Origin of the sequence: Aliiroseovarius sp. (assembly GCF_030148435.1) — a bacterium.
GTDB lineage: Bacteria > Pseudomonadota > Alphaproteobacteria > Rhodobacterales > Rhodobacteraceae > JASBTN01.
The window spans coordinates 1-47,653 of sequence record NZ_JASBTN010000034.1 but is presented as its reverse complement, the minus strand read 5'-3'; the positions used below and the strand labels follow the sequence as shown (position 1 = coordinate 47,653).

Below are 47,653 nucleotides of genomic sequence, written 5' to 3'. Positions count from 1 at the left end.
TTTTCCCGCCATCTTCAATTTCACGGTTGCTGTAGTCGACAAGCATCGCTGCCAGTGGAAGACAAACTCGCGCCGCTTCTTGAATGCACAGTTCTAAAGTTTCCCTTTGCTTAAACGGTCCACTGTGAATTGTCCTTCCACTGAAGTGGTCCCAGGAAACCGGACAGTCAGCTAAGGTGTATCCCAAACCTTTGAAGGGATACGAACATGGCAAAGCGCCGGAAGTTTACAGATCAGTTTAAGGCCAAGGTGGCGTTGGAAGCGCTGCGTGGTGATAAGACCGTGCAAGAGATCGCGGCGAAGCATCAGTTGCACCCAAATCAGGTCAGCACATGGAAGCGGCAGGCCATCGACGGGATGGCCGATGTGTTCTCGGGAGGCAAGCAGAGCGGCCCGACCGAGGCGGAAGTAAAGGAACTTCACGCCAAGATCGGGAGGCTGGCGGTCGAGAACGATTTTTTGTCGGAAGGGCTCAAAAGGTGAGCCCAGCAAAGAAACGGTCGATGATCCGGCGGGATCATCCGAACTTGAGCATCAGCCAGCAGTGCAAATTGGTGCAACTCAGCCGGTCGGCGTTCTACTACACGCCGGAGGGCATCGACGCGGCCACGCTGTCGATGATGAAAGAGATCGACCGCGTGTTCACCAAATACCCGTTCTTCGGGTCACGCCAACTCGCAGCATATCTCCGCCGGGAAGGGACCGTCGTGGGGCGTCATCGCGTCCGCCGACTGATGGCGAAGATGGGTCTGGAGGCAATCTACAAACGCCCCAGAACCAGTCAGCCACACCCGCAGCATCCGGTCTTCCCGTATTTGCTGAGAAAGATGGTGATCGACCGGCCCAACCAGGTCTGGTGCGCCGACATTACCTTCATCCCAGTGAAGCGCGGCTTTCTGTATCTGGTGGCGATCATGGATTGGGCCACGCGTAAGGTGTTGAGCTGGCGACTGTCCAACACCATGCACGCCGACTTTTGTGTGGAGGCATTGAACGAGGCCATAGCCAGACACGGCCCGCCCGAGATCATGAACACAGATCAGGGGTCGCAGTTCACCGGATCGGCCTGGATCACAACGCTGACCGAGGCCGGGGTGCGCATCTCAATGGACGGGCGCGGCAGGTATCTCGACAACATCTTCATCGAGCGCCTGTGGCGATCCCTGAAGCAGGAGGTGGTCTACCTTGAGGAAATCACCGACGGCTTCCAGGCCAGGCATGTGATCAAGGACTGGATGGCATTCTACAACACCAGCCGCCCCCATTCCGCGCTTGATCGGCAGACACCGGACGACGCATATTGGGCAGGCTTGGAGCAACGACACGCAGCATGAAACCTAAAACCGATACACCTTAGAAACGCTGCGAACCTGTCCGAAAAGATGGGACCACTTCACAGGGCGTAGGCCATGTTGAACAACGGGCGCCCCGGGTTGCAGTCGCGCCGCGCGCTGGAACCTCGCAACAGCCCTCATTGCCTCAAGATGGGTGTCCGCAGGCCATACTATTTTTTCTGGTTCGGCTGTCCCTTTCAGTGGCTTGACTTTGGTCAATGATGACGCGGCGTTGCCAGCATATGTCATGGGGCCATGATCAACGCGAACAAAGCCATTCTTGTGATTATGCTCGTGGCGAATCTCTTCGCCGCATTGGTTTCAACCACGGCGCAGGCGCAGACGAATACGAGCGTGCTGGCGCAATTCCTTCCCGATGTTGATCCCGCGGCGCTCGTCGAAGGTGCCGATGCCTTCGGTCCGATCCGCAGCGACATGCCGGTCGCGCCTGTCATGTCGGGGGGCGAGGAGATCGGTCATGTCTTTGTCACCTCGGATTTCGTGGGGACCACCGGCTATTCCGGAAAACCGATTCATACGATGGTCGCGGTTGATGAAAACGCGGTCATTCAGGGTGTTGAGCTGATCAAGCACTGGGAGCCCATCGTTCTGATCGGTATCCCTGATTCCAAGATCAAGAAACTCGTAACCGACTATCGTGGGCTATCTCTGGTCGACGAGGCGGCGGCGAGTGGGTCCGGTCATGACCTTGAGATCATTTCCGGCGCGACCGTTACCATAATGGTGATCGACGACTCGATCATCCGGTCGGGCCTCAAGGTGGCCCGTGGGCTGGGGCTGGGCGGGCTGACCGCCGAAATCGACACCGGCCCGCAGTACGAGATTGCCGAGGGCGTGGAAGCGCCTGACAGCTGGATGTCGATGGAAGGCGATGGCACGGTGCGACGCGTGTCGCTGGACGTGGGCCAGATCAACGGAGCCTTCGCCGCAATGGGCGATCCGCGCACCGAGAAATACGCGCTGACCGAGGCGCCCGACACCTCCTTCATTGACATGCACATGGCGCTTGTCTCGGTGCCTGCGATCGGACGGGCGGTGCTGGGCGATGCCGATTACGGCAACCTCGAAGCCTGGCTGGAGCCGGGCGAGCACGCCATCGCCGTGGTGGGCCGGGGGATCTACTCCTTCAAGGGCTCGGGCTATGTGCGCGGCGGCATATTCGACCGGATCGTGCTAATTCAGGATGACGTGTCGGTACGCTTTCGCGACCGGGGGCATCGCCGTATGGGCGTGATCCCACTGGAAGACGTCCCGGAGTTCACCGAACGCGACTTGTTCAAGATTCCAGCTGACAGCGGCTTCGATCCGACCAAGCCCTTCCGCCTGCAACTCCTGGTGCAGCGAGAGGTGGCTGCGATCGAAAAGGTCTTTACCACCTACAACCTCGGGTACCAGCTTCCACAAGTCTACATGACGCGAGTCGCCACTGCCGCAGAAACTGCGCCGGTGGGTGTGGCGGACGAGGGTGAAAGCGCCGCGCAGGCCGCGCTGTGGCGCAAGATCTGGGAAGACAAGACGCTGGAAATCGCAGTTCTGGGCGCAATGCTGTTGGTGCTGACGCTCGCGTTCTTCTTCCAGATGCAGCTGACACGGTCGGATCGGGCGGTAAAGATCTTCCGTTACACCTTCCTGACCATCACGCTGGTTTTCCTGGGCTGGTATGCCAACGCGCAGTTGTCCGTGGTGAACCTGATGGCGCTGTTCGGGGCGCTGACCTCAGACTTCAGCTGGCAGGCATTCATGCTTGATCCGCTCACCTTCATCCTATGGTTTGCGGTGGCCGCCGCGATCCTGTTCTGGGGTCGGGGCGCTTATTGCGGGTGGCTGTGCCCCTTCGGTGCATTGCAGGAACTGACCAACTCTATCGCGCGGGCGCTGAAGGTGCCGCAGTTCAAACTCCCCTGGGGTCTGCACGAACGCCTTTGGCCAATAAAATACATAATATTCCTTGGGCTTTTCGGGGTCTCTCTGGCCTCGATCGAACAGGCCGAGCATCTGGCCGAAGTCGAACCGTTCAAAACCGCGATCATCTTGAACTTCGTTCGCGCCTGGCCCTTTGTGGCCTATGCCGCAGCCCTGTTGATCGCCGGGCTTTTTGTCGAACGGTTTTACTGTCGCTACCTCTGCCCGTTGGGCGCCGCGCTCGCGATCCCAGCACGGCTGCGGATGTTCGACTGGCTGAAACGCTACAAGGAATGCGGCTCGCCCTGCCGTGTCTGCGCCAACGAATGCATGGTGCAGGCAATCCATCCGACCGGCGAGATCAATCCCAATGAATGCCTCAACTGCATGCATTGCCAAGTGTTGTACCAGTCAAAAACCATATGCCCCGTGGTTATCAAGAAGCTCAAACGAAAGAGCCCGACCTCGGATCCGACCGCGTTCCTCAAAGAGAGGGGCGGGGTGGAAAATCACCCAAATCTACAGAAAAACTGAAAAAGGAGACAGTTATGTCTGAGAAAGAGAAAAAAGGCTTAAGCCGGCGCGGCTTCATGGGCGCCACGGCAACGGGCGCAGCCATGATGGGAGCAGGCGGCACGCGCCTCGGCCTGATGGGCGGCGCAGCGGCGTTCACCGCAGCGGCCGCCCCGCGCGCGGCGATGGCCGATACCAACTACGAAACCCCGGGACCGGGCGAGCTGGACGAGTACTACGGCTTCTGGTCCTCGGGTCAGACCGGCGAGATGCGCATTCTGGGCGTGCCTTCGATGCGTGAACTGATGCGGGTGCCGGTGTTCAATCGCTGCTCGGCCACCGGCTGGGGTCAGACCAACGAGTCGCTGAAGATCCTGACGCAGGACATGCTGCCGGCAACGAAGGATTACCTCGCCGCACAAGGCAAGAAAGTGCATGACAACGGCGACCTTCACCACGTGCACATGTCGTTCACCGAAGGCAAGTACGATGGCCGTTTCCTGTTCATGAACGACAAGGCCAACACCCGCGTCGCGCGTGTGCGCTGTGACGTGATGAAGCCTGACAAGATCATCGACATTCCGAACGCCAAGGCGATTCACGGTCTGCGTCCGCAGAAATGGCCGCGCACGAACTACGTCTTCGCGAACGGCGAAGATGAAGCGCCCATGGTCAATGATGGTTCCGTGCTGGATGAGCCGTCGAAATACGTGAACTTCTACACTGCCGTGAACGCGGACGAAATGAAGGTTGCGTGGCAGGTGATGGTTTCGGGCAACCTCGACAACACCGATTGCGACTACGACGGCAAATACGCCTTCTCGACCTCCTACAACTCGGAAATGGGGATGAACCTCGCCGAAATGATGGAAGCCGAGATGGACCACGTGGTCATCTTCAACATCGCGGAGATCGAGAAAGCGGTCGAAAGCGGTGATTACATCGAGCTGAACGGCGTGCCGGTGGTTGATGGACGCAAGGGCCAGAACAAGAACTACACCCGTTACGTGCCGATCCCGAACAGCCCGCACGGCATCAACATGGCGCCCGACAAGATCCACCTTTGCGTGGCCGGCAAACTGTCGCCCACCGTTTCGGTGCTCGACGTGCGCAAGTTCGACGCTCTCTTCGAAGACGACAGCATCGACCCGCGGTCGGTCGTCGTGGCGGAGCCGGAACTCGGCCTCGGGCCGCTTCACACCTGTTTTGACGGGAAAGGCAACGCGTTCACCACGCTGTTCCTCGACAGCCAGGTGGTGATGTGGAACATCGAAGACGCCGTGAAACTGTACAACGGCGAGGACGTGGATCCGATCCTGAACAAGCAGGACGTGCACTACCAGCCCGGCCACAACTCGACCACCATGGGCGAGACGCTGGAAGCGGACGGCAAGTGGTACGTGTCGATGAACAAGTTCTCGAAGGACCGGTTCCTCAACACCGGCCCGCTCAAGCCCGAGAACGAACAGCTCTTCGCCATCGACGGCACCGACATGACACTGGTCCATGACGGTCCGACCTTTGCCGAACCGCACGACTCGATCCTCGTGCACCGGTCCAAGGTGAACCCGAAGAGCGTTTGGGACCGCAACGACCCGATGTGGGCCGATGCGCGTGCGCAGGCCGAGGCGGACGGTATCGATCTGGACGACTGGCAGGACTCGGTGATCCGCGACGGCAACAAGGTGCGGGTGTACATGTCCTCTCAGGCGCCGCAGTTCTCGCTTGAGAAGTTCACGGTCAAGGAAGGCGACGAGGTGACGGTTTACGTGACCAACCTCGACGACATTGACGACGTGAGCCACGGCTTCTGCCTGAGCGACCACGGTGTCGCGATGGAAGTCGCCCCGCAGGCCACGGCCTCGGTCACTTTCACCGCGGCGAAACCGGGCGTTCACTGGTTTTACTGCCAGTGGTTCTGCCATGCGCTGCACATGGAAATGCGTGGCCGTATGCTCGTGGAGCCTGCATGATCCGCCTCGTCTTCCTCTTTGCCGCGCTCGTTCTGAGCGCGGCGCCGGTACTGGCCGAGCGCGTGGTGCTTGCGCCCGGGCCGGGGGTTCTGGTCGCCGCAATTGCGGCGGCAGAAGAGGGAGACGAGATCATCCTGTCACCGGGCCGTTACGATGGCCCGGTGACGATCGACAAGACATTGACGCTCAGCGGCGAGGATGGCGCGGTGATCGATGGGAACGGCACCTTGTCGGTGGTTCTGGTCGACGCGCCGGACGTGGTGCTGCGCGGGTTGCACTTGACCAATTCGGGCCGGGTGCACGAACCGATCGACGCCGGCGTGAAGCTGACAACGAAGGCGCGCGGCGCGCGGGTTCTGGACAACGTTCTGACCGACAATCTCGTTGGTATCGACATTCACGGAGCGCGCAATGCGCTGGTTAAAGGCAACCGGATCGAGGGTTTGCGTCTGCCGCGCATGAACGATCGGGGCAACGGAATCTACGTTTGGAACGCACCGGGCGCGGAAGTGATCGGCAATGACGTGCGGTATGGACGGGACGGAATCTTTACCAATGTCTCGCAGCGCAACGTGTTTCGCGACAACGTGTTTCGCGACCTTCGCTTTGCCGTCCACTACATGTATACGAACGATAGCGTGGTGGAAGGCAATATTTCGATCGGCAACCATCTTGGCTTCGCGCTGATGTATTCCGACCGGATCGTGGTCAAGGGCAACACCTCGATCAACGACCGCGACCACGGCGTCATGTTGAATTACACCAAGCAGTCGGACGTGTTTGCGAACCTCGTGACGGGCGGCACGGAGAAGTGCGCATTTGTTTATAACTCACATAAAAACCTGATCGCGGACAATACGTTCACGGGCTGTGACATCGGTGTGCATTTCACTGCCGGGTCCGAGCGTAACACGATCACCGGGAATGCTTTTGTCGGCAACCGCACGCAGGTGAAATACGTTGGCACAAGTGATGTGGAGTGGAGCCACGAAGGGCGAGGGAATTACTGGTCCGACCACCCGGCATTCGATCTGGACGGGGACGGGCGCGCCGACAGTCCCTACCGCCCCAACGATCTGATGGACCAAATACTGTGGTCACAACCCGCCGCGAAGCTGCTTTTGGGGACACCTGCCGTGCAGTTGGTGCGCTGGAGCCAGTCGCAGTTTCCGGCGGCCCGCACCGGCGGTGTCGTGGACAGCTACCCGCTGACCAACGCACCCGCGCGCGAGGTGCCCGAAACCGTTCAACAAATGGCCCAAGCCACGCCGCTCTGGGCCAAGGGAGCCACTTATGACGATTCTGACCCTCTCGAAGCTCACTAAGCGCTACGGGGGCACGACGGTCCTGGACGAGGTGTCGCTCGACATCGCGGCGGGGGAGCGCGTGGCGCTTCTGGGCCATAACGGCGCGGGGAAATCGACGCTGATGAAGCTGGTTCTGGGGCTGATCCACGCGGACGGGGGCCGGATAGAAGTGGCGGGACATGCGCCGGGATCGGCGGTGGCGCGGTCGCTCACCGCCTATCTGGCGGAAAATGCAGCCTTTCACCCTGCGATCACCGGGCGTGAACAGTTGTGCTATTACTTGCGCCTGCGCGGCCAGCCTGTGAAGCAGGCCGACGAGCTTTTGGAGAAAGTTGGACTGGCGGATGCCGCCACGCGCCGGATCGGCACCTATTCCAAAGGGATGCGCCAGCGTGTCGGGCTGGCTCAGGCGCTTATCGGAAATCCGCGCCTTATGGTTCTGGACGAGCCGACATCGGGTCTCGACCCTGTATCGCGGCGAGAGTTCTATGCGCTGCTCGACGAGTTGGCCGCGAAAGGCACCGCCGTTCTTCTGTCGTCGCACGCCCTGTCGGAACTGGAGGCGCGGACGGATCGCATGGTCATTCTGGCCAAAGGCAAACAAGTGGCACAGGGCACCTTGGCCGATCTGCGGAGCGATGCGGCGCTTCCCCTGACCGTGACGATCTTTCCGAAGGCAGAGCAGGCACCGCAGGTCGCGGAAGCGTTCCCCGAGGCGCAGATCTTCGAGGATCGCGTGACCTTCACCTGCGCGCCTGACGAAAAGCTCGCGGTTCTCGAACGGATCGTGGCGCTGCGGGGTCATATCGCGGATTACGATCTGCACGCCGCCACGCTCGACGATCTCTATTCCCATATCTCCAGGAGGGTCGCGTGATGTTCTCCCGTATCCTCGCCACTGCCGCGCTCGAATTCGCCATCGCCCGTCGCAACCGCTGGGTGGTCGTGTCGGTCGCCATGATGATCTTGTTTTCGTTGGTCCTGGCCTTCGCCGGCGCGGCCCCTGCGGGACAGCTCGCGGTGGACCCGCTGTCGGTGACGGTGGCGAGCCTGATCTCGCTCGCGGTCTACCTGGTCCCGCTGATCGCGCTTCTGATTTCCTTTGATGCCATCGCGGGCGAGAGCGAGCGGGGTACGCTGGCGCTGTCGCTAACCTATCCGCTGGCACGGACCGAGCTGCTTCTGGGCAAGCTGGTCGCGCAATTGGCTGTCGTGACCATCGCGGTTGTCGCGGGTTATGCGGTCGCTGCGGTGGCGGCCTTTGCCACTGGCGGTGTGGAGGCGGCAGATGGCTTGCCTGCGCTCTGGCGGCTGGTCTGGACCTCGGTCCTTCTTGGCGCCGCGTTCTTGTCGTTGGGGCATGCCATGTCCTGCCTGTCGCGTCGGCCATCCGGGGCCGCGGCCATGGCGATCGGTCTCTGGCTGGTGATGATCGTGCTTTACGACCTGGCGCTTCTCGCCGCCGTGGTCGCGGATGATGGCGGGGCCTTCACCACGGATGTGTTCCCATGGGCGCTGGTGGTCAATCCGGCGGACGCTTTCCGTATCTTCAACCTCGCGGCCTCGGGCGCGGTCGACGCAGCCTCCGGCCTGTCCGGGGCGGCGTCCTCCATTGCGGCCTGGAAGCCGCTGGCCGCCATCGTGATCTGGCCGGTTCTTGCAGCCACGCTCGCGCGGCTGTCGTTTCAAAGAGTGACGCCATGAGAAAGCTCGTCCTGGTTTCCGTCCTCCTTCTGGCCGCCTGCAAGGACGACGTGGTGAACCTGCCGGATCCGGTGGAGTTGACCGAGGAAGCGCTGGGCTATTATTGCCAGATGGCGCTGGTCGAACATGACGGGCCGAAGGGGCAGGCGCATCTGGACGGGATGCCCGCGCCGATCTTCTTCAGTCAGGTGCGCGATGTGATCGCCTATCTGCACATGCCCGAACAGAGCCACGCGGTTCAGGTCTCGTATGTGCAGGACATGACGGGTGCCACATGGGACGCGCCTGGAGCGTGGATGCCCACGCGCGAGGCGCTTTATGTGGTGGGGTCCGATGCCGTGGGCGGCATGGGCGCGGCGGAATTCGTGCCGTTTTCCGACAAACTCGCCGCCGAAGCCTTTGTGCGCGAGCGCGGGGGGCGGATCATGACCTTCGACGAAATCCGGCCCGAGGACGTTCTGGGCGACACCGCGCCCGTGGAGGATGACACGGACGATATCAATGCCCGTCTCAAAGCGCTGGGGCAGTAGGAGAAAGCCATGCAGATCAACAGACGCAGATTCATCAGTTTCGTCTCGGCGGCCTGTCTGACCGCTGCGGCCAATCCCGCGTCGGCCTTTCGGTGGCAGGGCGTGGCGCTCGGTGCAAAAGCGCAGATTGTGCTGGATCATCCCGAGGCCGAAGAAATCACCCGCGCGGCCGAGGCCGAGATCAGTCGTTTGGAAGGAATTTTCAGTCTCTACCGAACGGACAGCGAGATCATGCGGCTCAATCGTGACGGACGGCTCGATGCGCCGTCTTTTGAAATGCTTGAATGTCTGACGCTCGCGAGGCAGGTGCACGAGGTGACGCAAGGACGCTTCGATCCGACCGTTCAGCCGCTATGGCGGGTTCTGGCCGAAGCGGGCGTGGCGGGCATGGAACCAGAGGCAGCAGCGGTCGAGGCCGCACGGGCGGCGGTCGGGTTCGGCCGTGTCCAGATCGAAGCGGACCGGATCACGCTTGGGGCCGGTCAGGCACTGACGTTGAACGGCATCGCGCAGGGGTTCATCGCGGATAAGGTGGCCGACTTCATGCGGACACGTGGAGTGGGTGACGTGTTGATCGACACGGGCGAGATCGTGGCATTGGGCAATGGACCCGATGGTGCCGGTTGGCCGGTGAGGATCAAGGGCGAGGATCACGCGCGGCTCTGGCAGGGAAGGGCGCTGGCCAGTTCTGCGACGCTCGGCACGGTCATGGGCGCGGACGGGCGGCAGGGCCATATCCTGTCGGCAGACGGCATGGCCACATTGCCAACGCAGGTCACGGTGAGCGCGCCGCGCGCGGGGCTGGCAGATGCTCTTTCCACGGCATTTTGCCTCGTCCCGGACGCGCAAACCGCTACCAAGTTCTTGCGTGTGTTCAAGGCGGCCCGACTCGAGCGATTTGTCCAGACATCAACGTAAGTCGAAGACGGCACACATCCTGAAGACGGTTCGAACACCCTCAAAGGTGGCGGAACCGTCCCCAACCTATTCGGTATCATCTGTCGCCCAGTCGGCTCAGTCGGCCCAGTCGAGGGCTTCAGCTATGGCGATAGGCTTGAAGCGGCTGACGTGCTCCCCCGAGTGTCCTCGATTATCGGTAGGTTCTGTTCAGGTTTTGGTCCTTTCGTGACCGGTTCGCATATTCCTATGGCGTCATGCCAGCGAGGCTGAAATGCGGGCGGTAGTGGTTGTGGTCGTCACGCCAGGCGTGGATCAGGCAGTTTGTCCGGCACTTGCGCAAGGCAAGCCACTTCGGAGAACCTGACAGCTTCCGGACGCGCACGGGGATTGGCTGCGATGCACTCCGCCCCAAGGTGCCCGGCGATGCGCCGGGGCGGCCACCCTTGCCAAACTGCGGCTCTCAGAGAGGCAACCCGGGCGCCAGGGGGGCGGTGCACGGCGTTCCCGCCAATCGGCCATCCACGCTTTCAGCTTTTGCCAAAAGGTGCATCTGCCCTTCTGGGCGTGCTTTGGGCTTGGCAAGCCCCGGCAGAGCGGGTCTTCTGGGAACAGCCAAGCTCGAGGTATCCTTATGACAGGCCGATATTTTGCCCCCGAAGGCGGGTTGCCGCCACAGAGCCAGATCCTGACCGATCGCGCCATGTTCACCGAAGCCTATGCGGTGATCCCGAAGGGCACGTTCTCGGACATCGTGACCTCGGCCCTGCCATTCTGGGAAGGCGCGCGGTTCTGGGTGATTGCGCGGCCGCTGTCCGGTTTCGCCGAGACGTTTTCCCACGCGATTGCCGAGTTGACCCCGGGTGGCGGCAGTGACCGACCGGAGTTGGACACGGGGGCCGAGGCGGTTCTGTTCGTGGTCGATGGTGAGGTCGAATTGCGTATTGGGGGGGACAGGCACGAGCTGGTTCCAGGCGGCTATGCCTTCCTGCCGCCGGGCACGGGCTGGTCGGTCTGGAACCGTGGCGGCGCCCCCGCGCGGTTCCATTGGATTCGCAAGGCCTATGAGGCGGTCGAGGGGCTGGGAATGCCGGAGGCCTTCGTGACCTCGGACGACGCGGTGGAGCCCGTCGCGATGCCCGACACCAATGGCGCCTGGGCCACGACGCGGTTTGTCGACCCGGAAGACCTGCGCCACGACATGCATGTGAACATCGTCACCTTCCAGCCCGGCGGCGTCATTCCCTTTGCCGAAACCCATGTGATGGAACACGGGCTTTATGTTCTGGAAGGCAAGGCGGTCTACCGGTTGAACCAGGACTGGGTGGAGGTCGAGGCGGGCGACTACATGTGGCTCAGGGCGTTTTGTCCGCAGGCCTGCTACGCGGGTGGGCCGGGGCCGTTCAGATACCTGCTCTACAAGGATGTGAACCGCCAGATGGCGCTGCCGCGTCGCTAAGCCCAGTGCGGCTCAGGGCGCCGGAACCGTATAAGGTGCAGGGTATCTGAACTCCTCAAGGTTCGCCCCCGGCCCGATCCGGTCCACCACGGCAAACAGGCCGGGCGCGGACAGGGGCGTCAGCACCCCGTGCCAGGTGCCGCGGTGAAAGTTCACCGCCTGCCCCGGGGCGGTCAGAAAGGCGCGGGGGGTGCCCGGCCTGTCCCCTTCATCCGGGGCAACGATCACCAGAAAGGGCGCCAAGGTCATCGGCAGAAAACACTGCGACCCGTCGGGATGGCGCTCGACCAGATCGAACGTATAGGGCAGGGCGCGGGGCCGGGCGTCGAAGATCGACACGCCCGCTCGCCCGCCCGTGAAGTCAAGCCGCGCCCGGTCGTGGTGGCGGCCACAGAGCCCTTGGTTGATCATCCGGTCTGGCACGCCTGAGGCATCCAATACGTCACCGTATGGGGCAAAGTCCCGGGGCGTCAGGGGCCGGGGCGTGATCTGGCGGCTCATGGCAGAATATCCTTCAACCGGTACCAGGCGATGCGTTCGACCTGGGCGCAGGCTTCGGCGAATTCGGTGGGGGTTTCGTTGTCCAGCCGCCGCTTCATCGCCGCGCGGATGCCGGGCTTGTCGTGATCGCGCACCGCGATAATGAAGGGAAAGCCGTGTTTTGCCACATAGGCCGCGTTTGTTTCGGTAAATGCCCTGCGTTCTTCATCGGTCAGCATGTCCAGCCCGGCGCTGGCCTGTTCCGAGGTGCTTTCCTGCGTCAGCCGCCCGGCCCGGGCCAGCTTTCCCGCCAGGTCGGGATGCGCGCGCAACACGCCCAGCCGTGCCTCGTCCGAGGCGCGGCGGAAGGCGCGGCACATGGCATTGTGCAGGCCCGCTGCGCTGTCATGGGCGGGGCCGAGTTCAAGGGCGAAAGCCCCTTCGGCCACCCAGGGGGAATGTTCGAATACCCCGCCGTAGGCCTCCCGAAAGGCAGTGCGCCCCATGGTGGAGGGGCGGGGCCGTGCGACTGGATGGTGCTCGGTGTGCCAATGCCGCGCGATCTGTTCGCGCGTGGCGAACCAGACGCCGTCATGCCCCTTGGCGTAGTCCATGAAACGGCGCAGCGCCATTACCCTTCCGGGTCGCCCGACCAGGCGGCAGTGCAGGCCGATCGACATCATCTTGGCCGCGCCCGCTTTCCCCTCGGCATAGAGCGCATCGAACGTGTCTTTCAGGTAGGAAAAGAACTGGTCGCCCGAATTGAACCCCTGAGGCGTGGCGAATCGCATGTCGTTGCAATCGAGCGTATAGGGCACCACAAGCTGAGAGCCGTTCGGATGCCCATGCCAATAGGGAAGATCGTCGGCATAGCTGTCGGCCACATAGAGAAACCCGCCTTCCTCGCTGACAAGGTCCACCGTGTTGACCGAACAGCGCCCGGTGTACCAGCCCAGCGGGCGGGTGCCGGTGACTTCGGTGTGCAGCGCGATTGCTTCGTGCAGATGGGCGCGCTCCTCCGCCGGTGTGAAATCCTTGTAGTCGATCCACTTGAGCCCGTGGGAGGCGATTTCCCACCCGGACGTCTGCATGGCGCGGACCTGCTCCGGGCTGCGCGCCAATGCCGTGGCCACACCGTAGACTGTGATGGGGATCTCCATTTCACCGAACAGGCGATGCAGGCGCCAGAACCCGGCCCGCGCACCGTATTCATAGATCGATTCCATGTTCCAGTGCCGCTGGCCGTCCCAGGGCGCGGCCCCGACGATTTCGGACAGAAAGGCCTCTGACGCCGGATCGCCGTGCAATACGCAATTCTCGCCGCCTTCTTCGTAGTTTACCACGAACTGCACCGCGATCTTAGCCCCACCGGGCCATTTCGGGTCCGGGGGTGTCGCGCCGTATCCGCGCATGTCGCGGGGGTATCGGGTCATGGCTGGCTCCTTTTTTGCGGCACCCTAACGCAGGGTACACTTGCGCAGCTTACGGAAAATCCTGAAAGATTATCAAACAGGCGCCGGGCTGTGCCCAGCCCCGAAGTGCGAAAGACTTGTCAAAAAGAGGAGGGACCATGCCCGGATTTCTGACCACCCATGTGCTGGACACCGCGCGTGGCTGCCCGGCGGAGGGGATTACCATCGCGCTCTACCGCATTGATGGGGAGGCGCGTGACCGGATCACCCAGGCGGTGACAAATGCGGACGGGCGCACCGATGCGCCGATCCTGCCGGACGGGGATTTCAAACCCGGCCGTTACGAGTTGGTCTTTTTTGCGGGCGACTACCTGCGCGCCACCGGCCAGGCAGGGGCAGACCCCCTGTTTCTGGACCAGGTGCCCATTCGTTTCGGCATGTCGGAAGGCGACCACTATCACGTCCCGCTGCTGCTGTCCCCCTATGGCTATTCGACCTATCGCGGATCGTAGCGGACCGAGACCAGCGGGCGCAGCCGTTCGGCCATGAATTCGATGAACAGCCGGGTTTTCGGATCCTGGTGTTTGAGATGGGTGTAGAGACAGGCGAGCTGAACCTGTACGGGCGGTTCGGTCTCAAGCACGGGCACCAATCGCCCTTCGGCGAGGTGGTCGGCGACTTCGAACACCGGTTTCATGATAATGCCCTGCCCCTCCAGGGCCCAATCGGTCAGAACTTCGCCATCGTCGCTTTCCAGAGGTCCGGTCACAGGCACGCGACGCGGTCCGTCCGGGCCTGACAGGAGCCACTGAAACTCCGGCACGCCCGGGTAGCGCAGGTTCAGACAGTCATGGGTGCCGTCGGTCAGCTCCGCGGCCAGGCGCGGCAGGCCGCGCCGCGCCACGTAGTCCGGTGCGGCGCAAAGGATGCGGGGACAGTCGGCGATTTTTCTCATGCGCAGAGCGGAATCCTCGGGCAGGCCCAGGAAGAACTCCACGTCGATGCCTTCGGCCGAGAGGTCCAGCTTGCGGTCCGACAGGCGCAGACGAATGTTGATCAGCGGGTATTTCCGCTTGAATTCGGGGATGAGCGGGGCGAGCAACCGACGCCCCAGTCCCAGCGGAGCGGCCACAAGCAAGGTGCCGCGCGGCTGGTTCGTCACCTGGGTGATCTCGGCCTCGGCCTCGTCTATGGCCTGCACGATCCGGCAGGCGCCGCGATAGAAGATCGCCCCCTGTTCAGTTGCCGTAAGCGAGCGCGTGGTGCGCTGGAACAGGCGGACGTTCAGGTGCTCCTCCAACTGGGCAATCCGCGCCGAGGCCACCGCCGCCGATATCCGCTGATCGCGCGCGGCAGCGGACATGGAGCCCAGTTCATGGACTCTTATGAAAGTGCGGATATTGTCGAGATAGGCCATGGCAATTGTCTGGCTTTGTTTGAAAGAGTTCTGATATTTTCAGGAATACATGTGGAATGTGCAATTTGCTAGGCTGGGCTGGTTCGAAGGAGAAACGTGGATGATCGAATTTGCCTTTTTCTGGGATTGGGCGTCCTTTGCGGTGCGGTGGCTGCATGTGATCACGGCGATTGCCTGGATCGGCTCGTCCTTCTATTTCATAGCGTTGGACCTGGGGCTGCGCCCATCCACGGACCGCCGGTCCGGGATAACCGGCGAGGAATGGCAGGTTCACGGGGGCGGGTTCTATTTCATCCAGAAATACGGCATTGCGCCCAATCGCATGCCCCATGACCTGACCTGGTTCAAATGGGAAAGCTATTCGACCTGGCTGTCGGGGGCGGCCCTGCTGGCGCTGGTCTATTGGGGCGGGGCGGAGCTTTACCTGATCGACGCGGCCAAGGTCGAGTTCGCGGCCTGGCAGGCGATTGCGATCTCGGCGGGGTCGCTGACTGTCGGCTGGATCGTCTACAACACCCTGTGCAAGTCGGGCCTGGCCGAAAGACCCACCACGCTGCTGCTGCTGCTGTTCGGGTTGCTGGTGGTGATGGGGTGGGGGTATAACCAGATCTTTACCGGGCGCGCCGTCATGCTGCATCTGGGGGCGTTCACCGCCACGATCATGACGGCGAATGTCTTTTTCATCATCATGCCGAACCAGCGCATCGTGGTGAAGGATCTTCAGGAAGGGCGGACGCCGGACGGGATATATGGCAAGATCGCCAAGCTGCGCTCCACCCACAACAACTACCTGACCCTGCCGGTCGTATTCCTGATGCTGTCGAACCACGCGCCGCAGATTTTCGCGACACAGTACAACTGGCTGATAGCGGCACTGGTCTTTCTGATGGGTGTGACGATCCGCCATTTCTTCAATACGCACCACGCGCGCAAGGGAAACCTGTGGTGGACCTGGGCCGTCACGGCGGCGCTGTTCGCGGCGATCATGGTGCTCTCCTCTGCCGGGGCGCCGGAATACGAGGACCTTGAGGCCGCCGAGGCGCGGCCTTTTACACCTGCCGAACAGGTGTTTGCGGGTCTGGCTGAATTCGAGGAAGTGACCTACCTCGTGCAGGGCCGCTGTGCGATGTGCCATGCGCGCGAGCCGGGCTACGATGGCATTCACACCGCGCCCAAGGGCATCTTGTTGGAAACACCGCAGGAAATTGCCGGGGCAGCGCGCCAGATCTGGATGCAGGCGGCGCGAACATCGGCCATGCCACCCGCCAATGTCAGCTGGATGGAACCCGGCGAGCGCGCCCTGATCGACGCCTGGTACCGCGCAGGACGCGGCTAAGGCGTTTTGCCTTGGTGTTGAGATACCGCTATGAGGTGAAACGCGCGGAACTCATTGATGGTGCGGGCGTTTCGAAATCGGCTTGCCCCCCGGCGTTCTCCCGAAACACCAAAGGGCCGTTCAACAGCGGGACGATCCCCCAACCGGGCAGCCGCGCAAACTGGCCCGCTGACTGGTGTACTTCTCCACCCAGCAAAAGGGGCCCCGAAGGGCCCCGTCCCATGGCGTGCCTTATACGGGTGCCGTTTCCGCGCTGGCCTTCGCAGCCAACGCGCGCCGTTCGGACCTGGCAAAGAACAGGTGGTAGAGCACCGGCGCGGCCACCAGGGTCAGGATCGAGGCAAAGGCCAGCCCGCCCATGATCGTTACCGCCATCGACTTGAAAAAGGCGTCGCCCAGCAGCGGGGCCATGCCCAGGATGGTGGTCACGGCGGCCAGGAAGACCGGGCGCAGTCGCGAGACCGAGGCCTTCACCACCGCCTCGGTCAAGGGCAGGCCCTCTTCGCGCACAAGGTCGATTTCCTCGACCAGCACGATGCCGTTCTTGATGAGCATGCCCGACAGCGACAGCATCCCCAGCAGCGCGGTGAAGGTAAAGGGCAGGTCGGTGCCGAGAAGGCCCAGGACCACACCATTCACGCTCATCGGCACCAGCAGCCAGATGATGATCGGCTGTTTCAGCGCATTGAACAGCAGGATCGAGATCAGCACCATGATCAACAGCGACACGGGCAACTGCTTGCCCAGGCTTTCATTGGCCTCGGCCGAATTCTCGTGTTCGCCGCCCCATTCCATGCGGTAGCCGACCGGCAGCTCGATTGCCTCGACCGCAGCCTGCACCTCGGTAAAGACGGAGGCTGCGGTCATGTCTGCGGGCACGTCCGCGCCGACCGCGATGGTGGACAGGCGGTTGCGGCGGTGGATCAGCGTGTCCTGCACCTCGTAGGTGAAGCCGTCGATCAGCTGTTCCATCGGAATCTGCTCGCCGGTCAGGGTGGAATAGCCCTGCTGATCCATCAGGTTGCCGCCGTTCTGCGGGCGCCGGATGATGATCGGGATCAGGCGTTCGTTCTCACGGAATGTGCCGCCCCGAAAGCCGTCGGTGGAGAATTCCAGAATCTGGGCTACGTCGTCCCGAGTCACGCCCGCGCGCTGGGCGCGTTGAGTGGAATAGATCGGCTTGATCACCAGTTCGCGCTCACGCCAGTTGGTGCGCAGGTCAAGCACGTTGGGCGAGGCTGCGGCCATCACCTCTTGCGCCTCGGCGGCCAGTTCGCGCAGCACATCCGGGTCCGTGCCTGAGAAACGGACCTGGATCGGATCGCCGCCGCCGGGACCGAAAACCAGGCGTTTGGTGCGGAACTCGCCTTCGGGGAAAGCGCCGCGCCCGAATTCCTCCAGATCAGCCTGCAGCGCGGGGATGTCGTCGCGATGCTCGGTCCGGATGATCAGGTGGCCGTAAGAGGGGTTCGGGCGTTCGCTTTCATAGGTCAGCATGAAACGCGTCGCGCCCTGGCCCACGAAACTGGCGACCGAGACCACGTCATCCCGTTCCGCCAGCCAGGCCTCGAAAACTTTGAGGTGCTCGGAGGTCGTTTGGATCGAAGTGCCCTGCGGCAGTTTGTAATGCACGAAAAACAGCGGCGTATTGGAGTTCGGGAAGAACTGCTGCTTCATCAGCCCGAAACCTGCGTAGCTGGCTGCGGTGATGCCGATCAGCGCCAGAACGACCAGAAGGCGGGCCCGCAGCGCCAGGCGAAGGCTGCCCTTGTAGATGCGGAAAAAGAACCCGCCATAGGCGTCCTCACCCTCGCCCAGATTGCCCTGTTTGAACAGGTAGTGCCCCAACAGGGGGGTGACGGTGATGGCCAGCACCCAGGACAGCAGAAGCGAAATGCCGATCACCGCGAAGAGCGAAAACAGGAACTCGCCGGTTGCATCCGGGGAAAGACCGATGCCCGCGAAGGCCATGATGCCGATCACGGTGGCGCCCAGAAGGGGGATCTGCGTCTTGGCCGCAGCGTCGTCGGCGGCGTCCTTGGACTTGCGTCCATGGATCATGGCGATCTGCATGCCTTCCGCAACCACAATGGCGTTGTCCACAAGCATGCCCATCGCGATGATCAGCGCGCCCAGCGAAATTCGCTCCATCTCGATCGAGAAGAGCCACATGAACAGGATTGTGCCCACCACGGTGAGCAGAAGCGTCGAGCCGATCACCACGCCCGCGCGCCAGCCCATGAACAGGGCGAGAACGATCACCACGATGGCAACCGATGTTGCCAGGTTCACCAGGAAGTCGTTCGAGGCCTGCTCGACCACGAGGTGCTGCCGGTAGATCGGAAGAAGCTCCACCCCCGCCGGGATATCGGCAGAGAGTTCGGCCAGGCGGGCGTCAACCCTGTGGCCGACCTCGACAATATTCTCGGTCGACAGGCCGGCGATCCCCAGCGTAAAGGCTTCGACCCCGTTGAAACGGATCATGGAGCCCGGGTCTTTAACCCGTCCGCGTGAAACGGATGCGAGGTCGATCAGGTTCAGGACATTGCCGTTCACACCGACCGACAAACCCGCGATCGCATCCACCGTATCCGAGCCGTCCGGGGTCAGGATCTTGATCTCGCGCCCATCCCGGTCGACGCTTCCCGCCGGTGCGACACTGTCGGCATCCGCGATGGCACCGGCGACGGCCTGAATGTTCACCCCCAGGTTGGCGACCAGCGTCGGATCGGGTTCGACGAAGATCGCTTCCTCCGGGAGGCCCGAAATCTCGACATCCGCAACCCCGTCCACGGCCAGAAGCTCGCGGCGCAGGAAGGTGGCCAGATCGTGTTTCTCGGCGTCGGAAAAGCCCTCGGCCGTGACTGCATAGAACAGGCCGAACACATCGCCGAAACCGTCGTTGATCACCGGATCCTGCACACCTGACGGCAGGCCGTCAGCCGCGTCCTTCACCTTGTTGCGCAGATCGGTCCAGATTGCGGGCAATTCGTCGCCGTCAAAGGTGCTCTGCACTTCGACGGTGATCTGCGAAAAGCCCGGACGGTTGATCGAGGTGATCCGGTCCAGCTCTCCCATCTTCTGGATTGCGCTTTCCAGCGGTTCCGAGACCTCGGTCGCGACCTGGGCCGCGGTGGCGCCGGGATAGACCGTGGTCACGACGGCGGACTTGATGGTGAAGGCCGGGTCTTCGAGCCTTCCGAGATTGAAAAAGCCATAGATGCCGCCCAACAGGCAGGTCAGCATGATCAGCCACGTATAAAGCGGCTTTTCGATCGAGGCGCGGGCAATATTGACCATCTGTCCGACCCCTTACCTGGCAAAACCGGTGAAGCGACGCACCGCCTGACCGTCTTTCAGCGCGGCCACGCCGGTGGCGACGACCTGTTCGCCGCCGGACAGGCCTTCGACCACGGTGAACCCCCCCAGATGGTTCACCTCGACCTTTACCGGGTGTAGTGTCACGGAGCCTTCATCGGGCGTGGCGCCAGGTTCGAACAGCATTACCGCAAGATCGCCGTTGCCGCCCACGGGAAGCAGCGCGGTGGAGGGCAGGGTGATGTCCTGTGCGTCGGAGAACAGCGAGACCGAAATCTCGACCGAACTTCCGGGCAGGACTTCCAGATCGTCGGCGCGGTCCATGCCCAGGGTCACGCGAAAGCTCTGCCCGGCCTCGGAGGCCTGGGCGTCGAATTCACGCAGGGTCATCGGGTATTGCTTGTCGGGCTGCGCCGGGAAACGGGCGAGGATGGCAAGGGCGTCATCTTCTCCCGTTTGCTGAAACAGCACCTCGGGCACGTCGATTTCCACCCGAACCTCGGATATGTCAAGCAGGCGAACCACCGGAGCCCCGGCGCCCGTGGTGTTGAATTTCTCGGTATGACGCAGGGCGATCATGCCGTCGAATGGCGCCAACAGCATCGCATGTTCCAGGTTGTATTCGGCCTGGCGCAGGGCGATCTCGGCCAGCAGTTTGGCGGTCTCGGCATCGTCGATCGTGACCTGGCTGACGGTGTTGCCCGCCAGTTTGGTCAGGCGTTCCAGGGTGCGGTCGGCCTGTTCCAGCTGCAGGCGCGCCTGTTCGAACTGCAACTGGAACAGCTCCATGTCGAGGGAGGCGATCAGCTCACCTTCCTCGACGAATTGACCTTCGGCCACATCGAAATCGGTGATCTCACCACCGACCTGAAAGGCCAGATCGACGGTCTGGCGTGCCACCACCTTGCCGAAAAAGTGTCGGGTGGGCGGGGCAGTGCCGGATTCGACCTCCATCAGCTTGACGGGTTTGGAGGCGGCGGGCGCTGCCGGGGTGTCCTGCTGGGCCCAACCGGGCAAGGCGGGCAGGGCGATGGCAAGGCTCAGCGCCAGGGCGCGGGTCAGGGTGGTCATTTCGATGCTCCCTCTTGAAGCATGTTTTGCAGGATATGGCGGCGCATCTTGTCTCCGATGTCCGCCAGTATGTTGATGTCGTCGTTGTTCAGGCCGGTCACTTCGCGAAAGAGCCGCCCACCTTCCTTCAGCATGTCGGCCCGGAAGGCCGCGCCTTCGTCTGTCAGGCGCAAAAGCCAGGCGCGACGGTCGTCCGGGTCACGTTCGCGCATGACAAACCCGCGCTTTTCCAGCCCGTCGGCAATGGCCGTGAGCGAGCTGGGCAGTTGGTTCATCACCTGCGCCAGATCGCCCATGCGGCGGGGCCGGTCGAGCTTGACCAGCAGGTGGCGCTGATTGTCGGGCATGCCGTCTCCGTTTTCTTCCTCCAGCCTGTCGAAACAGGCCTGAAGCCGGGTAAAGGTGGCAAAGATGCCCATCAGCGCCCGAACCTCGGGGGTCAGGGCGGGATCGTTGCTGGGGTCCAGCAGGATGGTGGAATCGCAGGTGGCCATGGCGTGTCCTTTCGATCTGGCCGATATAGTTCAAAATGTGAAATATTCAACAAAAGAATGTTCCGAAAATGAAAAAGCCCCGCAACCAACTCGGTCGCGGGGCCTTCAAGCGGCATGGTTGCGAGGTCACATGTCCTGCAGGTGGTCAAATTCCGACAGGAAGCTGCCGACCCCCATGGTGGCCGAACGCAGTTCCATGATCAGGTCGCCCATCTCGGCGGCGGGCATGTGACACTGTACCTGCTGCCAGCCGGGCCAGCCGTCGCGGGTGTCGAAGCCCAAAATCTGCCCGCGGCGCCCGGATACGATCTTCTGTACGCCGGCAATGAACTGGTCGGGCACCTGGAACGTCACCGCATTGATCGGTTCCAGTTGAACGGGTTTGGCATCCGCCAGGGCTTCGCGCATCGCCTGCGCCCCGGCCTTGCGGAAGGCCATTTCCGAACTGTCCACGCTGTGCGACTTGCCGTCGGTCAGTGTGACCGAGACATCCACCACCGGGTAGCCCTTCGGCCCCTTGGCCAGCGCATCATTCACGCCGTGTTCCACCGCCGGGAAATACTGGCGCGGGACGGACCCCCCGTGGATCGTTTCGGCAAAGCTGTTGCCCTCGCCACGCCCGACCGGAGTGACCTTGAGCGCGACTTCGCCGAACTCGCCATGTCCACCGGACTGTTTCTTGTGGCGCACACGTTTTTCGGCCGGTTTGCGGATGGTTTCGCGATAGCTGACCTCGGGGGATTCGCTTTCGACCTTCAGCCCTGCACGGTTTTCCAGCCGTTCCAGGCACAGACGCAGGTGCATGTCGCCCTGGCCCTCCAGAACCTGCACTCCGTTCACCGCGTCAAAGCGCAGGGTCAGCGAACGGTCCTCGTCCATCAGCTTCTTGAGGTTGTCCGAGATCTTCACATCATCCGACCGGCTTGCCGCCTTGATCGCTTTGGCATAGGCCGGGGGGAGCGGCAGACGGTCGCCGGGGCGGCGGCCGTCATTGGTCAGAGTGTCGCCGGTCGCGGCGCTCTCCAGCTTGGTCAAGCCCACGACGGTGCCCGCCGGGGCCTCCTTCACCGCGTTCAGCTTCTGGCCAAAAACGCTGTTGATACCCGCCGGGCGCACGCCGTCCAGCGTATCACCTGCCTTGAGGCCGCCGGTCATCACCCGCGCCAGGGACAGCTTGCCCGCATGGCCCGCCTGCAGCGTCTTGAACACTTTCACGCGGGTCTCATCCCCGTCCAACCCCTGGCGTGCTACCGTGGCTTTCACGTCCGGCGCATCATGGCGCAGCGATTTCATCAGCCGGTGCACCCCGTGGTTCTGTGTGGCCGAGCCGAAGAAGACGGGAACCACCAGGTCTTCCGCCAGCTCCTTGGCCATGTCGTCATAGACTTCGCCGGTCGAGGGGGTGACATCTTCAAGCAATTTTTCCAGCAGGGCATCGTCGAAATCGGCGAGGCTTTCCAGCATCTCGGTTCGGGCCTCTTCCTCGCGGTCCTTTACCGCCTCGGGCAGCTGGATCAGGGTCGAAGGCTTGCCTTCTTCCCATCTGAAGGCGCGTTCGCTGACCAGATCGACATAGCCAGTCACCTTGCCGCCCTCGTGGATCGGCACCTCGCGCAGGACCAGCGGTTTGGACGAGATGGCCTGGAATGCCTCCATCAACTCGCGAGCCGAGGCATCGTGCCGGTCGAACTTGTTGATGAATATGAGGTGCGGAATGTCGGCTTCCTCAAGCGCCTTGAGATGCGCGGCGAAGGTCACGGCCTTTTCCGGCTCGGGCTCGACCACGACCACGGCAATGTCGGCCACATCCATTGCGTCACGCATCTCCTGCCCCAGCTCGACCGAGCCGGGCACGTCGATGAAGCTCCAGTCCTCGCCCAGGTACTGCGCCGAGGCCACGTTCATCTCGGTCGACATGCCATGGGCCAGCGCCTCGGGCGAATGGTCGGCCATGGTGAATGCGCTCTGCCCACCGGCATGAGGTTGCAGCGCGCCCGCTTCGACCAGCAGGGCCTCGAACAGCGAGGTCTTGCCGGATAGGTAGGGGCCGCAGATGAGTGCAGTGCGGGGGCTGTGTGAAGACGATGCCATGGGGTTCCCTTTCCTGTCTGGCTGATTCGCACAGGGATACCTGCCCCGGCGAACCGGTAATGAGGCAAGGCTAAGGCCTTGATAGGACGGGCGCGTTGATATGTATCAGGTGCCAAGGGGCATTTTAGCACAATTGGGCGGGCTGGTAGGGCGCGCTCTGCGGGGCGATGTCCCCTCCGGGTTGTTGCCTCCTCTTTAACCTCTCCTCCAACTCTTCCCTGCGGGGCTTTGAGGAACAGTCCGCACAGGCCCTGTGCACCGTTGCCGACAGTTCCCGTCACCAGCCCCCCTTGCCCTCGGCCCGGTTTGCGCTACCCTGCGCAGCTTGTGACATCGACGCATGCGCGGGGCGTATTCATGGCAGCCATCCTGTCCATTTCCGATCTGACCAAGACCTACGAGGGTGGTTTCGAGGCACTGAAGGGTGTCTCGCTGGACATCGAGGAGGGCGAAATCCTCGCGCTGCTCGGCCCGAACGGGGCAGGCAAGACGACGATGATCTCAATCATCTGCGGCATCACCATGCCGAGCTCCGGCCGGATCACCGTGGGTGGGTATGACATCCAGGAAGAATTCCGTGCCGCGCGCCGGATGATCGGCCTTGTCCCGCAGGAAATCGCGCTGGAGCCGTTCGAGACGGTGCTCAACACCGTGACGTTCTCGCGCGGTCTCTTTGGCAAACCGCGCGATCCGGCCGCGATCGAACATATCCTGCGTCAGCTCAGCCTCTGGGACAAACGCAGCGAACGCATCCGCGCCCTGTCCGGTGGCATGAAACGCCGGGTGCTGATCGCCAAGGCGCTGTCGCATGATCCGCGCATCCTGTTTCTGGACGAACCTACTGCCGGCGTGGACGTCGAGCTGCGCAAGGACATGTGGGAAATCGTCGAGACCCTGCGCCAGGACGGTGTTACCATCATCCTGACCACCCATTACATCGAAGAGGCCGAGGCCATCGCCGACCGGATCGGCGTGATCAGCAAGGGCGAGCTGCTGCTGGTCGAGGAAAAGGACGCACTGATGCGGCGCATGGGGCAGAAACAGCTGCGCCTGGACCTGTCCGAACCGCTGACGGGCATTCCCGAATGCCTGTCCCAGCATCCTCTGGAGCTGACTGATGAGGGGGGGCTGGTCTACCATTTCGACAGCGGTGCCGACCGCACCGGCATTACCCGGCTGTTGTCCGACGTGGCGGCGGCGGGGCTGAAGATGATTGACCTCGATACATCGCAAAGTTCGCTGGAGGAAATCTTCGTGACCCTCGTGACGGAGGACGCCAAATGAACTGGCCCGTGAATCTCAATGCCATCGCTGCAATCTACCGCTTTGAAATGTCGCGCACCTTCCGGACTATCGCGCAGAGCATCATCTCGCCGGTCCTGTCCACCTCGCTCTATTTCATCGTTTTCGGTGCGGCAATCGGTTCGCGTATCGACCAGGTCGAGGGGGTCAGCTATGGCGCCTTCATCGTGCCTGGTCTGATCATGCTGACGGTGCTGACGCAGAGCGTGACCAACGCGGCCTTCGGCATCTACATGCCGAAGTTCCTCGGCTCCATTTACGAACTTCTGTCCGCCCCGGTGAATTTCATCGAGGTGGTGATCGGCTATGTCGGCGCGGCGGCGACCAAGGCCCTGATGATCGGGCTTATCATCCTTGTGACCTCGACGATCTTCGTGGATCTTTCGATCCAGCACCCGATATGGATGTTGGGCTTCCTCGTGCTCACCTGCATCAACTTCGCGCTTCTGGGCTTCATCATCGGCATCTGGGCCAACACGTTCGAGCAGCTTCAACTGGTGCCGATGCTGATCATCACGCCCCTGGCCTTCCTCGGCGGTACATTCTATTCAATCTCGATGCTGCCCGAATTCTGGCAGAAAGTGACCCTGTTCAACCCGGTGGTCTACCTGGTGTCCGGGTTCCGCTGGGCCTTCTTTGGGCAGGCGGACGTGGCGGTGGGCTGGTCCCTGCTGGCGGTTCTGGCCTTTACCTGTGCCTGTCTTGGCGCAATCTGGTGGATTTTCCGAACCGGTTGGAAAATCAGGACTTAGGGCGCTCCGTTTGCGCGCAGGCGAAGATGCCCTTTCGCCCTGCTGCACTGCCCGAAAACCGACGCAACGGGCACACCCCTGCACTCATTGCGTGGCTGCCCTTGTCCCCGGCGGGGCGCACCTCTATGTCGGGGCCATGAAACGCTGGATCCCTTTCGTGAAATCCGCCCCGACGGTCGCGGTCATCCGTCTGCAGGGCATGATCGCCTCTGGCCCACGGGGGCAGTTGAACGACGCAGGGCTCGCCCCGGTGATCGAACGTGCCTTTCGCAGGGGCAAACCGGACGCGGTGGCCCTGGTCATCAACTCGCCCGGCGGCAGTCCGGCCCAGTCGAGCCTGATCGCCGCGCGCATCCGTCGCCTTGCCGAGGAAAAAGAAATCCCCGTTATCGGATTTGTCGAGGACGTCGCCGCTTCGGGCGGCTATTGGCTGGCCTGCGCCGCGGATGAGATCTTCGTGGATGAAAGTTCGATCCTGGGCTCGATCGGCGTGATTTCGGCGGGGTTCGGATTTCCGCAGGCGCTTGAAAAACTGGGGGTCGAACGGCGTGTACACACGGCGGGCAAGTCGAAGAGCATGATGGACCCGTTCCGCCCGGAGAAAGCCGAGGATGTGGAACGGCTGAAGGCGCTGCAGGAGCAGATTCACCAGAGCTTCATCCGCCATGTCAGGAATCGCCGCGCCCGTCACCTGCCGGAGGGGGACGACCTGTTCACCGGCGATGTCTGGATCGGTCAGGGCGCCGTGGACAAGGGGCTGGCGGATGGTGTCGGCCATCTGGTGCCGATCATGAAAACCCGTTACGGCAAGGACGTACGCTTGCGCATGTACGGCCAGCGTCGCAGCCTTGCCAGTCGCCTGGGCCTGTCAATCGCCGAAGAAGCCCTGGGCGCCATCGAGGACCGCGCCGGTTTCGCGCGGTTTGGCCTCTGACATGCTGTTCAAGATCATCTCGATATTCCTGGCCTTCATGGGTTTGTTGGCCATCCTCGGCAAGTTGCGCTACCCGGGCCAGAAACGTATCGAGGCGATGAAATGTCCCCGTTGTGGTCGCTTCCGCATCGGGAAATCCAGCTGCGACTGCCAGGGAAAGGGCTGACACGTGGATCTGATCTATGCGGGCCTGGGCCTGGTGATTCTGCTGCTGGCCGGTGACAGCCTTGTGCGCGGGGCGGTGAACATGTCGCTGCGCCTGGGCGTGCCCGCTCTGATCGTTTCGCTCACCATCGTCGCCTTCGGGACGTCGGCGCCGGAGCTGCTGATTTCGATCTCGGCGATCCATGAAGGCGTCGCGGGGCTTGCCATGGGGAACGTGGTCGGTTCGAACACGGCGAATATCCTGCTGGTCCTGGGTGTGCCCGCGCTGATCTCGGGCCTGTCGACCGGCGATTGCGATACGCGCAAGAGCTATATCCAGATGATCGGGGCCTCGTTCCTGTTTCTGGTGCTCAGTTTCAATGGTGTCATCACCTGGGTGCAGGGGCTGGTGCTGCTGGCGGCGCTTGGCCTGATGCTCAGCTCTGCCTTTCGCGTGGCCCTTTCCCACAGGCGCGCCGTGGCGGCGGGGGTCGAGGAAGAGACCGAGCAAGACACCGAGGTCGAAGGCGCCGATCCGGATATGCCCTGGTGGAAGGTGGTCCTGTTCCTGCTGCTGGGTCTGATAGGCCTGCCGCTGGGCGCCGACCTTCTTGTGGATGCCTCGACCAACATCGCGCGTCATTTCGGTGTTTCCGAGACGGTGATCGGTCTGACGCTGGTGGCGCTGGGCACCTCGTTGCCCGAACTGGCAACCACAGTCATGGCCGCCCTGCGCAACCAGGCCGAGGTGGCGATGGGCAATGTCATCGGCTCGAACATGTTCAACCTACTGGCCATCATCGGTGTGGCCAGCCTGGTTGGTCCGATCCCGGTGGATCCCGGCATCCTGCAATTCGACATCTGGGTCATGCTGGGCGCATCGCTGTTGCTTCTCCCCTTCGTGTTCCTGAAATGGCACATGGGACGCGGTTGGGGTATCGCCCTGTCGGTGCTATATGTCGTTTATGTTCTGATGGTTCTGAAAGGCTGACCCATGCGGGCCTTGGTGACAGGAGCGGGGGCACGGCTGGGCCGGGCGATGGCGCTGGAGCTGGCGCGACACGGCTATGATGTGGCGGTGCATTACGCAACATCGGCGGACGGCGCCGAGGAAACCGCCCGCCAGGTGCGTGATCTTGGGTGCGCTGCCTGCACCCTTCGGGGCGATCTGCTGAACGCGGATGACGTGAGCCGCCTTGTGCCCGAGGCCATGCGTGCTCTGGGCGGGCCGCTGACGGTGCTGGTGAACAATGCCTCGGTGTTCGAATACGACAGGCTGGACACGGCGACGCCGGACAGCTGGGACCGGCACATCAACTCGAACCTGCGCGCACCCTTCTTTCTGACCCAGGCCTTTGCCGCACAGGCGCCCGGGGCTGGGGTGGATGATCGGGATGAACCGATGGCCACGGGATTGGTGGTCAATATGCTCGACCAGCGGGTCAAGAAGCTCACGCCCGAATTCGCGACCTACACTATTGCCAAAATGGGCCTCTGGGCACTGACGCAGACGGCCGCGCAGGCGCTGGCTCCCCACATCCGGGTGAATGCCATTGCGCCGGGTCCGACCATGATCGGGTCGCGTCAATCCGAAAGCCACTTCGCCCGTCAGCGATCGAATACCGTGTTGTGCCGTGGGTCGAACCCCGAGGATATTACCGGCGCGCTGGCCTATTTCCTCTATGCGCCGGGTGTCACGGGGCAGATGCTCGCCACGGATGGAGGGCAGCACCTGGGGTGGAAAACCCCCGATATCCTTGGATTTGATTGAGCGAACCCTGCTCCGGATCGGGCTACCCTGCGGCAACTTGTACACCTGTTCAATTCTCAACATTCGCCTCTTCAAATTTTCGCAATGTTTTCATGCATTTACAAAATCTTAATAAAAGTTTCGTTCAAAAACAGGGGCTTGCGGTCGTGCTCAAAAAATAGGCAACTTGATGAACTGGGCCAAAAACAACAAGGAATCCACGCTGGGCAAATGCTATCCTCAGAGTTATCCACAGAAGTTGTGGGCATGTTTCCACTTGAAACGAACAGTGGGTCGTTGCAGCCCGGATAGAGAATCACGCGGGAGCCGCGATGAGTGACAACAACGATAGCGTGAGCGCCCCACCCGTGCCGAAAGGGCATGCGGTGATCGCCGACTATCTGAGACGGCTGGATGGCTCGCCCGGCGTCTATCGCATGCTGGATGAGCAGGGGCGGGTGCTTTACGTCGGAAAGGCGCGCAACCTTCAAAAGCGGGTGGCGAGCTATGCGAAGCCGGGTGGCCATACCGCGCGGATCGCCCGGATGATCAGCCAGACTGCTTCGATGATGTTCCTGACCACGCGGACGGAAACCGAGGCGCTTCTTCTGGAACAGAACCTGATCAAGCAGCTCAAGCCGCATTTCAACGTGCTGCTTCGCGACGACAAGAGCTTCCCGAACATTCTGGTCACGGGGCACGAGTTTCCGCAGATCAAGAAGCATCGCGGGGCGAAGAAGGAGAAGGGAGCCTATTACGGCCCCTTCGCCAGCGCGGACGCGGTAAACCGTACGCTCAACCAGCTGCAAAAGGTGTTTCTTTTGCGCAACTGCACAGACGCGATGTTCGACAGCCGAACGCGGCCCTGTCTGCTCTACCAGATCAAACGGTGTGCGGGCCCATGTGTGGATCGCATTTCGGCGGAGGATTACGGCGACCTGGTGGCCGATGCCACGAACTTTCTTACCGGACGTTCGACCAGGGTACAGGAACATCTGGCGGAAGAGATGCAGGCAGCCTCCGAAGCGATGGAGTTCGAACGCGCCGCCGTGCTGCGCGACCGGATCAAGGCGCTTACCCAGGTGCAGCAGGCCCAGGGCATCAACCCGCGCGGGGTCGCCGAGGCCGACGTGATCGCGCTGCACATGGAAGGCGGCCAGGCCTGTGTGCAGGTCTTCTTCATCCGCGCCAATCAGAATTGGGGCAACCGGGATTTCTATCCGCGCACCGGGGTAGGGGCGGGCGCCGGAAAGGAAGTAAGCCCAGGAGAGGTGCTGCAGGCTTTCGTCGGCCAGTTCTACGACCAGAAGGATCCGCCCCGGCTGATCCTGTTGTCCAATCCGCTGGATGACCATGACCTGATGACTGAAGCTCTGTCCGAGAAAGCCGGGCGCAAGGTTGAGCTGGCGGTGCCTTTGCGCGGCGAGAAATCCGAGCTGGTGGCAGGCGCGCAGCGCAATGCGCGCGAAAGCCTGGGGCGAAAGATGGCCGAAACCGCGACCCAGACCCGACTGTTGGCCGGGCTGGCGGAGGCCTTCGATCTGGATGAGCCCCCCAAGCGCATCGAAGTCTATGACAACTCGCATATTCAGGGCACCAACGCGGTCGGCGGCATGATCGTGGCCGGGCCGGAGGGGTTCGAGAAAAGCCAGTATCGCAAGTTCAACATCAAGGGGGAAGACCTGGTGCCGGGGGACGACTTCGGCATGATGAAGGAGGTGCTGACCCGCCGCTTCAAGCGGCTGCTGAAGGAAGACCCGGACCGCGAACAGGGCCATTGGCCGGACCTCCTGCTGATCGACGGCGGGGCCGGGCAGGTCAGCGCCGTGGCCGGGATCATGGAGGATCTGGGCGTCGAGGATATCCCGATGGTGGGCGTGGCCAAGGGTGTGGATCGCGATCACGGCAAGGAGGAGTTCCACCGCCGCGGGAAACGGCCCTTCGCGCTGAAGCGAAATGACCCGGTGCTCTATTTCATCCAGCGCATGCGGGACGAGGCGCACCGTTTTGCCATTGGCACACACAGGGCAAAGCGCGCGAAATCCAACATGGCCAACCCGCTGGACGAGGTGCCCGGCGTGGGTGCGGCGCGCAAACGGGCGCTTTTGCAGCATTTCGGGTCGGCCAAGGCGGTGACGCGGGCGGGGCTTGAGGATCTGAAAGCGGTGGACGGGGTTTCGGCTGCGTTGGCGCAGAAGATCCACGATCATTTCCGCGAGGGGTGAGGGGCAGCGCAGCGGGGCCGAACAGAAGTGAATATGGCTCACTGTGCACGGCGGGGGACGTCCAGTTTGCACGACACCTTCCCCTCCCCGCCGCAACAGGCTATGCATCCCTCATGAGATGGACCCTGCCCAATATCCTGACCGTCGCCCGGCTGCTTGCCGCGCCTCTGGTCCCGATCATGTTCCTTTATTTTGCCCGCCCCTGGGCCGATTGGTACGCGATGATCCTGTTCATCGTGGCCTCGATCACCGACTACCTCGACGGTTATCTGGCCCGCGCCTGGAAACTGGAGAGCCTGTTCGGCGCGGCGATGGATCCGATTGCCGACAAGGCGATGGTGCTGATCGCGCTTCTGGTGGTCAACGGCTACGCCGGTGTGACGCCCTGGATCCTGCTGCCTTCGGCCCTGATCATCTATCGCGAGGTTTTCGTGGCGGGGCTGCGGGAAACCCTGGGAGACAAGGCCCGCGCGCTGAAGGTGACGAACCTGGCGAAGTGGAAAACCACCGTTCAGATGGTGGCGATCGCCATCCTGTTCTCCACCGGCATCTTCGAACATTCCTTCTATGAGCGGATAAGCGGCATGGATGACACGATGATCCTGGATGTGCTGGAAGGTCGCGTTGCCGACGAAGCGGGCCTGATCTATTTCCAGACCGCCTGGACATGGTCCACCTGGATCGGGGTGGGTCTGCTGTGGATTGCCGGTGTGCTGACCGTGATCACCGGCTGGGACTACTTCCGCAAGGCCATGCCCTTCCTGAAAGAGGAGAGTTCAGATGCTTGACGTGATGTATTTCGCCTGGGTGCGCGAACGTATCGGCGAGCCGCGAGAACGGGTCGAGACCCGGGCGGCCACCGTGAACGATCTGGTCGAGGAGCTGCGCACCCGCGAAGAGCGCTACGCGGTCGCCTTTCAGGATCTCAGCGCCCTGCGTGTGGCTCTGGACCAGGAATTGGCCGATTTCGATGCCTCGCTGGAAGGCGTGCGCGAAGTGGCATTCTTCCCGCCGATGACCGGTGGCTGAGATGACGGTTCGGGTCCAGACCGAGGATTTCGATCTCTCTGCCGAATTGGCGGATTTCGCCAAGGGCCGCACCGATGTGGGCGCCCGGGTCAGCTTCACGGGCGTCGTTCGCGACGTCGAGGGCGGGTTGGATCGCATGGAGATCGAGCACTACCCGGGCATGACGCAAAAGGCGATTGCGGCGATGGTCGAACAGGCCACCCTGCGCTGGGAGCTGGCTGATTGTCTGGTGATTCACCGCCACGGGCCGCTCAGGCCCGGTGATCAGATCATGATGGTCGCCACCGCCGCGCCCCACCGGGTGGCCGCTTTCGAGTCCGCCGAATTCCTGATGGACTACCTGAAATCCCGCGCGCCCTTCTGGAAGAAGGAATTCGGTGCGGATGGTTCCTGCTGGGTGGATGCCAAGGACGAAGACGAAGACGCGCTCAGCCGCTGGGAGTGAAGCTGAAAAGCTCGGTCGCCACGAAATTTGTGCAGCCTTGGAAGGCGCAGGGTAGTGCGTGGTGAAGGCGCTATGACAGCCCGGTGACAGGCCCCGGATGCAGGCGGCAGGTGGGCACATTGGCCCGCAATGCGCGCGCCTTACCAAAAACAGGGCCGTCAGCCCTGGTTCGTCTGCTCGATATAGGCACGAAGTTCGTCTGCTTCGTGACGAGCGTTGCGCAGACCGTCCATGGCCGCGCGCAACTCAGCTTCGGTCTGGTGTATCTGGTTGGACAGTTCGCTTTCGCGCTGCTGCAGGTAAGTGATCGCCTGGTCGCGTGTTTCCTCGGCCTCGTGCAGGGCCTGGGCCATACGGTCGATCTCTCCCATATCGCTGCCGGACACCTTGGTGAAACGGTGGATCAGCCAGTGGGCGAACCAGCCCATGGTAAAGGCCACGAAGAGGATGATGGCGGTGACGATGATGAATTCGGTCTTGCTCATTGGTCTTCTGCGCCCTCTTGCGTGTCGGTCGGGGCATCGGTGCTGTCCCCGGCTGTGGGTTCGTCAGAGGAGGCCTCGGCGGGCGCTTCGCCCGTGGCGGTCTCGGCCGGAGCGTCCTCTTCGGTGATCGATGGGCTTTCCCCCTCGGCCGTTTCTTCCGGCACGATCAGGTGGAACTCGATGCGGCGGTTGGCTTCGCGGCCTTCCTCGGTTTCGTTGTCGGCGATCGGATCCGCTTCGCCGTAGCCGTGGGCGACCAGGTTCTCGGTCAGAACCCGACGCGCCAGAAGGGCGTTCAGAACCGCCTGGGCGCGGCTCTGCGACAGGGCCTGGTTCATGCTTTCACGCCCCTGGCTGTCGGTATATCCTGCGATTTCCATCGGGACGTCGGCGCAGCCGTCCATTACTTCGACGATGGCGTCAATCACTTCGCGTGCGGCTGTGTCGATGTCCGAGCTGCTGGGGGCGAAAGTGATCTTTGTCTCGGACAGGATCGCGTTGATGCTGTCCACACATTCCTCGGGCGACGGTCCCGCCTGTTCCGGGTCGAGTGTTTCGACATATTCGACATTGACGCGAAAGTCCTCTGCCTCACCCAGCTTCTCGGACAGCAGGCGCGAGATTTCGGCGCTGGCGTCCGGGTCCCCTGTCTTGCCGCGCAGATCGACGACCTCGGGCTGGACCACAACGGCGCCATTGTCGAGATAGCCCAGCACGTCCAGAGCGACCAGCACCCGGTTGGACCAGCCACGCGGCAGCCCGGTATCAAGCCGGGTCGCTGCATAGACGTTGTCCACCCCGAAACGCGCTCGGGCGAAGCTTTCGGCAGCGGCGCGCTGCGTTTCGTCGCTCAGGCGCCCGCGCAGTTGTACCAGGCCCTCGGGGCTGCGGGTGGCAACGAATTCAGGCGGCCCGTCCCCGCCCCCGCCGGTGCCGTCGATCCTGACCGGTTCCGGCAGAACCGCATGCAGCGAGAAGGGCGCGGGCAGGTCTGCTTCCAGCTCGGCGGCGATCTTGTCGAAACTGGCCTGGGGCGTGGTGTCGGGCGCGATCAGGGTCACGTCCGCATCCGAAAGCGTCAGCGATCCGCCGCCCAATTCCGAAACCGCCTCGATCCCGAGCGCAACGGCTTGGGGCCATTCGGGGGAGGGCACGCCCAGTCCCAGTGTGCAGGGTGCCCCGCTTTCCATCCCCGCCACGGCGGCGGCGGCCAGGATCATTTCGCGCCCCTGTTCGGTATGGGCCGAGCAGGCGTCGAACCGGGCTGTTCCGTCCTCGATCAGGAAGCGCAGGGTGAACGGGGTAATGACCGGCCGCGGGGCCGAGATGTCCAATGTCAGGTTCAGGCCGCCGGGTTTGTCGCTGGCCAGTTCGGTCTCCCACCGGCGTTTCTGCACGGCGCTGTCGGAAATCGCGGTAACGGCCACGCGTTGCGCATCGACCGAGATTTTCGAGCGCGGCAGCTTCGCCAGCGCGTCGATGGCATATTCCAGCGCTTTGTCCCAGCGTGAAGGCACGGGATAGTCGGCGGTCTCCAGCAGGTCGGTCACATGTGTGTCGCCCGCGATCCTGGCGACCTGGCGCGTCAGAGCCCTGCGGTCGCTGTCCGCCGGAATGAGGCCGATCAGGGAAATCCCCGCATCGTTGCGCAGGATTTCGACGGAAAAACGCGGCGGGGTGATGGCGGCGGCGGCGACCACGTCCATCTGGTCGATCAGCCGTTCGGCGTCCACGCGGGTACCGGCAACCGACAAGGCGCGGAAGCGTTCCCCTTCCGAGGGGGCGATGCCGGACAGGAACACCTGAAGTCCGTCTGTTTCGACCGCGACCCATTCGTGACCCTGCAGGACCAGCGCTTCCTTGACCATTTCCTGTGAGCTGCGTTCGATCACGCCGATCGAGATCCAGGCGGCAAGAACGGACAGCAGCGCGGCCAGCAGAAAAAGTCCGGGGGCAAGAATGAAGCGGGAAAGGCGCATGGGTGTCGAGTGTCTTCCTGTCGTTGTCCCGGTTCTAGAGCGTTTCGGCGCCGGACTGAATCGCTATTTGCCCCAATGAGCGGATACTTGTCACCATTTCACATGTCGCAGGCGCGATATCGGCGAAATTTGCCCGCGAGGCTGTCAAACCAGAATGGCGGCGGCCAGAAACAGAACCGGGATCAGACCCGCGTTCCGGTTCGACCGGAACAGGTGCATGCAGACTTTCCAGTCGTCGATGTCCAGCACACGCATCTGCCAGGCCAGGTGCCAGCCGAGGAACCAGGCCCCTCCCAGCGCCAGCACAAGGATCAGCAAGTCGTTGAGCGGAAGCAGCGCAAGGATGAAGGCCAGGGCCATCAGGACCACGGTCAGGATCAGAAAGGCGCGCAACCACGGCAGGGGCCGGGCTCCGAACAGGCGCGCTGTGGACTTCACCCCGATCAGCGCGTCGTCTTCGGTGTCCTGGTAGGCGTAGATCGTGTCATAGAACAGTGTCCACGCCATACCGGACAGGTAGAGCGCCACGGCCGGCGCCCCCAGGCTGCCGGTATGGGCGGTCCAGGCCAGAAGCGCGCCCCAGTTGAAGGCGATCCCCAAAAACACCTGCGGCCACCAGGTAAATCGTTTGGCGAAGGGATAGACCAGCACCGGAATGGCCGAGGCAAAGCCCAGGAGAATCGCGGCCTTGTTGAAGGTCAGAAGGATGCCAAGCGAGATGAGCGCCTGCAGCCCCATCCAGATCGCCGCCCCGCGCACGGTGACTTGGCCCGAGGGGATCGGGCGCGACCGTGTACGCTCCACCGCCGCGTCAAAGTCGCGGTCCGTGATGTCGTTCCAGGTGCAACCCGCGCCGCGCATCAGCCAGGCCCCCATCGCGCTGCCCAGCATGATCCAGGCATCGTAAAACCCGAACCTCCCGGTCGAAGCCGAGGCCAGCAGAAGCCCCCACCAGCAGGGCAGCAGCAGAAGCCAGGTCCCGATCGGCCGGTCCGCGCGGGAAAGCCTGAGGTAGGGGCGCGACCATTGTGGCGCCAGGTGGTCCACCCAATTGCCCTTCACGGCGTCGGAAACCTGGCCCTTTGGCTCTGGCGTCTGGGGCGATTGGGTCATAGGTTTCCCTCATGAAACAGGCAAAGATCAGGCTCTATGTAGAGCACCCCTTGGGTCCGGGGCAATCGGTTCCTCTGGACAAGGATCAGGCGCATTACCTGTTCGGCGTGATGCGGCTGGCCGTCGGGGATGCGGTGGCGCTGTTCAACGGGCGGGATGGGGAATTCGTGGCCGAGGTGGCCGAAGCGGGCAAGCGCAAGGGCAGCTTGATCTGTAGCCTGCAGACCCGGCCATTGCAGATGCCGCCCGACCTGTGGCTGTGTTTTGCGCCGATCAAGAAGGCGCGCACCGATTTCATCGTCGAAAAGGCGGCCGAGATGGGGGCCGCGCGCATTCAGCCGGTGCAGACCGAGTTCACCAATTCCGAACGTATTCGGCGCGACCGTCTGCAGGCCCATGCCATCGAGGCGGCCGAGCAATGCGGCGGTACTTTCGTGCCCGAAGTGGCCGATCTTGTGCGTCTGGACCGCCTTCTGGCCGACTGGCCCGGGGAACGTCAGATCATGTTCTGCGACGAGACGCTTGTCGGTGCCGAGGAGGCGCTGGGCGCGGTTGAAGGCCACAAATGGGCCATCCTGATCGGACCCGAAGGCGGCTTTTCACCGCGCGAACGCGAGCGGCTCCATGCCTTGCCCCAGGCGCACGCCGTCAGTCTTGGCCCGCGCATCCTGCGCGCGGATACGGCCGCCGTGGCGGCGATGACGGTCTGGCAGCAACAGATGGGGGATTGGAGGTGATCCGTCCCGCACGCAAAGGAGGCAAGCTCGCCGTCAATTCACACCCGCCTGACTTTGCACGCAGTGATGGTGAATGTCCCCCGCGTGATTTGAGCGGACGGGGGCTGGCGCGGGGCGTTGATGTGGCGGTTGCGCTTACCAGTGGACCGACGGCTTGCCGGGCTTGTGAGGTGGTCGGGTTTCGACACATCGGATCCTCCGAATTGGCCATTCCGAAGGCCCCAACATCGGTGGTGCGGGCATGAATTTCATCCGACCCGAGGTGCGCGCGGCCCTGGCCCGTTGGCGCGAGGCGATGGCAGGGGCGACAGTCACGGCGCTGGGCCTGTGGTGGGCGCTGACCTCTCTGGGCCTGATCCGTTGGGCTGGTGTGGCCCTGATCCTGATCGGTGCGGCCCTGGCCTGGGCCGGGGCGCAAAGGGCGCGGTTCCGTGGCGGTCACGGAGGTTTGGGCGTCGTCCATGTGGATGAACGTCAGGTGATCTATCTGGCGCCGGTGGGCGGTGGTTTCGCCTCGCTCGACTCTCTGGTGCAGGTCGAGGTCGCCCCGGACCTCGCGGGCCTTCCGGTCTGGCGTTTCACTTCACCGGGCGAGGTTCTGACAATCCCGCTGAATGCCGAAGGCACCGATGCCCTGTTCGAGGCTCTTTCGGCCCTGCCCGGTGTCGATATGCAGGCCGCGATCCGTGCCACTGCCGGGAAACCGGATAAACCTGTCGTGATCTGGCAAGCGCCGCGGATCAAGCTGCATTGACACTGCCAAGGAGTTGCCCCACGACTGTGGGTTCATTTTGAGGGACAGCAGCGGAGGCGTCCATGTCCATCCCCCAGAGCGGCGGCGGGCCGATCACCCATCACGACCAGCTGGCGCAGTATTTGGCGGACGGTTGCAAGCCGCGCGAGGCGTGGAAAATCGGCACCGAGCATGAGAAATTCGGCTATTGCAAGGACACGCTGAAACCCTTGCCCTATGACGGGCCGCGTTCGATCCTGAAGATGCTGGAAGGGTTGCGGGATCGCTACAATTGGGAACCGATCGAGGAGACCGGCAAGCTCATCGGCCTGCAACGCGACGGGGCGAACATCAGCCTCGAGCCGGGCGGGCAGTTCGAGCTGTCGGGCGCGCCATTGGACAATATCCACCAGACTTGCGACGAGGTGAACGAGCATCTGCGCGAAGTGCAGGAGGTCGCCGATCAGATCGGTGCGCGTTTCATTGGTCTGGGGGCCGCGCCCGAATGGACCCACGATCAGATGCCGGTCATGCCCAAGGGGCGTTACGCGCTGATGACCGACTACATGGACCGCGTCGGCACCCATGGCAAACAGATGATGTATCGCACCTGTACGGTACAGGTAAATCTGGACTTCGCCTCCGAAGCGGACATGGTGCAGAAATTCCGGGTAGGTCTGGCGCTGCAGCCGGTGGCTACCGCTCTGTTCGCCAACTCGCCCTTCTTCGAGGGTAAGCCCAATGGGCACAAATCCTGGCGCTCGCGTATCTGGCGTGATCTTGACGGCGCGCGCACCGGCATGTTGCCCTTCGTCTTCGAGGACGGCATGGGCTTCGAACGCTACGTGCAATATGCGCTCGATGTGCCGATGTATTTCGTCTATCGCGACGGCAAATATATCAACGCGCTGGGCATGTCCTTCCGCGATTTCCTGAAGGGCGTACTGCCCGCGCTGCCCGGCGAGACGCCGACCCTGTCCGACTGGGCCGACCACCTGACGACGATATTCCCCGAAGCTCGAATCAAGCAATATATGGAGATGCGCGGTGCCGATGGTGGCCCCTGGCGGCGTCTGTGCGCCCTGCCGGCATTCTGGGTCGGGCTCATGTATGACCAGGGCGCGCTGGATGCGGCCTGGGATCTGGTCAAGGGCCTCGATGCAGAGACCCGCGAAGAGCTGCGCGTGGCGGCTTCGGTCGATGGGCTCCAGGGCGAGGCAAATGGCGTGAAGTTGCAGAAGCTGGCCCAGGCGGCGCTGGAGATTTCCAAGGCGGGGCTGAAAGGCCGCGCGCGGCCGGGCATTGGCGGCATGGTGCCGGACGAGCGTCACTTCCTGAATGCGCTGGAGGACAGTGTCGAACTGGGCAAAGTGCCGGCCGACGAATTGCTGGAGCATTACAACGGCGACTGGGGTGGGGATCTGAGCCGCCTCTACGCCGATTTCAGCTACTAAGGCCTTTCGACTTAAACCCGAGACAGGTTTGAGTGAAAACGCTTCACGGGCAGACTGTCCAACTGCAAGGCACACGTGCCCATTCCGGCTCCTGGCCGGTCAAAGTCCCTGTCCAGAGGTGCCAGCACAGGAACCATCTTGGCGGATTGCGAAAAGCACCGCATACTCGGGTCTCAGAACAGATCCCGGCCTGCTGCTGGTCGTAACCAGGAGTATCGACATCGTGGCACCCAAATTCGGAACAAGCGGGCTGCGTGGTCTGGTGGTTGACCTGACCCCCGACCTTGTCGGGGGATATGTGGATGCCTTCCTGGCCCATGTTCAGTCCTGTGCCGACGATGACGTGAAGGCGCTGCATCTGGGGCGTGACCTGCGCGACTCGTCAGTGGAGCTGGCGCAGGTGGTGCGCGATACCGCCTTGGCGGCGGGTGTGGACGTGGTCGACTGCGGTGTATTGCCGACCCCGGCGCTGGCGCTGGCTTCGATCGCGGCTGGAACCTGCGCGATCATGGTGACAGGCAGCCACATTCCGGCCGACCGAAACGGGCTGAAGTTCTTTCTGGCCAGCGGCGAGATTTCCAAAGCGGATGAACAGGCGATCCAGACCGGGTTCGAGACCGGCGCCACCCCGCGTCCTGTCGCCAACCCGGGCCAAAGCCTGAAGGACAGCCAGGCCATTCACCGCTTTTCCGAGCGCTGCCGCACGGCCTTTGGCGCGGAGGCGCTGGCGGGGCTGAGGATCGGCGTCTATCAGCACTCCTCGGCCGCACGCGACATGATCGGGCCAGCGCTGGAAGCGCTTGGCGCGACGACGGTGCCCTTGGCCCGCTCGGACATCTTTATCCCGGTTGACACCGAGGCAGTCGACCCCGGAACCCGTGAAATGCTGGTCGGCTGGTGTCGTGATCAGCGGCTGGATGCCGTGGTCTCGACCGATGGGGATGCGGATCGGCCGATGCTGACCGATGCCGCCGGCCAGTTGGTGCCGGGCGACGTCCTGGGTGTGATCACCGCCCGGTTGCTGGGCGCCCGGGTGATCGTCACGCCGATCTCTTCTTGCTCGATGGTAGGTGAGATGCCCTGTTTTGAAACGGTTCAGCTGACCCGGATTGGATCGCCGTTCGTGATCGCGCGCATGGAAGAACAGATGGCGGCGGCCAGTGCCGACACGGTGGTGGTGGGGTTCGAAGCCAATGGCGGCTTCCTGCTGGGCAATACCGCCCGGGGTCCGGGGGGCGCTTTGGGGCCGCTGATGACCCGTGATTTCCTTCTGCCCATCGTCGCCACCCTGACAGAGGCTCGCAGGGCAGGCGGGGTCCGGGCGCTGGCCGATGAACTGCCCGCGCGGTTCACCGCCGCCGACCGGCTGCAAGAGGTGCCACGGCCCGCGATGGAGGCCGCCTTGGCCTTGCTGGAGGAACCCCACGCGCTGGGCTCCTTTCTGACACCGCGGCAGGTGGCCACGATAAACCGGATGGACGGGCTACGCATAACCCTGGACGACGGCGACGTTGTGCACCTGCGTCCCTCGGGCAACGCGCCGGAAATGCGCATCTATGCTGACGCGGGTTCTGCTGAATGCGCGCAAGAACTGGTGCGGGAGTACAAGGCACGCCTGAACCGCCTGATTTCCAAGTTTCCTGCGTGAACCGGGCTGACCTTTCGGTCCGGCCCCATTGTGAGCCCACGGCCCGGTGCGCCTTTCGGACTTCAGGCGGTGGCAGGCAGGCGTGATGCGCCTTGTCGGTCTAGCGGGTCCGGTTCGGGTGGGGTCTCGCGCCGATTGTAGAACCCCGCGAAAGACATCACGTAGAACAGCGGCAGTTCGAAGTATTTCTCGGACCAGGAAAACAGGAATAGCACCATGCACATGCCCAGAACCATCAGGACGCGTGCCCGGAAATACGCCCGGGTGCTGATGATGAACAGCGCGGCCAGGTAGGTCGACATGACCAGCCCGTAGCGCGTCAGGTAATCCGAGAACCCGTTGTTCGAGGGCGGACGGTATTTCAGTGCGTGGCTTGCCTCGATCACGATCCCCTGGCCCAGCAACGGCGCTTGGGAAAAGCTCTGCATGTCCAGCTGAAAACTGGCGGCGCGGGTGAGGCTCCATTGCATATGCGGCGAATATCCGGCCTGGAATTCCTGCACGATCTTGTCGATCATGAACTCCGCCTGGAGGAAGAACAGCCCGACCCAGGGCAGGGTCAGCATCACCGCGATCATGCCGAACATGCCGTGGTGCAGAAGCAGTACACCCAGGCTGAAAGCCAGCGCCACCATGCCGGTTGTGGAGACGGTCGACGCAATGGCCACGAGAAGGATCAGGTTGTCGCGATCAAAGCCCAGCTTTCCCTGCAACATGCGGTACCACAGCGCGAATGCACAGATCATCGCATAGGCTGCGGGCTCCCACATGAATCCGTGATTTTGGTGCCAGCGAGTCGGTGCCAGCGTGTAGAAAATCCAGTTTGCCCGTGGCCATCCGCTGGTCAGCGTCTCGCCGAAGAGAGTGCCGCCGAACATGGTAAAGGCATCCGGCGTCAGCGCGTGAAGCTGGGATATCACCCCGGGCGCGGCCAGGCCCAGCCCATAGATGGTGAACCCGGCGAGGGAAAGGCGGATCACCCATGTCACCATTAGCTCAAGGGGCCGTGCCACCGCGCCAAGGACGAAAATGCCCGCCAGCATGCGGAGAAAGTGGCCTCCATAGGTGGTCCAGCTGACCACTCCACTCAGAAAGCTGTGCACCGCGACCCAGACCAGACTGACCACGACGAAGATTATCGCCGCAGGCATCACCCGTGCCCCGCGTATCATCCAGACCACGCCGGACAACATTGCCACGAACAGGGTGAAAAGGTCGGCGAAGTTGGAAAAGGCGGCGCGGCTGGAGGCCAGCAGCACCAGCACGATCAACAGATCGTCAATCCGCCCCGCCCCGCGGCTGGCCGGCCCGACTGTTTCACTTCTGCACAAAGTTCCGACGCCCCTGGAGGTGGTTCTTCAGCTTCTGCCGAACAACAGGATAGTTCACGGTTCGATACAGCGTGGCAAAGGCCAGATGCGCCATGTCGCGCAACTGGCCGCGCGAGGTGCCCGGGACGGCGGCCAGATCGGCCTGCCAGCTTGCCAGATCATACCCCATGCGCGCCATGCGCTCTGGACCGATCCAGTCCAGATAGCGCCGCATCCAGCGCCGCCGCGCCGGGGTCAGAGGTGCTTGACGCCAGCCCATCTTGCCGCTTGCGGCCTGAACCTTGCCGCCATCCCCGTGGCGTTTTGGATCGCCCATCTGTCCGCTAAATGCCTGACGCTCCTGTTCGGGCAACAACGCCTTCGGCGCCAGGCCGAGCCACTCATACAGCGCCGCCAATTGCGCTTCGGGTGCCTCGGTCAGGTCTTCGTAGCGCAGTGTAAAGGCGCGCTCCCCCAGCAGATCCGCTGCATCACAGAGCCCCTCGAGCCCGGCATAGACATCCACCTCGTGCCGGTGCACCGCCCAGCGCCCGCCGCCCCAGGTGTCGTTGATCGAATGCACCACCGACATGGGGTCGCGCCAGAGGATGATGAAGCGGGCCTCGGGAAAGGTGCGGATAAGGTCTTGCGCGGCAAGGGTATAGCGCGGTGTCTTGTCGAGGAAATAGCGCGTCCCTTCCGGACAGGAGCGGGCATAGAGCGTGTGGGCGAACTGGCGCACCGCCGCGTCCCAATCTCTTTGCCCGTCGGGCAGTTGATCGCAGAAATCCTGCAGGGCGCGCACCAGGACCGTCTGGTCATGCACGCCTGTCACCATGCCCTCGTGCCGTGCCAAGAGCAGCGGCAGCAGTATCCAGGGTTCATCGACCGAGGCGATGTCGCGGTGCTCGGACAGCTTGCGCTGCAACAGGGTGGAGCCCGCGCGGGGCTGGGACAGCAGAAAGATCGGTGTCATGTGCCAGCCTTTCGCAAACCCCGTGGCACGGCAAGCCGCGCAGTAATGGTGACGCCCAGAAGTCGACGCACACCCAGGCTGGGCAGCCCCCCGGCAAGAAGGCTGTAGATGGCCACCGAAAAGGCCGCACCGGCAATGCCGAATTGGACAAACAAAGCTACGACCAGCCCTGCCTGCATCGCGGCCGTGCCCAGAACCAGCCCCAGGGCAAGGGTCTGGTGATCTGCCAGGCGCAGGATCAGCTGCCCCTGACCGAAGAAGGACAACAGGCATTGCCCGGCCAGCAGCCAGGCCAATGGTGCGAAACTCTGCGCCTCGGGACGGGCAAAGATCACGCGAAACAGCCAGTCATGCAGCCCCAACAGCAGGATCGAGACCAGAAATGTCGCCGTCAGAGCCAGGCTGGCCACTTGGCGAAGATAGGGTTCTGCCTCAATCAGATTGCGGTCATGCCATGCGCGCGACACCACCGGCGCCACCATGTTGCGGGCTGACAGCAGGATGACCGACAGCGGCAACATCAGCCGAAAGGCGAGGCCGAAGTCGACAACCTGCGTCCTGCTGCCCAGCCAGGCCACGACCCAGAGCGGCAGCTGGGTCACAGCCATGGCCAGCCCGTTGGTCAGCGCCGAACCCGCCATGACCCGAAACCCGGTCTCTTGCCCGTTTGGCCGTCCCGGACGGGGCATCACCCAGCCCATCAGCTTGTGGATATGCAACTGCGCTGCCATCACGCTGCCCCCCAGTCCAACCAGATAGGCCTGTGCTATCGCGGCCACGGTCAGCTCGGCCCCGGAAAAGACCCGCAGGGCGATCAATGCCAGCGCCAGCGCATTGGACAACGCCCCCATGTAGAACAGGGAAGTCATTTGGCGGTGCCACCCCAGAAGCACCGCGGCCTGAAATACCTGCACAGCCGCGAGGAACAGCCATACCAGCAACCAGCCCGGCGCAATGCCCAGAGATGCGACCTGCGCGCCTATCGCCGGCAGGGTCAGCAGGACAGACAATACCGCCGCCATCGCCGCCCAGCAGAGCAGAAAGCGAAAGGCCATGTCGGCGAAACGGGTTCGTGTTGCTGCCGCCTGCGGTGGCTCGCGCCCCATCAGCTTGATGGCCACCACGTCGAATCCCATCACGCCCACCCGCCCGGACCCGAGCGTGACCGATAACAGGAGCAGGCCGACCGAGAGGGTTGCCTCGGTCATTTCCCGGCTCATCAGGACCACGACCAGCATACCGAACACCGCTTGGCTTGCGCGTAGAACGAACAGTGCCGTTGCCTTGCCCAGAACTCGCTTCATCCGCCTGCCACAACCCTTATCCTTCCGCCCCAACCTCGGCAGCGCGCTGCCGTTCGGGGACCGGCGCCACATTTATCGCGCCAGTGCCTCCAATGATCCGAGATACCCCATATGTGCGATCTCTTCCGCAGCTTCGTTGCACACTGCTGCAGCCCCTCGGTCGGTCTCGTGATACAATTCGAGAGGGCCCCTTTGCTGATCCTCCGGAGCTGGCTTGGCGCGAATGCCCAGGACCAGATCCCCCAGAGGTTCGCACAGGCCGAGATATGAGGAAACTCGGTTCAGATCTTCAGTCAGATGACTGAAGCGAACAAGTCGGTCCATTGCCAGAGCGCCGTCCACCTTCAACATGTTGAAGTTGTAGCGAACCCGACGGGCATTCGTATCCAGCCATTTTGCAAATGGGACATCAACTTGTCCCCGGCTGCATTCCATGCGGTATAGGCTGACCATGACCTCCAGCGGATGACGGGATACGGCGAACTTGAAATAGGAGTTCCAGCGTGCGCGACCCAATCGTGCGCGGACGGTCGTCGCCGGCATGTGGTTCCAGAAACGGACCGGACGCTGGCGCGCCAGGACCAGGCGGTAGACGTCTGCCCTTGTGAAAGGCAGAAAGGCCCCGCCATGGTTGCGCGCCGTCCCCCAGCCCCGGCTCACCCGCGTCTGTTCATCCTCGGCCGGATGGATCGGCGTCAGCACGTCCTGCGGGCCGCAATAGCGGCTCAGGCCGATCTCGATACTGGTGCCCGCAGTCTTGGTCGTCTTCATGAAGATGAACTGGTGTTTGTGCGAAATGATCATCCGATCATTCCTCGCCCAGCCTGTCCAAGCGCCATTCCTCGATCAACGTGCCCAGAGACTGGCGTGAGATCGACCGGCGGGCGGTGGTCATCTGCCAGTCGCGCGTGCGGCGGTTGTAGACAATGGCCGGGCTGGAGCCACGGATCATCAACCGGGCGAAGCTTCGCGCGACCGTGCCGCGGTTGGCCAGGAACCGCCAGGCCGCTGTCGCCCGGGGTTTGTCGGCACAAATCTGTTTCACTTCCTGCTGGTAGCGATCCTCGCTCGCCGACGAGCGTTGCTCGCCGGGCCGTTCACGGAAGGCTGCCAGCGGAACGTCCACCGGCACCAGGTCCGCGTGACGGGCAAACTTTGTCCACAGGTCGAAATCTCCGGCCAGCGCGTATTTCAAGTCCAGCCCGCCGACCTTGTCCCAAAGACCACGCCGCCAGAACATGCTTTCCTGTTGCAGATAACCGCCCAGGGTTTTCGAGAACCAGCCGTTGGCAATAAACTGGCGTGGATAGGCTGGCAGCTTGGAGTAGACCCGGGTCAGCTGCCCCTGGTCGGACAGGAAACTGGGACTGCCGGTGATCCAGTCGACGTCCGGGAAACGGTCAAAGACCTCGCGCACGACCGAGAAGGTCCAGGGCATCAGGATGTCATCGGCATTGAGCCAGCCCTGAATGTCCCCGGTGGCGTGATCGAAGCCTTTCATGATGCCATGATACTGGCCGTCATCGGGCTCCGAGATCATGACGTCGATCTGATCACCGAAGCCGCGGGCGATTTCGGCGGTGCGGTCGGCCGAGGCCCCGTCAACGAAGACATACTGATCCCCGGGTTGTTTCTGCGAGACCACGGAGCGGATGGTTTCCCCGACAAGACGTTCGATATTCCACGCGGAGGTGACAACCGAGATACCAAGCCTTGTGCTATCCGTGGTTGGCAACGTGTTCATCAACATCTCTTTCCTGGGATGATCCGGCCTATCCTGTCAGGGTTGCCCAGTCTCCTGCGCCTCTCCCTTTGGTGTGCATAACCTGTATCTTAATCGACTGAGGGTTGTAAAGCATCCCTGCCTCGGGAACATGTGGCATGCGCCTTTCGCCCCCTGTTGCAGCTGTTCCAGAGGCAGCGAACGGAGGGTTCGGGTTTTGAAAGGACTGTTGCGCCATTGTTGCGCGGGAAATCGTTCAAACAGGAGAACTTCAGATGTCCAATCCCTTCAGCAATCGTGTCCCGTCCCTCAGTGGTCCTGCCCGGGATATCGTGCCGGTCACTCCCGACGACGGAGCGGGTCTGGGCTTCACGGCCGTCGGGCTATATGTGGAAACCGGGGGTACCCTGGCAGTGGTCACAGTGTCCGGTGACGCCCGCACCTTCACTGTCGGCGACTTTTCGATTGTACCGGTCGGTGTCGAACAGGTGATGGCCACGGGCACAAGCGCGGCGGGCATCCACGCCTACCGGGTCTGAGTCATGTTGGGTTTCTCGATACCCGAACTGGCCGTGCGCCGACGCGTCGGCGGGGGCTTTCCGCTGACCGTGTCTCTGCTGGGCCCCGGCTTGCATCCGGGCATTTCCGTCACGCGTGCCAGCGACGGCACGCGGATCACCGCAAATGGCGAGATCGCCGAGATGGGTGCCGATGTGGCGCGCTTCGATCACGACCCGGTCTCGGGACTGCCGCGCGGGCTGCTGGTGGAGCCGCAGGCCTCGAATCTGGTGCATTATGCCGTGGCCACCAGCACGGATTGGGTCAACCTTCTGTGCACCGTCACGCCGCAGAACCTGGGCGAGCTGGGCGTCTTTCCCGGCGTCCAGGCTGCCAGTGGCGGGGCCTCCTGGCATCGTATGAACGTGCCGCTGGACGGCTGGGTCGGGGGCAGCCCGTTGCGGGTGCGCGTCTGGTTCAAGACCGGCAGCTCCGGCAAGGCCATCGTGGTGTTCCGCAATGTCACCGCCGGCGCGGAGTCCTCGGTGAAGGGCACGATCGGATCACTGGCTGCGGCGGCCAACAATGCGGGGCCGATCACGGCGATTGCCGAACAGGCGATTGGTGACATCCGTGTCGTGGAGTTCACGGTGACACCCGATGCCGCCGCGACCAGCGGGCAACTGGGGGTCGGCCCCAACAGCATCACACCCGGCGAGGACATCACCATTCTCGGCGCCCAGGTCGAGGCGGGCACAACCGCAAGCAGCCTGATCGTCAGCAATGGCGCGGCCGGTCTGCGCGAAGCAGACACAATTGTGTTGAACGGTTGGACAGGCACCTATGACCTGGAAATCGCCTATGCCGACGCAGCCACGGAGTTGCGCAGCGGTGTAGTGTTGGCGCCCGGCCATGTGCTGACTCCTCTGACCGGCAGGCGGCCTGTCTCGATCAAGATCATCTGATCCTTTCGTCGGCCCCATAGGGCCGGCGAAAAACGTCTGAGCGCGTGGGCGCCCTATTCGCCTGCGGCACGAACAGAACCTTGAAGACGAAACGCGGCGCAAGCACCAGATAGCGATGCCACAGGCGGCGAAAGTCGGTCATCAGGCGAAACACCGATTCCAGCCCGCTTTTCTGCATCCAGCCTGGTGCACGGCGGATCTCGCCGGACAGGAAATCAAAGGCCGCCCCCACCCCCAGCATTGTCACCGGCAGTTGGTCCACATGTTCGGCCATCCAAACATCCTGCTTGGGTGACGAAATTCCCACCCAGACCACATTCGCGCCACTCTCGCGGACCATGGCCACGACCCTGGCGTCCTCTTCAGCGGTCAGCCGGCGGAAGGGGGGGCAATAGGTGCCGACGATCTGAACTCCCGGCACCTCGCGACGGAACCGGTCAGCCAATTTGTCCGCCACGCCCTCCTTGCCGCCATAGAAGAAATGCTTGAGACCATTCTCGCCCCCCTCGCGCAGCATCCTTTCCATCAGGTCCGGGCCACCGGCCCGGCTGACCGGTAGCCCGCGACGGCGCGCGATCCAGACCAGCGGCATGCCGTCGGGCAGGTTCATGTCTGCCCCCCGCGTCACCGCCAGGAGCTCGGGATCCTCGTGCATCGCCATGACCGATGCCACCTCGCGCGCACCGACATAACGGCCCCGCTCATCGCCTGCCCAGCGGACCAATGCCTCGGCCGCCGTGTCGAGCGTCACCACGGAAATCGGAATGCCAAGCACGTCAAAGGTTTGAAAATCTTCTTGAATTGGACCGCTCCTGTTTGGAATTTTTCGTGGGCAGCGACTGCTCAATGTTCCGGGCCACCCCGCCGCGTGGACCACGTCCGCCCCCC

At 62.8% G+C, this 47,653-nt stretch carries 44 protein-coding genes and 1 pseudogene; 27 read left to right on the top strand and 18 right to left on the bottom strand.

Annotated elements, in window-relative coordinates:
* Positions 1–187: hypothetical protein (locus Q1V43_RS06040; protein ID WP_300515242.1), on the bottom strand; the 187-nt coding region annotated here is incomplete at its 3' end.
* 20 nt (positions 188–207) lie between these two features.
* Between Q1V43_RS06040 and Q1V43_RS06035 the strand changes: the two genes are divergently transcribed.
* From Q1V43_RS06035 to Q1V43_RS06000, 8 genes are all read left to right on the top strand, one after another.
* Positions 208–1,334 (top strand): IS3 family transposase gene (locus Q1V43_RS06035; protein WP_300515239.1). Its coding sequence is split into 2 segments (ribosomal slippage): positions 208–469 and positions 469–1,334, totalling 1,128 coding nucleotides; the frame shifts between segments, so codons are not numbered across the junction.
* A gap of 255 nt (positions 1,335–1,589) precedes the next feature.
* Positions 1,590–3,791 (top strand): NosR/NirI family protein, encoded by a 2,202-nt coding sequence (locus Q1V43_RS06030; RefSeq protein WP_300515236.1) that lies wholly within the window; start codon positions 1,590–1,592, stop codon positions 3,789–3,791.
* Between the two features lie 14 nt (positions 3,792–3,805).
* The gene (gene nosZ / locus Q1V43_RS06025) at positions 3,806–5,743 is read left to right on the top strand and encodes a TAT-dependent nitrous-oxide reductase (RefSeq protein WP_300515233.1); all 1,938 of its coding nucleotides are present in this window, start codon (positions 3,806–3,808) and stop codon (positions 5,741–5,743) included.
* Positions 5,740–7,068: a nitrous oxide reductase family maturation protein NosD gene (locus tag Q1V43_RS06020; RefSeq protein ID WP_300515230.1), complete on the top strand. Its 1,329-nt coding sequence runs from the start codon at positions 5,740–5,742 to the stop codon at positions 7,066–7,068. The genes nosZ and Q1V43_RS06020 overlap by 4 nt, the downstream gene beginning before the upstream one ends.
* Positions 7,037–7,927, top strand: a complete 891-nt coding sequence (locus tag Q1V43_RS06015; RefSeq protein WP_300515227.1) for an ABC transporter ATP-binding protein — start codon at positions 7,037–7,039, stop codon at positions 7,925–7,927. Before Q1V43_RS06020 ends, Q1V43_RS06015 begins: the two co-directional genes overlap by 32 nt.
* The gene (locus tag Q1V43_RS06010) at positions 7,927–8,754 is read left to right on the top strand and encodes an ABC transporter permease subunit (RefSeq protein ID WP_300515223.1); all 828 of its coding nucleotides are present in this window, start codon (positions 7,927–7,929) and stop codon (positions 8,752–8,754) included. Before Q1V43_RS06015 ends, Q1V43_RS06010 begins: the two co-directional genes overlap by 1 nt.
* The gene (locus tag Q1V43_RS06005; protein ID WP_300515221.1) at positions 8,751–9,284 is read left to right on the top strand and encodes a nitrous oxide reductase accessory protein NosL; all 534 of its coding nucleotides are present in this window, start codon (positions 8,751–8,753) and stop codon (positions 9,282–9,284) included. The genes Q1V43_RS06010 and Q1V43_RS06005 overlap by 4 nt, the downstream gene beginning before the upstream one ends.
* A gap of 9 nt (positions 9,285–9,293) precedes the next feature.
* Positions 9,294–10,202 (top strand): FAD:protein FMN transferase, encoded by a 909-nt coding sequence (locus tag Q1V43_RS06000; RefSeq protein WP_300515218.1) that lies wholly within the window; start codon positions 9,294–9,296, stop codon positions 10,200–10,202.
* Between the two features lie 226 nt (positions 10,203–10,428).
* Here Q1V43_RS06000 and Q1V43_RS05995 read toward each other — a convergent pair.
* Positions 10,429–10,500 (bottom strand): annotated as a pseudogene (locus tag Q1V43_RS05995) (integrase core domain-containing protein); the annotation flags it as partial.
* A 315-nt stretch (positions 10,501–10,815) separates the two neighbouring features.
* On the opposite strand from Q1V43_RS05995, the gene Q1V43_RS05990 reads away from it, so the two are divergent.
* A complete protein-coding gene (locus Q1V43_RS05990; protein WP_300515216.1) occupies positions 10,816–11,640 on the top strand; it encodes a bifunctional allantoicase/(S)-ureidoglycine aminohydrolase in 825 nt (274 codons plus the stop codon).
* A 12-nt stretch (positions 11,641–11,652) separates the two neighbouring features.
* Here Q1V43_RS05990 and Q1V43_RS05985 read toward each other — a convergent pair whose 3' ends face one another.
* Together Q1V43_RS05985 and puuE are read right to left on the bottom strand one after the other, a co-directional pair.
* Positions 11,653–12,141 (bottom strand): ureidoglycolate lyase, encoded by a 489-nt coding sequence (locus tag Q1V43_RS05985; protein WP_300515213.1) that lies wholly within the window; start codon positions 12,139–12,141, stop codon positions 11,653–11,655.
* Positions 12,138–13,553: an allantoinase PuuE gene (puuE, locus tag Q1V43_RS05980; protein ID WP_300515211.1), complete on the bottom strand. Its 1,416-nt coding sequence runs from the start codon at positions 13,551–13,553 to the stop codon at positions 12,138–12,140. Before puuE ends, Q1V43_RS05985 begins: the two co-directional genes overlap by 4 nt.
* Positions 13,554–13,690: 137 nt before the next feature.
* On the opposite strand from puuE, the gene uraH reads away from it, so the two are divergent.
* Positions 13,691–14,044, top strand: a complete 354-nt coding sequence (uraH, locus tag Q1V43_RS05975) for a hydroxyisourate hydrolase (RefSeq protein ID WP_300515209.1) — start codon at positions 13,691–13,693, stop codon at positions 14,042–14,044.
* Here the strand turns inward: uraH and Q1V43_RS05970 are convergent.
* The gene (locus tag Q1V43_RS05970; RefSeq protein ID WP_300515206.1) at positions 14,029–14,949 is read right to left on the bottom strand and encodes a LysR family transcriptional regulator; all 921 of its coding nucleotides are present in this window, start codon (positions 14,947–14,949) and stop codon (positions 14,029–14,031) included. The genes uraH and Q1V43_RS05970 overlap by 16 nt on opposite strands.
* Before the next feature lie 100 nt (positions 14,950–15,049).
* Here Q1V43_RS05970 and Q1V43_RS05965 point away from each other — a divergent pair, with 100 nt between their 5' ends.
* Positions 15,050–16,285: a urate hydroxylase PuuD gene (locus tag Q1V43_RS05965; protein ID WP_300515203.1), complete on the top strand. Its 1,236-nt coding sequence runs from the start codon at positions 15,050–15,052 to the stop codon at positions 16,283–16,285.
* A gap of 231 nt (positions 16,286–16,516) precedes the next feature.
* Here the strand turns inward: Q1V43_RS05965 and Q1V43_RS05960 are convergent, their stop codons facing one another.
* The 4 genes from Q1V43_RS05960 to Q1V43_RS05945 form a co-directional block, all read right to left on the bottom strand.
* A complete protein-coding gene (locus Q1V43_RS05960) occupies positions 16,517–19,585 on the bottom strand; it encodes an efflux RND transporter permease subunit (protein WP_300515201.1) in 3,069 nt (1,022 codons plus the stop codon).
* Positions 19,586–19,597: 12 nt separating this feature from the next.
* On the bottom strand, positions 19,598–20,674 hold the full coding sequence (locus Q1V43_RS05955) for an efflux RND transporter periplasmic adaptor subunit (RefSeq protein WP_300515199.1): 1,077 nt from the start codon (positions 20,672–20,674) through the stop codon (positions 19,598–19,600).
* Positions 20,671–21,168, bottom strand: coding sequence for a MarR family transcriptional regulator (locus tag Q1V43_RS05950; RefSeq protein WP_300515196.1), 498 nt, complete (start codon positions 21,166–21,168; stop codon positions 20,671–20,673). Before Q1V43_RS05950 ends, Q1V43_RS05955 begins: the two co-directional genes overlap by 4 nt.
* Positions 21,169–21,294: 126 nt before the next feature.
* On the bottom strand, positions 21,295–23,259 hold the full coding sequence (locus Q1V43_RS05945; protein WP_300515194.1) for an elongation factor G: 1,965 nt from the start codon (positions 23,257–23,259) through the stop codon (positions 21,295–21,297).
* A 357-nt stretch (positions 23,260–23,616) separates the two neighbouring features.
* On the opposite strand from Q1V43_RS05945, the gene Q1V43_RS05940 reads away from it, so the two are divergent.
* The 10 genes from Q1V43_RS05940 to Q1V43_RS05895 all read left to right on the top strand — a co-directional run bounded on the left by Q1V43_RS05940 (position 23,617) and on the right by Q1V43_RS05895 (position 31,840).
* A complete protein-coding gene (locus tag Q1V43_RS05940; RefSeq protein WP_300515245.1) occupies positions 23,617–24,543 on the top strand; it encodes an ABC transporter ATP-binding protein in 927 nt (308 codons plus the stop codon).
* Positions 24,540–25,313, top strand: coding sequence for an ABC transporter permease (locus Q1V43_RS05935; RefSeq protein ID WP_300515192.1), 774 nt, complete (start codon positions 24,540–24,542; stop codon positions 25,311–25,313). The genes Q1V43_RS05940 and Q1V43_RS05935 overlap by 4 nt, the downstream gene beginning before the upstream one ends.
* A gap of 136 nt (positions 25,314–25,449) precedes the next feature.
* Positions 25,450–26,247 carry a S49 family peptidase gene (locus Q1V43_RS05930; protein ID WP_300515189.1) on the top strand — a complete coding sequence of 266 codons (798 nt, stop codon included), beginning with the start codon at positions 25,450–25,452 and terminating at the stop codon, positions 26,245–26,247.
* Position 26,248: 1 nt separating this feature from the next.
* Positions 26,249–26,413 (top strand): hypothetical protein, encoded by a 165-nt coding sequence (locus Q1V43_RS05925; RefSeq protein WP_300515186.1) that lies wholly within the window; start codon positions 26,249–26,251, stop codon positions 26,411–26,413.
* A 3-nt stretch (positions 26,414–26,416) separates the two neighbouring features.
* Positions 26,417–27,382, top strand: coding sequence for a calcium/sodium antiporter (locus Q1V43_RS05920; protein WP_300515183.1), 966 nt, complete (start codon positions 26,417–26,419; stop codon positions 27,380–27,382).
* Positions 27,383–27,385: 3 nt separating this feature from the next.
* Positions 27,386–28,162: an SDR family oxidoreductase gene (locus Q1V43_RS05915; RefSeq protein ID WP_300515180.1), complete on the top strand. Its 777-nt coding sequence runs from the start codon at positions 27,386–27,388 to the stop codon at positions 28,160–28,162.
* Between the two features lie 311 nt (positions 28,163–28,473).
* Positions 28,474–30,366 carry an excinuclease ABC subunit UvrC gene (gene uvrC, locus Q1V43_RS05910; protein WP_300515177.1) on the top strand — a complete coding sequence of 631 codons (1,893 nt, stop codon included), beginning with the start codon at positions 28,474–28,476 and terminating at the stop codon, positions 30,364–30,366.
* A 113-nt stretch (positions 30,367–30,479) separates the two neighbouring features.
* Complete coding sequence (gene pgsA, locus Q1V43_RS05905) at positions 30,480–31,154, top strand: CDP-diacylglycerol--glycerol-3-phosphate 3-phosphatidyltransferase (RefSeq protein ID WP_300515176.1); 675 nt, start codon at positions 30,480–30,482, stop codon at positions 31,152–31,154.
* Positions 31,147–31,395: a molybdopterin converting factor subunit 1 gene (moaD, locus tag Q1V43_RS05900; RefSeq protein WP_300515175.1), complete on the top strand. Its 249-nt coding sequence runs from the start codon at positions 31,147–31,149 to the stop codon at positions 31,393–31,395. The genes pgsA and moaD overlap by 8 nt, the downstream gene beginning before the upstream one ends.
* Before the next feature lies 1 nt (position 31,396).
* On the top strand, positions 31,397–31,840 hold the full coding sequence (locus Q1V43_RS05895) for a molybdenum cofactor biosynthesis protein MoaE (RefSeq protein ID WP_300515173.1): 444 nt from the start codon (positions 31,397–31,399) through the stop codon (positions 31,838–31,840).
* Positions 31,841–31,998: 158 nt separating this feature from the next.
* On the opposite strand, the gene Q1V43_RS05890 is transcribed toward Q1V43_RS05895, so the two are convergent.
* The 3 genes from Q1V43_RS05890 to ubiA all read right to left on the bottom strand — a co-directional run bounded on the left by Q1V43_RS05890 (position 31,999) and on the right by ubiA (position 35,417).
* Positions 31,999–32,325 carry a hypothetical protein gene (locus tag Q1V43_RS05890; RefSeq protein WP_300515170.1) on the bottom strand — a complete coding sequence of 109 codons (327 nt, stop codon included), beginning with the start codon at positions 32,323–32,325 and terminating at the stop codon, positions 31,999–32,001.
* Complete coding sequence (locus Q1V43_RS05885; RefSeq protein WP_300515167.1) at positions 32,322–34,304, bottom strand: OmpA family protein; 1,983 nt, start codon at positions 34,302–34,304, stop codon at positions 32,322–32,324. Before Q1V43_RS05885 ends, Q1V43_RS05890 begins: the two co-directional genes overlap by 4 nt.
* Before the next feature lie 144 nt (positions 34,305–34,448).
* The gene (gene ubiA, locus Q1V43_RS05880; RefSeq protein WP_300515164.1) at positions 34,449–35,417 is read right to left on the bottom strand and encodes a 4-hydroxybenzoate octaprenyltransferase; all 969 of its coding nucleotides are present in this window, start codon (positions 35,415–35,417) and stop codon (positions 34,449–34,451) included.
* Positions 35,418–35,428: 11 nt separating this feature from the next.
* On the opposite strand from ubiA, the gene Q1V43_RS05875 reads away from it, so the two are divergent.
* The 4 genes from Q1V43_RS05875 (at position 35,429) to Q1V43_RS05860 (ending at position 39,989) form a co-directional block, all read left to right on the top strand.
* Positions 35,429–36,154 carry a 16S rRNA (uracil(1498)-N(3))-methyltransferase gene (locus Q1V43_RS05875; RefSeq protein ID WP_300515161.1) on the top strand — a complete coding sequence of 242 codons (726 nt, stop codon included), beginning with the start codon at positions 35,429–35,431 and terminating at the stop codon, positions 36,152–36,154.
* Between the two features lie 241 nt (positions 36,155–36,395).
* Positions 36,396–36,908: a hypothetical protein gene (locus Q1V43_RS05870; RefSeq protein WP_300515159.1), complete on the top strand. Its 513-nt coding sequence runs from the start codon at positions 36,396–36,398 to the stop codon at positions 36,906–36,908.
* Positions 36,909–36,970: 62 nt separating this feature from the next.
* Complete coding sequence (locus Q1V43_RS05865; RefSeq protein ID WP_300515156.1) at positions 36,971–38,341, top strand: glutamate--cysteine ligase; 1,371 nt, start codon at positions 36,971–36,973, stop codon at positions 38,339–38,341.
* Positions 38,342–38,564: 223 nt separating this feature from the next.
* Entirely contained in the window at positions 38,565–39,989 is a 1,425-nt protein-coding gene (locus Q1V43_RS05860) for a phosphomannomutase (protein WP_300515153.1), read from the top strand.
* A 62-nt stretch (positions 39,990–40,051) separates the two neighbouring features.
* Here the strand turns inward: Q1V43_RS05860 and Q1V43_RS05855 are convergent, their stop codons facing one another.
* The 5 genes from Q1V43_RS05855 to Q1V43_RS05835 all read right to left on the bottom strand — a co-directional run bounded on the left by Q1V43_RS05855 (position 40,052) and on the right by Q1V43_RS05835 (position 45,323).
* Positions 40,052–41,254, bottom strand: a complete 1,203-nt coding sequence (locus tag Q1V43_RS05855) for a hypothetical protein (protein ID WP_300515151.1) — start codon at positions 41,252–41,254, stop codon at positions 40,052–40,054.
* A gap of 52 nt (positions 41,255–41,306) precedes the next feature.
* Positions 41,307–42,275 carry a sulfotransferase gene (locus Q1V43_RS05850; protein WP_300515149.1) on the bottom strand — a complete coding sequence of 323 codons (969 nt, stop codon included), beginning with the start codon at positions 42,273–42,275 and terminating at the stop codon, positions 41,307–41,309.
* Positions 42,272–43,579: a hypothetical protein gene (locus Q1V43_RS05845; protein WP_300515147.1), complete on the bottom strand. Its 1,308-nt coding sequence runs from the start codon at positions 43,577–43,579 to the stop codon at positions 42,272–42,274. The genes Q1V43_RS05850 and Q1V43_RS05845 overlap by 4 nt, the downstream gene beginning before the upstream one ends.
* A 72-nt stretch (positions 43,580–43,651) precedes the next feature.
* On the bottom strand, positions 43,652–44,383 hold the full coding sequence (locus Q1V43_RS05840; protein ID WP_300515145.1) for a sulfotransferase family 2 domain-containing protein: 732 nt from the start codon (positions 44,381–44,383) through the stop codon (positions 43,652–43,654).
* A gap of 4 nt (positions 44,384–44,387) precedes the next feature.
* Positions 44,388–45,323: a glycosyltransferase family 2 protein gene (locus Q1V43_RS05835; protein WP_300515143.1), complete on the bottom strand. Its 936-nt coding sequence runs from the start codon at positions 45,321–45,323 to the stop codon at positions 44,388–44,390.
* Between the two features lie 311 nt (positions 45,324–45,634).
* On the opposite strand from Q1V43_RS05835, the gene Q1V43_RS05830 reads away from it, so the two are divergent.
* Positions 45,635–45,841, top strand: a complete 207-nt coding sequence (locus tag Q1V43_RS05830; RefSeq protein ID WP_300515141.1) for a hypothetical protein — start codon at positions 45,635–45,637, stop codon at positions 45,839–45,841.
* A gap of 3 nt (positions 45,842–45,844) precedes the next feature.
* Positions 45,845–46,765: a hypothetical protein gene (locus tag Q1V43_RS05825; protein WP_300515139.1), complete on the top strand. Its 921-nt coding sequence runs from the start codon at positions 45,845–45,847 to the stop codon at positions 46,763–46,765.
* Here Q1V43_RS05825 and Q1V43_RS05820 read toward each other — a convergent pair.
* Complete coding sequence (locus Q1V43_RS05820; RefSeq protein ID WP_300515137.1) at positions 46,758–47,540, bottom strand: WecB/TagA/CpsF family glycosyltransferase; 783 nt, start codon at positions 47,538–47,540, stop codon at positions 46,758–46,760. The two genes, Q1V43_RS05825 and Q1V43_RS05820, sit on opposite strands and share 8 nt — an antisense overlap.
* Between the last annotated feature and the right edge of the window lie 113 nt (positions 47,541–47,653).

Coding starts and splice junctions, on each gene's coding strand:
- Q1V43_RS05985 (WP_300515213.1), bottom strand. CDS start 12,141: ATGAGCCGCCAGATCACGCCCCGGCCCCTGACGCCCCGGGACTTTGCC.
- Q1V43_RS06000 (WP_300515218.1), top strand. CDS start 9,294: ATGCAGATCAACAGACGCAGATTCATCAGTTTCGTCTCGGCGGCCTGT.
- Q1V43_RS05970 (WP_300515206.1), bottom strand. CDS start 14,949: ATGGCCTATCTCGACAATATCCGCACTTTCATAAGAGTCCATGAACTG.
- Q1V43_RS05955 (WP_300515199.1), bottom strand. CDS start 20,674: ATGACCACCCTGACCCGCGCCCTGGCGCTGAGCCTTGCCATCGCCCTG.
- Q1V43_RS05885 (WP_300515167.1), bottom strand. CDS start 34,304: ATGCGCCTTTCCCGCTTCATTCTTGCCCCCGGACTTTTTCTGCTGGCC.
- Q1V43_RS06015 (WP_300515227.1), top strand. CDS start 7,037: ATGACGATTCTGACCCTCTCGAAGCTCACTAAGCGCTACGGGGGCACG.
- pgsA (WP_300515176.1), top strand. CDS start 30,480: ATGAGATGGACCCTGCCCAATATCCTGACCGTCGCCCGGCTGCTTGCC.
- Q1V43_RS05965 (WP_300515203.1), top strand. CDS start 15,050: ATGATCGAATTTGCCTTTTTCTGGGATTGGGCGTCCTTTGCGGTGCGG.
- Q1V43_RS06010 (WP_300515223.1), top strand. CDS start 7,927: ATGTTCTCCCGTATCCTCGCCACTGCCGCGCTCGAATTCGCCATCGCC.
- Q1V43_RS05960 (WP_300515201.1), bottom strand. CDS start 19,585: ATGGTCAATATTGCCCGCGCCTCGATCGAAAAGCCGCTTTATACGTGG.
- Q1V43_RS05935 (WP_300515192.1), top strand. CDS start 24,540: ATGAACTGGCCCGTGAATCTCAATGCCATCGCTGCAATCTACCGCTTT.
- Q1V43_RS05825 (WP_300515139.1), top strand. CDS start 45,845: ATGTTGGGTTTCTCGATACCCGAACTGGCCGTGCGCCGACGCGTCGGC.
- ubiA (WP_300515164.1), bottom strand. CDS start 35,417: ATGACCCAATCGCCCCAGACGCCAGAGCCAAAGGGCCAGGTTTCCGAC.
- Q1V43_RS05930 (WP_300515189.1), top strand. CDS start 25,450: ATGAAACGCTGGATCCCTTTCGTGAAATCCGCCCCGACGGTCGCGGTC.
- Q1V43_RS05915 (WP_300515180.1), top strand. CDS start 27,386: ATGCGGGCCTTGGTGACAGGAGCGGGGGCACGGCTGGGCCGGGCGATG.
- Q1V43_RS05925 (WP_300515186.1), top strand. CDS start 26,249: ATGCTGTTCAAGATCATCTCGATATTCCTGGCCTTCATGGGTTTGTTG.
- puuE (WP_300515211.1), bottom strand. CDS start 13,553: ATGACCCGATACCCCCGCGACATGCGCGGATACGGCGCGACACCCCCG.
- Q1V43_RS06020 (WP_300515230.1), top strand. CDS start 5,740: ATGATCCGCCTCGTCTTCCTCTTTGCCGCGCTCGTTCTGAGCGCGGCG.
- Q1V43_RS05890 (WP_300515170.1), bottom strand. CDS start 32,325: ATGAGCAAGACCGAATTCATCATCGTCACCGCCATCATCCTCTTCGTG.
- Q1V43_RS05940 (WP_300515245.1), top strand. CDS start 23,617: ATGGCAGCCATCCTGTCCATTTCCGATCTGACCAAGACCTACGAGGGT.
- Q1V43_RS05895 (WP_300515173.1), top strand. CDS start 31,397: ATGACGGTTCGGGTCCAGACCGAGGATTTCGATCTCTCTGCCGAATTG.
- Q1V43_RS05850 (WP_300515149.1), bottom strand. CDS start 42,275: ATGACACCGATCTTTCTGCTGTCCCAGCCCCGCGCGGGCTCCACCCTG.
- moaD (WP_300515175.1), top strand. CDS start 31,147: ATGCTTGACGTGATGTATTTCGCCTGGGTGCGCGAACGTATCGGCGAG.
- Q1V43_RS05990 (WP_300515216.1), top strand. CDS start 10,816: ATGACAGGCCGATATTTTGCCCCCGAAGGCGGGTTGCCGCCACAGAGC.
- Q1V43_RS05835 (WP_300515143.1), bottom strand. CDS start 45,323: ATGAACACGTTGCCAACCACGGATAGCACAAGGCTTGGTATCTCGGTT.
- Q1V43_RS05840 (WP_300515145.1), bottom strand. CDS start 44,383: ATGATCATTTCGCACAAACACCAGTTCATCTTCATGAAGACGACCAAG.
- Q1V43_RS05945 (WP_300515194.1), bottom strand. CDS start 23,259: ATGGCATCGTCTTCACACAGCCCCCGCACTGCACTCATCTGCGGCCCC.
- uraH (WP_300515209.1), top strand. CDS start 13,691: ATGCCCGGATTTCTGACCACCCATGTGCTGGACACCGCGCGTGGCTGC.
- Q1V43_RS06005 (WP_300515221.1), top strand. CDS start 8,751: ATGAGAAAGCTCGTCCTGGTTTCCGTCCTCCTTCTGGCCGCCTGCAAG.
- Q1V43_RS05870 (WP_300515159.1), top strand. CDS start 36,396: ATGAATTTCATCCGACCCGAGGTGCGCGCGGCCCTGGCCCGTTGGCGC.
- Q1V43_RS05865 (WP_300515156.1), top strand. CDS start 36,971: ATGTCCATCCCCCAGAGCGGCGGCGGGCCGATCACCCATCACGACCAG.
- uvrC (WP_300515177.1), top strand. CDS start 28,474: ATGAGTGACAACAACGATAGCGTGAGCGCCCCACCCGTGCCGAAAGGG.
- Q1V43_RS06030 (WP_300515236.1), top strand. CDS start 1,590: ATGATCAACGCGAACAAAGCCATTCTTGTGATTATGCTCGTGGCGAAT.
- Q1V43_RS05950 (WP_300515196.1), bottom strand. CDS start 21,168: ATGGCCACCTGCGATTCCACCATCCTGCTGGACCCCAGCAACGATCCC.
- Q1V43_RS05875 (WP_300515161.1), top strand. CDS start 35,429: ATGAAACAGGCAAAGATCAGGCTCTATGTAGAGCACCCCTTGGGTCCG.
- Q1V43_RS05845 (WP_300515147.1), bottom strand. CDS start 43,579: ATGAAGCGAGTTCTGGGCAAGGCAACGGCACTGTTCGTTCTACGCGCA.
- nosZ (WP_300515233.1), top strand. CDS start 3,806: ATGTCTGAGAAAGAGAAAAAAGGCTTAAGCCGGCGCGGCTTCATGGGC.